The sequence below is a fragment of the Pseudomonas sp. 28 E 9 genome (assembly GCF_900004785.1).
GTDB classification, from domain to species: domain Bacteria; phylum Pseudomonadota; class Gammaproteobacteria; order Pseudomonadales; family Pseudomonadaceae; genus Aquipseudomonas; species Aquipseudomonas orientalis_A.
This window is the reverse complement of sequence record NZ_CVTK01000029.1, coordinates 65177-120923: the sequence shown is the minus strand read 5'-3', so window position 1 is coordinate 120923 and position 55747 is coordinate 65177. Positions and strand designations below refer to the sequence as shown.

The 55747-nt window shown below is 61.3% G+C and carries 59 protein-coding genes and 1 pseudogene (1 of these 60 only partly in view); 12 read left to right on the top strand and 48 right to left on the bottom strand.

Going from position 1 to position 55747, the window contains the following annotated elements:
* The 3 genes from BFQ00_RS06460 to BFQ00_RS06450 all read left to right on the top strand — a co-directional run.
* Positions 1–339 carry the final stretch of a DNA polymerase II gene (locus tag BFQ00_RS06460; protein WP_065932973.1) on the top strand. It extends 2019 nt beyond the left edge of the window, so 339 of the gene's 2358 nt are visible here — the last part of the coding sequence; the start codon falls outside the window, past its left edge; the stop codon is at positions 337–339.
* A 39-nt stretch (positions 340–378) separates the two neighbouring features.
* Positions 379–1011, top strand: coding sequence for a glutathione S-transferase N-terminal domain-containing protein (locus tag BFQ00_RS06455; RefSeq protein ID WP_065932972.1), 633 nt, complete (start codon positions 379–381; stop codon positions 1009–1011).
* Positions 1012–1163: 152 nt separating this feature from the next.
* Positions 1164–1736: a DUF4174 domain-containing protein gene (locus BFQ00_RS06450; protein ID WP_065932971.1), complete on the top strand. Its 573-nt coding sequence runs from the start codon at positions 1164–1166 to the stop codon at positions 1734–1736.
* Positions 1737–1904: 168 nt separating this feature from the next.
* Here the strand turns inward: BFQ00_RS06450 and BFQ00_RS06445 are convergent, their stop codons facing one another.
* The 13 genes and pseudogenes from BFQ00_RS06445 to BFQ00_RS06385 form a co-directional block, all read right to left on the bottom strand.
* The gene (locus BFQ00_RS06445) at positions 1905–2948 is read right to left on the bottom strand and encodes an acyltransferase family protein (RefSeq protein WP_065932970.1); all 1044 of its coding nucleotides are present in this window, start codon (positions 2946–2948) and stop codon (positions 1905–1907) included.
* A 22-nt stretch (positions 2949–2970) separates the two neighbouring features.
* On the bottom strand, positions 2971–4380 hold the full coding sequence (locus tag BFQ00_RS06440; protein WP_065932969.1) for a lipid II flippase MurJ: 1410 nt from the start codon (positions 4378–4380) through the stop codon (positions 2971–2973).
* Positions 4376–5813: pseudogene (locus BFQ00_RS06435) on the bottom strand (O-antigen ligase family protein); the annotation flags it as partial. The gene BFQ00_RS06440 and the pseudogene BFQ00_RS06435, both read right to left, overlap by 5 nt.
* Complete coding sequence (locus tag BFQ00_RS06430) at positions 5810–6913, bottom strand: glycosyltransferase family 4 protein (protein ID WP_065932967.1); 1104 nt, start codon at positions 6911–6913, stop codon at positions 5810–5812. The gene BFQ00_RS06430 and the pseudogene BFQ00_RS06435, both read right to left, overlap by 4 nt.
* Positions 6904–8121: a glycosyltransferase family 4 protein gene (locus BFQ00_RS06425; protein ID WP_065932966.1), complete on the bottom strand. Its 1218-nt coding sequence runs from the start codon at positions 8119–8121 to the stop codon at positions 6904–6906. Before BFQ00_RS06425 ends, BFQ00_RS06430 begins: the two co-directional genes overlap by 10 nt.
* A gap of 8 nt (positions 8122–8129) precedes the next feature.
* A complete protein-coding gene (locus tag BFQ00_RS06420) occupies positions 8130–9458 on the bottom strand; it encodes a cellulase family glycosylhydrolase (RefSeq protein ID WP_065932965.1) in 1329 nt (442 codons plus the stop codon).
* Positions 9448–10638 (bottom strand): glycosyltransferase, encoded by a 1191-nt coding sequence (locus BFQ00_RS06415; RefSeq protein ID WP_065932964.1) that lies wholly within the window; start codon positions 10636–10638, stop codon positions 9448–9450. The genes BFQ00_RS06420 and BFQ00_RS06415 overlap by 11 nt, the downstream gene beginning before the upstream one ends.
* Positions 10638–12629 (bottom strand): GumC family protein, encoded by a 1992-nt coding sequence (locus tag BFQ00_RS06410; protein WP_065891799.1) that lies wholly within the window; start codon positions 12627–12629, stop codon positions 10638–10640. Before BFQ00_RS06410 ends, BFQ00_RS06415 begins: the two co-directional genes overlap by 1 nt.
* Positions 12630–12643: 14 nt before the next feature.
* Positions 12644–13420: a polysaccharide biosynthesis/export family protein gene (locus BFQ00_RS06405; protein ID WP_065883162.1), complete on the bottom strand. Its 777-nt coding sequence runs from the start codon at positions 13418–13420 to the stop codon at positions 12644–12646.
* Positions 13421–13449: 29 nt separating this feature from the next.
* Positions 13450–14361, bottom strand: coding sequence for a glycosyltransferase family 2 protein (locus BFQ00_RS06400; RefSeq protein ID WP_065932963.1), 912 nt, complete (start codon positions 14359–14361; stop codon positions 13450–13452).
* A gap of 1 nt (position 14362) precedes the next feature.
* Positions 14363–15823, bottom strand: coding sequence for a mannose-1-phosphate guanylyltransferase/mannose-6-phosphate isomerase (locus BFQ00_RS06395; protein WP_065883166.1), 1461 nt, complete (start codon positions 15821–15823; stop codon positions 14363–14365).
* On the bottom strand, positions 15823–17262 hold the full coding sequence (locus BFQ00_RS06390) for an undecaprenyl-phosphate glucose phosphotransferase (protein WP_065883167.1): 1440 nt from the start codon (positions 17260–17262) through the stop codon (positions 15823–15825). Before BFQ00_RS06390 ends, BFQ00_RS06395 begins: the two co-directional genes overlap by 1 nt.
* Before the next feature lie 596 nt (positions 17263–17858).
* A complete protein-coding gene (locus tag BFQ00_RS06385; RefSeq protein ID WP_065884009.1) occupies positions 17859–18539 on the bottom strand; it encodes a DJ-1/PfpI family protein in 681 nt (226 codons plus the stop codon).
* Positions 18540–18631: 92 nt separating this feature from the next.
* Here BFQ00_RS06385 and BFQ00_RS06380 point away from each other — a divergent pair, with 92 nt between their 5' ends.
* Positions 18632–19597 (top strand): GlxA family transcriptional regulator, encoded by a 966-nt coding sequence (locus tag BFQ00_RS06380; RefSeq protein WP_065884011.1) that lies wholly within the window; start codon positions 18632–18634, stop codon positions 19595–19597.
* Here the strand turns inward: BFQ00_RS06380 and BFQ00_RS06375 are convergent.
* The 3 genes from BFQ00_RS06375 to BFQ00_RS06365 are packed head-to-tail and all read right to left on the bottom strand — an operon-like array spanning position 19586 to position 23133.
* Positions 19586–20488 carry an alpha/beta fold hydrolase gene (locus BFQ00_RS06375; RefSeq protein WP_065932962.1) on the bottom strand — a complete coding sequence of 301 codons (903 nt, stop codon included), beginning with the start codon at positions 20486–20488 and terminating at the stop codon, positions 19586–19588. The two genes, BFQ00_RS06380 and BFQ00_RS06375, sit on opposite strands and share 12 nt — an antisense overlap.
* A gap of 25 nt (positions 20489–20513) precedes the next feature.
* Complete coding sequence (locus tag BFQ00_RS06370; protein WP_065932961.1) at positions 20514–22340, bottom strand: glycoside hydrolase family 15 protein; 1827 nt, start codon at positions 22338–22340, stop codon at positions 20514–20516.
* On the bottom strand, positions 22333–23133 hold the full coding sequence (locus tag BFQ00_RS06365) for a glucose 1-dehydrogenase (RefSeq protein WP_065932960.1): 801 nt from the start codon (positions 23131–23133) through the stop codon (positions 22333–22335). Before BFQ00_RS06365 ends, BFQ00_RS06370 begins: the two co-directional genes overlap by 8 nt.
* A 179-nt stretch (positions 23134–23312) precedes the next feature.
* On the opposite strand from BFQ00_RS06365, the gene bglX reads away from it, so the two are divergent.
* The 3 genes from bglX (at position 23313) to BFQ00_RS06350 (ending at position 28183) form a co-directional block, all read left to right on the top strand.
* A complete protein-coding gene (bglX, locus tag BFQ00_RS06360; protein WP_065932981.1) occupies positions 23313–25583 on the top strand; it encodes a beta-glucosidase BglX in 2271 nt (756 codons plus the stop codon).
* 279 nt (positions 25584–25862) lie between these two features.
* The gene (locus tag BFQ00_RS29920) at positions 25863–26660 is read left to right on the top strand and encodes a hypothetical protein (protein ID WP_256535867.1); all 798 of its coding nucleotides are present in this window, start codon (positions 25863–25865) and stop codon (positions 26658–26660) included.
* 599 nt (positions 26661–27259) lie between these two features.
* Positions 27260–28183 (top strand): hypothetical protein, encoded by a 924-nt coding sequence (locus tag BFQ00_RS06350; protein WP_242527105.1) that lies wholly within the window; start codon positions 27260–27262, stop codon positions 28181–28183.
* Positions 28184–28238: 55 nt separating this feature from the next.
* Here the strand turns inward: BFQ00_RS06350 and BFQ00_RS06345 are convergent, their stop codons facing one another.
* Entirely contained in the window at positions 28239–29390 is a 1152-nt protein-coding gene (locus tag BFQ00_RS06345; protein WP_065884020.1) for an MFS transporter, read from the bottom strand.
* Between the two features lie 225 nt (positions 29391–29615).
* Here BFQ00_RS06345 and BFQ00_RS06340 point away from each other — a divergent pair, with 225 nt between their 5' ends.
* From BFQ00_RS06340 to BFQ00_RS06325, 5 genes are all read left to right on the top strand, one after another.
* On the top strand, positions 29616–30602 hold the full coding sequence (locus BFQ00_RS06340; protein ID WP_065932980.1) for a diaminopimelate epimerase: 987 nt from the start codon (positions 29616–29618) through the stop codon (positions 30600–30602).
* A gap of 292 nt (positions 30603–30894) precedes the next feature.
* Entirely contained in the window at positions 30895–32913 is a 2019-nt protein-coding gene (tssI, locus tag BFQ00_RS06335) for a type VI secretion system tip protein TssI/VgrG (RefSeq protein ID WP_065932959.1), read from the top strand.
* A complete protein-coding gene (locus BFQ00_RS06330) occupies positions 32913–33749 on the top strand; it encodes a DUF4123 domain-containing protein (RefSeq protein WP_065932958.1) in 837 nt (278 codons plus the stop codon). The genes tssI and BFQ00_RS06330 overlap by 1 nt, the downstream gene beginning before the upstream one ends.
* On the top strand, positions 33742–34521 hold the full coding sequence (locus tag BFQ00_RS29915; RefSeq protein WP_083227300.1) for a hypothetical protein: 780 nt from the start codon (positions 33742–33744) through the stop codon (positions 34519–34521). Before BFQ00_RS06330 ends, BFQ00_RS29915 begins: the two co-directional genes overlap by 8 nt.
* A 14-nt stretch (positions 34522–34535) precedes the next feature.
* A complete protein-coding gene (locus BFQ00_RS06325) occupies positions 34536–36674 on the top strand; it encodes a lipase family protein (RefSeq protein ID WP_065884033.1) in 2139 nt (712 codons plus the stop codon).
* Positions 36675–36681: 7 nt separating this feature from the next.
* Here BFQ00_RS06325 and codA read toward each other — a convergent pair whose 3' ends face one another.
* From codA to BFQ00_RS06165, 31 genes are all read right to left on the bottom strand, one after another.
* Positions 36682–37917 (bottom strand): cytosine deaminase, encoded by a 1236-nt coding sequence (gene codA, locus BFQ00_RS06320; protein ID WP_065884035.1) that lies wholly within the window; start codon positions 37915–37917, stop codon positions 36682–36684.
* A 65-nt stretch (positions 37918–37982) separates the two neighbouring features.
* Complete coding sequence (gene codB, locus BFQ00_RS06315; RefSeq protein WP_065932957.1) at positions 37983–39251, bottom strand: cytosine permease; 1269 nt, start codon at positions 39249–39251, stop codon at positions 37983–37985.
* Between the two features lie 216 nt (positions 39252–39467).
* Positions 39468–39824 (bottom strand): 6-carboxytetrahydropterin synthase QueD, encoded by a 357-nt coding sequence (queD, locus tag BFQ00_RS06310; protein WP_065884039.1) that lies wholly within the window; start codon positions 39822–39824, stop codon positions 39468–39470.
* Between the two features lie 63 nt (positions 39825–39887).
* Positions 39888–40100 carry a helix-turn-helix transcriptional regulator gene (locus tag BFQ00_RS06305; protein ID WP_044483140.1) on the bottom strand — a complete coding sequence of 71 codons (213 nt, stop codon included), beginning with the start codon at positions 40098–40100 and terminating at the stop codon, positions 39888–39890.
* Complete coding sequence (locus BFQ00_RS06300; protein WP_065932956.1) at positions 40097–40324, bottom strand: hypothetical protein; 228 nt, start codon at positions 40322–40324, stop codon at positions 40097–40099. Before BFQ00_RS06300 ends, BFQ00_RS06305 begins: the two co-directional genes overlap by 4 nt.
* Positions 40325–40369: 45 nt before the next feature.
* Positions 40370–41140 (bottom strand): DNA-methyltransferase, encoded by a 771-nt coding sequence (locus BFQ00_RS06295; RefSeq protein WP_065932955.1) that lies wholly within the window; start codon positions 41138–41140, stop codon positions 40370–40372.
* Positions 41141–41189: 49 nt separating this feature from the next.
* Positions 41190–41369: a hypothetical protein gene (locus BFQ00_RS06290; protein WP_065932954.1), complete on the bottom strand. Its 180-nt coding sequence runs from the start codon at positions 41367–41369 to the stop codon at positions 41190–41192.
* A 190-nt stretch (positions 41370–41559) separates the two neighbouring features.
* A complete protein-coding gene (locus tag BFQ00_RS06280) occupies positions 41560–41877 on the bottom strand; it encodes a hypothetical protein (RefSeq protein WP_139114972.1) in 318 nt (105 codons plus the stop codon).
* Positions 41878–41926: 49 nt separating this feature from the next.
* Positions 41927–42475 carry a hypothetical protein gene (locus BFQ00_RS06275; RefSeq protein ID WP_083227302.1) on the bottom strand — a complete coding sequence of 183 codons (549 nt, stop codon included), beginning with the start codon at positions 42473–42475 and terminating at the stop codon, positions 41927–41929.
* A 106-nt stretch (positions 42476–42581) separates the two neighbouring features.
* Positions 42582–43070 carry a hypothetical protein gene (locus BFQ00_RS06270; protein ID WP_065932950.1) on the bottom strand — a complete coding sequence of 163 codons (489 nt, stop codon included), beginning with the start codon at positions 43068–43070 and terminating at the stop codon, positions 42582–42584.
* 183 nt (positions 43071–43253) lie between these two features.
* Positions 43254–43736 (bottom strand): hypothetical protein, encoded by a 483-nt coding sequence (locus BFQ00_RS06265; protein ID WP_065932949.1) that lies wholly within the window; start codon positions 43734–43736, stop codon positions 43254–43256.
* Complete coding sequence (locus tag BFQ00_RS06260; RefSeq protein WP_065932948.1) at positions 43733–44044, bottom strand: DUF4406 domain-containing protein; 312 nt, start codon at positions 44042–44044, stop codon at positions 43733–43735. The genes BFQ00_RS06265 and BFQ00_RS06260 overlap by 4 nt, the downstream gene beginning before the upstream one ends.
* A gap of 48 nt (positions 44045–44092) precedes the next feature.
* A complete protein-coding gene (locus tag BFQ00_RS06255) occupies positions 44093–45043 on the bottom strand; it encodes a phosphoadenosine phosphosulfate reductase domain-containing protein (protein WP_065932947.1) in 951 nt (316 codons plus the stop codon).
* Positions 45044–45089: 46 nt separating this feature from the next.
* A complete protein-coding gene (locus tag BFQ00_RS06250) occupies positions 45090–46091 on the bottom strand; it encodes an RNA-directed DNA polymerase (protein ID WP_256535881.1) in 1002 nt (333 codons plus the stop codon).
* Positions 46092–46462: 371 nt separating this feature from the next.
* Positions 46463–46819, bottom strand: coding sequence for a four helix bundle protein (locus tag BFQ00_RS06245; RefSeq protein ID WP_065932945.1), 357 nt, complete (start codon positions 46817–46819; stop codon positions 46463–46465).
* Positions 46820–46880: 61 nt separating this feature from the next.
* Positions 46881–47495, bottom strand: a complete 615-nt coding sequence (locus BFQ00_RS06240; protein ID WP_065932944.1) for a DUF1566 domain-containing protein — start codon at positions 47493–47495, stop codon at positions 46881–46883.
* 79 nt (positions 47496–47574) lie between these two features.
* Positions 47575–48186, bottom strand: coding sequence for a DUF1566 domain-containing protein (locus BFQ00_RS06235; protein ID WP_065932943.1), 612 nt, complete (start codon positions 48184–48186; stop codon positions 47575–47577).
* Positions 48187–48243: 57 nt separating this feature from the next.
* Positions 48244–48570 carry a hypothetical protein gene (locus BFQ00_RS06230; protein ID WP_065932942.1) on the bottom strand — a complete coding sequence of 109 codons (327 nt, stop codon included), beginning with the start codon at positions 48568–48570 and terminating at the stop codon, positions 48244–48246.
* A 69-nt stretch (positions 48571–48639) separates the two neighbouring features.
* Positions 48640–49236, bottom strand: coding sequence for a hypothetical protein (locus BFQ00_RS06225; protein ID WP_065932941.1), 597 nt, complete (start codon positions 49234–49236; stop codon positions 48640–48642).
* On the bottom strand, positions 49233–50000 hold the full coding sequence (locus BFQ00_RS06220; RefSeq protein WP_065932940.1) for a lambda exonuclease family protein: 768 nt from the start codon (positions 49998–50000) through the stop codon (positions 49233–49235). Before BFQ00_RS06220 ends, BFQ00_RS06225 begins: the two co-directional genes overlap by 4 nt.
* On the bottom strand, positions 49997–50812 hold the full coding sequence (locus BFQ00_RS06215) for an ERF family protein (RefSeq protein WP_170827536.1): 816 nt from the start codon (positions 50810–50812) through the stop codon (positions 49997–49999). Before BFQ00_RS06215 ends, BFQ00_RS06220 begins: the two co-directional genes overlap by 4 nt.
* Positions 50813–50819: 7 nt before the next feature.
* Positions 50820–51983, bottom strand: a complete 1164-nt coding sequence (locus BFQ00_RS06210; RefSeq protein WP_065932939.1) for a hypothetical protein — start codon at positions 51981–51983, stop codon at positions 50820–50822.
* Between the two features lie 156 nt (positions 51984–52139).
* Positions 52140–52334 carry a hypothetical protein gene (locus BFQ00_RS06205; RefSeq protein ID WP_065932938.1) on the bottom strand — a complete coding sequence of 65 codons (195 nt, stop codon included), beginning with the start codon at positions 52332–52334 and terminating at the stop codon, positions 52140–52142.
* Positions 52331–52546, bottom strand: coding sequence for a hypothetical protein (locus BFQ00_RS06200; protein ID WP_065932937.1), 216 nt, complete (start codon positions 52544–52546; stop codon positions 52331–52333). The genes BFQ00_RS06205 and BFQ00_RS06200 overlap by 4 nt, the downstream gene beginning before the upstream one ends.
* Positions 52543–52971, bottom strand: a complete 429-nt coding sequence (locus tag BFQ00_RS06195) for a hypothetical protein (protein WP_065932936.1) — start codon at positions 52969–52971, stop codon at positions 52543–52545. The genes BFQ00_RS06200 and BFQ00_RS06195 overlap by 4 nt, the downstream gene beginning before the upstream one ends.
* A gap of 21 nt (positions 52972–52992) precedes the next feature.
* On the bottom strand, positions 52993–53253 hold the full coding sequence (locus tag BFQ00_RS06190) for a hypothetical protein (protein ID WP_065932935.1): 261 nt from the start codon (positions 53251–53253) through the stop codon (positions 52993–52995).
* Positions 53254–53274: 21 nt separating this feature from the next.
* Positions 53275–53556, bottom strand: coding sequence for a hypothetical protein (locus BFQ00_RS06185; protein WP_065932934.1), 282 nt, complete (start codon positions 53554–53556; stop codon positions 53275–53277).
* A 574-nt stretch (positions 53557–54130) separates the two neighbouring features.
* Positions 54131–54481, bottom strand: a complete 351-nt coding sequence (locus tag BFQ00_RS06180; RefSeq protein ID WP_139114971.1) for a hypothetical protein — start codon at positions 54479–54481, stop codon at positions 54131–54133.
* A gap of 104 nt (positions 54482–54585) precedes the next feature.
* Positions 54586–54804: a hypothetical protein gene (locus BFQ00_RS06175; RefSeq protein WP_083227299.1), complete on the bottom strand. Its 219-nt coding sequence runs from the start codon at positions 54802–54804 to the stop codon at positions 54586–54588.
* A complete protein-coding gene (locus BFQ00_RS06170; protein WP_065932931.1) occupies positions 54788–54967 on the bottom strand; it encodes a hypothetical protein in 180 nt (59 codons plus the stop codon). The genes BFQ00_RS06175 and BFQ00_RS06170 overlap by 17 nt, the downstream gene beginning before the upstream one ends.
* A 2-nt stretch (positions 54968–54969) precedes the next feature.
* Complete coding sequence (locus tag BFQ00_RS06165) at positions 54970–55404, bottom strand: tellurite resistance TerB family protein (protein ID WP_065932930.1); 435 nt, start codon at positions 55402–55404, stop codon at positions 54970–54972.
* Positions 55405–55747 lie beyond the last annotated feature (343 nt).

The following is a 55747-nucleotide window of genomic DNA, read 5'->3' as shown; positions in this document are numbered from 1 at the left end:
CGCACCTTGAGCGGCGAACTCGACGACCTGCTGATCTACCGTAAGCGCCTGCGCCGGGCGCTGCATGACTACGAACGCAACGTCCCGCCCCATGTGCGCGCCGCCCGCCTGGCCGATGAATACAACGACCGCCTCGGGCGCCCGCGCCAGTACCAGCGCGGCGGCTGGATCAGCTATGTGATCAGCGTCAACGGCCCCGAGCCTTTGGAAGTGCGGCAAGCGCCGATCGACTACGATCATTACGTGACCCGGCAATTGCAGCCCGTGGCGGACGCGATCCTGCCGTTCGTAAACGATGATTTTGGCACTTTGGTGGGTGGTCAGATGGGCCTGTTCTAGGCGGATCGCCGCAACACCCGTTACTCAGGAGAAACGTCCATGTATACGCTTTATGGCACCGACGAGTCCGGTTCCTGCATGATCGAAATCGCCCTGCAACGCTGCGCCGTGCCGTGGCATCGCGTGGAGGCCAGTTCCTGGCAGGACAGCGAGGGCAGCGAAGCCCTTGCGCGCATCAATCCCCTGAAACAGATTCCCACCCTGGTCACCCCCGATGGCCAAGTGCTGACCGAAAGCGCCGCCATCCTGATCCACCTGGGCCTCGAGTATCCCCAGGCCGACCTGCTGGCCGGCAACTGCGCGCAGATTCTGCGCGGCCTGTTGTACATCGCCGCCAATTGCTATTCGGCCATCGGCATCATCGACTACCCGCAACGCTGGTTGGGCGACGCGGATCAAGCCCTGCAAGCGCAACTGACCACCGGCACGCGGCGCTATCTGCATCAGGCCTGGGTGGTGTTCGCCGATCAGTTTGCCGACCAGTTGTTTACCCCCGACAACGTCCCCAACGCGTTGGGCATCATGGCGGCGGCGGTGTCGCGCTGGGATGAGGCGCGTGAAGCGCTGCACAATCTGGCCCCAGGTTTTGCCCATACCCTGGAACGGGTGGACGCCGACCCGCTTGTGGCGCCCGTATTCGCCCGGCATTGGCCGGATTGGAAGGTCTCGTAATCAGAGGAAACAATCACCTTACCGCCCTGCAAACCCTTGCGTAGCGTACGCCCTGACCTACGCTTCTCAACGTGGCGTAGGAATCATCCTTGAATTTGACTGTCGCAGACATGAAACTCAAGAACCCTGCATGGAATTCAAAGGAGGTGCGCATGCTCATCCGGTCGCTGACCCTGGCTACCTTGATGGCTTTTACGGGGCCGTTGTTGGCTGCCGATGATAATCCGCTCAAGCTGGAGCTGGGCAAAACCCGCCCTCTGGTCGTGGTGGAACTCGATGCCGGTAACCCGACGTTGGCCACGCTCAAAAAACAACTGGAAGAGCCTGCCACCAGGCAGTCCTTCGAAGAACGCAGCATGGTGCTGTACACCGTGAAGTTCGGCAGCATCGGCGCCGAAGGCGAGAAGTTCGCCAAGGATCCCAAGGACAGCAAAAAGCTCACGCCGCCTGAGACCAATGCACTGATCCGCGCCCTCAAGCTTGGGGTCGGCAGCGGCACCAAGGTGATCCTGGTGGGCAAGGACGGGGACAAGAAAGTCGAGAAGAATGTGCCGCCGGATACGCTCGATCTGAAAGAGTTTTTCAGTACCATCGACCAGATGCCGATGGCCGAAAAAGAAGCGGCTGCCGCGCCGGAACCTGCACCGGTCGAACCCGCGCCAGCGAAGGGCGCGAAACCGGCCAAGCCGGGCAGCAAGCCCGCGCCGCAACAGCTGGACGACTGAGCATACACCGCCGTCTGTAGGAGCGAGCTTGCTCGCGAAAAACGTCAACGATAACGCGTGCTTTCTGAATGAACGCGGTGCCTGTGAGTTTTTCGCGAGCAAGCTCGCTCCTACAAAAAGCCTTAACTGGCTGGCATCAGGGCAAGCCCTCTCCTACATCAGTCCTGCTCAAGGTTTAGCCGCTTTACGCAGCGGAAACGGAAAGTAGAAAAACCGCAGGAATGCCACGCGCTTGATCACTTCCCCGATCAGCAACGACACCACCACCGCCACCACAAAGCCCACACACGCCGCCAGGAACGGATGCAGGCCCAGACGCTCCATCAGGTCGAAGGTCTTGTGCTGGATCTCGCCGTGGAAGATCAGCACGATCAAGGTGGATTGGCCGATGTAGGTCATCATCCGGGTCAGCAGGGTCGACACCATCAACACCCGCGCCAGCGCCCAGCACAGGTACACGCCGATCACCGCCAGCAGGCTGGTCCACAGCCAGTGGTCATAGCGACGCTGCGCCAGGTCCATGGTGTCGTGGCTGTAGAGGAACACCACGGCGAACAGCGCCACCGCAATCAGCAGGGTCAACAGCGAACTCTCATGCCGACGCAGCCAATCGCGCAGCAGGTAGCCGTAGATGAAGTAGGTGCTGCTGATCAGCGTCACATCGAGGCTGAAGGGCAGGCCGGGCATTGTCCAGGTCTGCTCGCCGACGCTGACCGGCACTTGCCAGAACCACGGCAGCGTCCAGATCCCGAGCAACAGTTGCGCGCCGGCCAGCAGGCAAGCGCCCGGCAACGCCAGCTTCAGGCGCTGGATCAGCCGCAGCATCAGCCAACTGAACAGGATCGCCACCCAGAAGTGCGGCAAAAACCACAACGCCTGCCACGGGATGGTATCCACCGAGGCGTAAAACACGCCGCCGATGTCCGGCAGCAACGGCTGCCCGCGCAGCACAGCGCGCACGATCACATACACCAACATGGTGAAGAAGAACGGCTTGAGCAAGCCATCGGCCTTGCGCACCGCCATCTCCACGAACGGCTGCTCGGGCTTGAAGAACACCCCGGACAAAAAGAAGAACAACGGCAGCACGAACGAGGCAATGATCGGGTAGAGCAAATCCACCGAGTTGGCGACAAACCAACTGTGGGCGTACACGATAACCAGGATACCGATGCCTTTGGCGATATCCATTTGAATCCAGCGATGTTTCATTTGAGTCTTCCCGAACGATCATTCACGCCTTGCGCCACGGCTTCAGCCACAGCCCCATACCCAGCAACACCATCGCGCCTGCCAAGGTGCTCAAGCCCAGTTGCAGCCACACGCCTTCGATTCGAAACAACAGCAGCGCCGCCAGCCCCATCAGCGCGGTGCTGATCAGCCAATGCCGGGCCCACGGCAGGGCGCCGAGCAAGGCCTGGCGCTGCATCAGCAGCAGCGCGGTGCACAGCACGCCGGCCAGCGCCGCCAGGGGGATGCCGGCCAAGCCAAACGCAAACGGCAGCACGCTCAGCAGCAGCACGTTGACCAGGCTGCCGAGCAGCTCGCAGCGCAGCGGCTGGCGCGTATCGCCGGCGGCGTAGGCGTAACGCGCGAGCAGGGCGTTCCAGGCGACGAATACCAGCGGCACGGCAAACCACGCCAGCAACAGCGGCAGCGGCGAGTCCGCCGACTGGCTGGGCAGCAGCAGCGTCACCAGGCTCGGCGCCGCCGCCACCAGGCCGACGCCGGCCGGCAAGGTCAGCACGCTGGCGGTTTCCAGGCCGCGCTTGAGCAGGGCCAGGCGTTCATTGCCCTGACGGCGGCTCATCATGCCCAGCAGCACTTGATTGAGGCTCATCAACGCAATCAGCGGCAGGTTCATCAGTTTGCGTGCCAGGTTGACCCAGGTCACCGCGCCTTCCCCCAGCAGCGATGCCACCAGACGCTCGATCAACGCCAGGCCCTGACTGGCACCGTTGCTCAGCAACAGGGGGCCGATGCGCTGGCCCAGCTCGCGCAAGGGCGCGAGCGACAGCTGCATGCGCCAGGGTCGCCAGCCCTGGCGCCAGATCGACGGCAGCAGCGCCAATGGCATCAACGCGCTGCCGACCAGGCACGCCAGCGCGAGGCTGTGGGGCTGGCTGGCGGTGCCTGCCCATGCGAGGTACGTCACCGGCGGCAGGTTGAACAGCAACGAGCCCAACCCCGCCAGCACAAACCGCTCGCTGGCCTGCAACGGCACGCTGAACAGCGCATGCAGCATCAGGCCCGGTACACACCAGGCCACGATCTGCAGGTTGCTCGCGGCCAGGGCCGTGGCGCCGGCGGCCAGCCCAGGGCCGAGCACCTGCACCAGCCAGGGCGCCAACAGCATCAGCAACAGGCTGGTGAGCAGGGCGATCAGCATCAATGCCGGGAACAGCACCGCCAGCCAGTCCAGGCGTTCGCTGTCCCGGCGTTGCAGATACAGCGGCAACGCGGCGGCACTCAATACGCCACCGGCCAGCGACATGCGCAGCGCCTCGGGCAGGAACAACGCGATCAGGAACGCATCACTGCGCTCGCCCGCGCCCCAGGCCGCCACCAGCAACCACTCGCGCGCAAACCCCAGGCACAGACCCAACAGGGTCGCCACGGTCAGCCATACGGCGGAGCCGAGCATCAGCGCCGCGCGCCATCAAGCATCGGTTTTTGATACAGCACCGCCTTGACCTGGGGCAGGCGCGCCGGGAACAAGCGGCGCGCCTCCAGCACGTTAATCCCTACCATCAGCCAGAACAGCGCCACCATCACCACGGCAAAGCTGAAGTAGTGGTCAAACAAACCGCTGACCAGCGCCGACAGAATCCCGGCCGTGCTGCCCAGCCACAGCGCATTGTCCTTGGTCAGGCGGATCGGGCCTTTTTCCGGCCGCGCTTCCCGCCACCAGCGCACGGTGACCGCGATAAACAACAGCATGCCGACCACGCCGGTCTTGTAGATGAAGTTCAGCCACAGGTTGGAGATGCCCAGCAAGTGCGTATCCGGTACCGGCGGGTCGACCTTGAAACCGATGCCGAACGGGTACGCCGCCACGGCCTGCGGGAACATGCGGTACTCGTCGAAACGCACTTCGGTACTGGCGTTGCTCGACGAGAAAATCGTCGCCAGGCGTTCCTGCAACGGCGGATACGCCATGACCAGCGCCACGGTCAGTGCCGCGCCGATCATCAGCAAGCGTCCGGTGTAAGGCACGCGCCGGCCGGCCAGCCATATCAGCACCAGCGCCAGGCTGACCATCGCCCCCCGGCTGCTGGCCAGCAGCAGCGCCGCGGCCCCCAGGCACGCCACGCCCAGGCCCAGCGCGCGTTTCCAACCCTGTTCGGTCATGCCGAAGCAGAAGGCCAGGGGCAACAGCAGCGCCATGATCCCGCCGATGGCATTCGGGTGCATCCACGGCGAACCCATGCGCGACGACATGGCTTCCAGGCCGAATTTCAACATGTCGAAGTTGCCGTAATTGAGCAGCGCCAGGATCGGCGCAATCCCCGCCCCGGAGCGCGTGCGCACGAACACCGCGATCGACATCACCAGCATCGCCAGGGTGCCCAGCAGCAGGGCGATCACCAGACTTTCGCGGCGCTTGTAGTCGACCAGCAACTTGGCCGTGAGAAACACCCCCGACAAATTCAGCAACCAGCGCAGCCAGTTGGCCACGCCGCTGCTTTCGGCGTGGATGCTGACTTGGCCGACAATGAACGGGAACACACTGAACAGCATCAGCCACAGCAGCGCCTGGTCGGTGGGGCGGCGGGCCAGGCGCGGCGCATCCGGCAGGCGTGACAGAAAACTGTGCCACAGCACCGCGCCCCAGGTCAGCGCAAGAATCGCTTCGCACACCGTACTGCGGATGCCCAGGTTGAGCGTGGAGTAGGGCATGAAGGTCGCGACCAGGGCGAACAGCAACAAGCCCCAGAAGGGAAAGCGCAGGATCGTCACGGCCGCCGCCAGGCCAATCACGGCGAGGAACGCCTTGGCCGGTGACAGCGCCAGGGCGACCACGCCGAACAGCACGCCGAGGAGGATGGCGACGAGGCTTGCCAGGGAGAGTCTCATTTCAGTTCCTCGATCAGTTCGGCCAGGCGCTGACGATAGGCGTGTTGATTGAAACGTGCGGCCCATTGGCGATGGTCTTCGGGTGTGCCTTCATCGCCGCGCTCACCCAGGCTCAGCATCAGTTGCACCAGGGCAGGACCGTCGGTGGGCGAAAAGCGCGGTGTCGCCGGCGGGGTGATTTCGTCCAGCGAGGTGCCGCTGGCCACGGCCACGGGGGTGCCGACGCTCAGCGCTTCAATCACCGGCAAACCGAAACCCTCGGCGTAGGACGGTTGCCACACACGTGACGCCTGGCGGTACAGCCCGTGCAGCTCGGCATCAGAGACGCCACTCAGCGCATGAATGCCCGCCAGCGTGCGCTGGGCTTCGGGCAAATGCTCCAGGCTGCCCACCAGCACCAGTTCCGGCACGTTGACGGACAGGCGCCGCGCCTGTTGCCAGGCGTCCACCAGGAACGGCACGTTCTTGCGCAATTCACGGGTGCCCACCAGCAGCCAGAAGCCCTTGGGCAATGGACGCGCCGACAGGTCCGCCGCCGGTTCGTGGAAACCGTTCACCTGATTGGGCAGCACGCGAATCTTGCCCGCCGCCTGCGGAAACAACCGCGCGGTTTCGTCGGCGCTGTACTGGGAGGGTGTCCACACCCGGTCGGCGCTGCGTACCGCATAGGCAATCGACAGGCGATCGGTAGTCTTGTACACCAATGCCTTCAGGCGATTGGCGTGGTAGTTGTCCAGGGTGATCTGGAACAGGTCGTGCAGCAGCACTACGGTCCGCAGTCCCTTGGGCCTGGGCGGCAACGGCAGGCCCATATTGAAGGTGCTGATGTACAGGTCGATGTGCTGTTCGCGCAGGGCGCGGGGTAAAAAACCGGCTTCGAAGCGCAGGCGATTGTGCGGCTGGTGCATCGCCATTTTCGCGCAGCCCCAGGCCGGGCAGTGCGCCTGCAACCGTGTTTCATCGCCCAGGGGCGCCACGGTAAAGCGCTCCAGTTCCAGGTCCGGCAAGCTGCGCAGGGCGCTTTCCAGCGCATACACCTGGCGGCTGATGCCCGATTGCGGGGAGGTGCCGACGGTGCGGTAATCCAGGCCTACACGCATGCGGGCTCCTTTTGATTGAGCGGCGACAGGGTGGCGTACACCTGCTCCAGTTGGCTGGCGGCAACGCTCCAGTCATGGGCCCGCCGCACATAGGCGCGACCGGCTTCACCCATGGGCGCGGCGATTTCGGGCGACTGCAACAGGCGCACCACGGCGTCCGCCAGGCCGGCGGCGGTTTGCCCGCCGAGGTAATCCAGGCCGTCCACCAGGTCCAGGCCCGACACCCCTTGTTCGGTGCTGGCCAGGGGCAGGCCGGCGGCCAGCGCTTCGAGCACCTTGAGCTTGGAACCACCGCCATGGCGTAACGGCGCGAGAAACACCGAGCAGGTCGATTGCAGGCTCAACAGGTCTGGCACAAAGCCTTGCCATTCGATGCGCGGGTCCTGCCAGCGTTCGCGCCAACCGGCGGGCATGCCGAAGCCGCACACACTCATGCGCGCGTCGGGGCAGTGTTCCCAGACTTTGGGCAGGATTTCATCCAGCGCCCATTCGATGGCATCCACATTGGGCGCGTACTCATAGTTGCCCAGGAACTGCACGCGGCGGGTCGACGGGTCAGGACGGGCAGCGGCGAAGTGATCGCAATCTACGCCATTGACCACCACCGGCACCGGTTTGCCGGCGATTTTTTCCAGTACCTGCGCATCGCTGTCGGTGACCGCCACTACCTGGGCGGCCTGGCGCATCACGCGACGCTCCCAGCGCGTGTAGCGCCATTGGTCATAGCGAATAAATGGCAGCGCCCAACGTGGCAGGCGGTCGTAGGTGGCCGCGCCAAGGGCCGACTCGACGTTGTGTTCGGTCAGCACGAAGGGTTGGGATTTACGCATCAGCGCGTCTTCGTAAGGTTGGAAGGTGTAAGTGTGCTCGACTTGCACCACGTCCCAGTGTTCGTTGAGCAGTTGGTTGAACCGGTCCTGCAGCGCTCCCGACAGGCCGTTGACGCTGGCCAGCAACGGGTAAGGCGCAAACAGCCCGGCCGCCAGGGTTTTCACGCTGCGCAGCGGGCGGCGCGGCAGGATGATCAATTGCTCGAGAAACGCCTCCAGCACCTGGCGATCGGTCAGCGACACCGGCTGCTTGTCGTGCAGCAGCAAGGTGATTCGGTGCCCACGTGCGGCCAGGCTGCGCAGCAAGTGGAACTGGCGCGTCTTGCCGCCGCTGGTGGCGGGCCAGGGCGAGTAGGGCAGGATCCATAAAATGCGCATGGCGGGCTTCAATCCCATAACAGAATTTGCAGGTTCGACTTGACCGGGACAGTCAACCCGTCGGTGCCGCTCACCGGTGTCTGGGTGCCGCGCAACGGGTCATACAGCGTCGCGCTGGCGAGGTTCGGCAAGTGCGCGTTGCCGCCACCGGCCGACCAGAAAAACCACAACTTGCGCCCATCGGCGCGGGTCCAGCCGATGCTGAACAGGCCGTCGGGCAGTTGGTCGGCGGTGGGCGGGTCGCCGGGGGTCAGTTGCGGGCCACTGACGTCGAGGAAATTTTTCAACGCGGTGTAGACCGGCTTGGGCTTGGCGTCGATATCGAGCAAGCCGTAGGCGCGGTCGCGCGCACTGGCGCGCTGATCCAGGTCGCTCAGGGTAAACAGGAAAATCTTGTCGAAATCCAGCGCGCTCATCAGCGCCAGGCGGCGTATCACGTAATCGGCCTGGCCCTGTTGGCTGATGATGTCCTGGGCTTCCTTGGGACCGAGGTAGTTCGACCAGCCCCACTCGGTGCTCCACAGGGTTTTCACGCCGCTGTTTCTCAGCTTCTGGTTGAGCGCGCTGGTCTTGGCCACGAAGTCGAGGTTGGCAGGGTCGTTGCCTTCGGGCAGTTGCGTGTACGGGTGATAGGACATGACGGTGTTCAGGCTCGGCACGCCGAGGGCATCGAGCGCGTCGAGCATGGTCTGGCCGTTGGGCATTTCGCTGAAAAACGCCATGCCGGCGGCCACCACCGGTTTGTTCGGGGCGACGGCGCGCAGTGCGGCGGTGGTGGTGCGCAGCAGCTGGGCATAACCGTCCGGGTCAGCCGCCGGGCGCCAGAAGCCCAGCAGGTTCGGCTCGTTCCACACCTGCCAGGCGTCGACGCTGGGGTAGCGCTGGGCCAACAGCGCCATGCGCAGCGCAAACACATTCGGGTCTCGCGGCGGGTACTGGTCCTGATACGGCGCACCCGCCGGCGCGGTGGTGATAAACGGCGCCGAGCCGACCAGGTAAAACACCGACTTGAGCTGGTTGTCTTTAAGCTTGGTCACCAACTGGTCCAGGGTCGCCACCTGGTATTGGTCGGCGACGGGCTCCAGCTGGTCCCAATGCAGGTCCAGGCGCACCCATTCCAGGCCCAGGTCCTTGAGGCGGTCGATCTGCAACTGGTAGCGCTCGGGGCTGAACCACAGGAACTGGGCGTTCACGCCGAGGAAGTCCTTCCACACCACCACCTTGTTGCCTTTGAGCACGTGGTTCTCGGCGTCGGCCGGGCGCCCCCAGATAAAGGCGGTCACGCCGAGGACGGCGACCAGCACAAGGGTGGCGAAATACGTCCGTTTACGCGCCATACGGGGCTCCCGCAATTGCCTGTTCGAAAAGCTGCTTGAAGTGCTGCGCCGTCAGCGGCCATAAGCGTTCGCGGCCGATGGCTCCGGCGCGTTCGGCCCAGTCCCGGGCCAGGGTCGGTGTACGGGCCAGGCGCAACAACTGCTCGCCCAGCGCGGCCACATCGCCTTCGGGATAGATCGCACCGTTACCGCTGGCGACTTCCTCGGCAAATGCCCGCGCATCGGAGGTAATCGCTCCACGCCCGCACGCGGCGGCCCAGGACAGCGCGCCACTGGTGCCGCGCTGGCGGCCGAGCAGGCCGAGTTTTTTTGATTCGCGATACGGCAGCACCATCACATGGTGGGCCTGGATCGTCTGGGCAATGTCGCCAGCCGGCAGGTTCAGCCGCCAATCGATGACGCCTGCCAGGCCGAGGTCGGCGATCTGGCGGTTCAACTGCTCCAGGTAATCACCGCCCGCGCCAAACGCCATTTCGGCGGCAGTGCCACCGGCCAGGGTCAGGCGCACACGGTCACGCAATTGTGGGGCTTGCTTGAAGACGGCGGCCAGGGCCTGCAACAAGTCTTCAATGCCTTTGCCACGGTAGATAAAACCGAAATACAGCAGGTGCAGCGTGTCCAGCGGCGGCAGGGCCACGGCTGGAATCGACAGGTTGGCGTGATGGATGACCGCCACCTTACCGGCCGGCAGTTGCATGCGCTGGCTGAGGCAATCGGCGCCCAGGCGCGTCAGGGTGATCAGCCGCGTCAGGCCCCGCGCGACCTGGCGTTCTTCACGCAGGGTCAGCGGGTCTGCCAGCACCACTGCCGCCTGCGGCAACGGGCTGGGCAGGCGCGCCAGCAGGTTGAGCGGGAAGGGCAGGTGCTCGCGCCGCCACACGATGCGCTCGGGGTCATGCACGGTGGCCGTCAGCGGCAGGTCCGGGTAGGCCTTGCGCAACTCGCGCAAGGCCAGGAACTCCCCCAGGCGCCCGCCGCCCAGCTCGGCGTGGACCAGGTCCACGCTGCGCCAGTCGAACGCGGCAACCGCCTGCCTGATCGCCGCGCTCGAGCCTTCCACGCCGCTCAACGGTGTCAGCACCGTCACGCCCAGTTGCTCCAATGCCGTCTTGAAATGGTTCGCATAGTCGGCGATCCCGTTTTTTTCCGGCGGCAAGGGTGCAAGCAGGGCGATGCGCATCAGAACGCCCCCCGGTATTTGCCGATGGTGCGCAGCACCTTGGCCGGCACTTCGAACTTGCGCCGGTTGATGATGATGCCATCGACTTTGCCGAACGCCGTATTGAGGATCGACAGCGCGTGCTCCACCACCGGCACCGTGCTCTTGCGGGCTTCGACCACCAGCGCGATCAGGTCGGCGCGCAGCAGGTTGACGAAGGCATCGCGGTTGTCCAGCAGCGCCGAGGCGTCCAGCAGCACCACTTCGCCTGGCGCCGCAGGATCAGCGCCGCCGATGCGCACGGTGATGCCGTTTTCCAGGAGCAGTTGACGCAGTTGCTCCACCACGAAGGTCACCCCTTCACCGTGGCGCGCCGAGGTCAGCCCGAGGGTCAGGCCGCGTTCGGCCACGCGGTCCAGCTGCAGCAGGCCGTACAACCGGTAAATGCTCGCATTGAACGCATTGGTGCCTTGCGCGGTGCTGGTGTCCAGCTCCGGCAACGTGGTCCACAGCGGCAGGCCGAACTTGCGTTCCACCAGGCCGCCATCGTGAATGCGCTGGTCGAGCAGGTAGCACAGGTAGACCACCAGCAGGCCGACGACGATGGCGAACGGGATCGCCAGCAACAGCATCAGCAGGGTTTTGGGGAAGATGCGGCCCGGGTTCAGGGTGGCTTCCTCGATCACCGCAATGTTGCTGATCTGGCTGTTATCCAACTCACGGTCGATGCGCGATTTCTCCAGGTTGTCCACGTACAGCGCGTAGTTGCGCTCGGTGGCGCCCAGCTCACGGGACAGGCGCGCCAGTTCCGGTTCAATCTCCAGCGCTTCCTTGCGTTGCGCCTCGAGGTTGACCAGTTGCTTCTGCTGTTGCACCAGTTGGGTACGCAGCGCCAGGTTGTTGCTGGACTCGTCGAGCAGCACACGCTGCAAGTGGATTTCCAGGGTGTTCGGTGCGCGGTTTTCCGAGCTTTGCACGGTGTTGCTTTCACTCGCGACCTGGACCCGCATCGCCTGAATCGACGCATCCAGGGCTTTGACCGGCGGCGCGTTATCGGTGTAGGTGCGCATCATGTCGGCTTTTTCCAGCAGCTTCTGGTTGAGCAGACGACGCAAATCCTGTTGCTGCGGGTTCAGCGCAATCTGGCGAACCGTGGTCACTTCCTTGGGTTGGGTCTTGAGCTGGGTGCGGGTGCTCGCAATGGCGCTGTCGGACGAGGCGATCAAGCGCGTGGTGTTGAAGGTTTCACCGCGCAACACGTTGATGCGCTCGGACAAATCCTCCAGGCGATCGGTGATGCTCGCCGCGCCGATGCGGTTCAATTGGGCAAGGATCTGCTCCTTGTAGCTCTTGATCTCGGTGGCGCTGTTGGACACCTGGCCTTCATAGAAGACGTACAGGCTCTTGCGCCCCAGGGCCTGGGTGCGTTCGTTGATGTAGATCTCGACCCAACTCTTGACCACCGCCTGGGCGATTTGCGGGTCGCTCCACTTGAAGCTGATGTCCATCACCGTGGAGCCGGCCGCGTGGCTGACTTCGAAGTTCTTCTCCAGGCCTGCGGCGAGGCGCTCCACCGGCGTGGTCCGTTCAATCACGCCCACGGTTTCCAACACCACGCGCACCCCATCGAACACTGCGCCGATGCCGTTTTTGACGTAGTACTTGGTGCGTTGCCAGACGCCTTCGGGCGGCGGCATTTTGTCGATGACTTCCAGGTAATGCTCGGCCACCGCCCGTACGATCGGGCGCCCGGTGAGCAGGCGTTCCTCATCGACGATCGGGTCGCGCTGGGTGCTGGGCATCACCAGCGCCTGGCGATTGCTGATCTCGATCGGCAGCGTCGAATCACGCCCCGGCTTGACCAGCAGGCGCGCGGTGGATTCGAACTTGGCCGGCAGCAGGAACGCCCCCAGCAGGATGATCACCAGCGCCGCGATGGCCGCCAGCTTGAACTCATGCCGGAAGATGAAGAACAGGCGCAGAAGATCGCGAAAAGAACGGATCTCGATCATGGGATGTCGCTCCTTTAGTTACTGCCGCCGCTGGTTCGGGTGTAGTTGTAGCCAACCCCGATCGACTTGGTGAATGGGATCAGTTGGTTCAGGTAGGTATCCACGCCTTGGATGCGCTCGCCCACATTGGATTTGGGCACGAACACCACGTCACCGCGTTGCAGGGGCACTTGTTTGCGTCCGTTGGGGCCGGTCTTGAGGTATTGGCTGAAGTCCAGGAAGTAGGCGCGATAGACGCCCTGGGTATCTTCGCGCAGCAGCGCGACCATGCTCGCATTGCCCGCCGGGTTCACCCCGCCCGCGCCGATAATGGCTTGCTCCAGGGTGTTGGCCACTGCGATCGACACCGAGGTCGGGTTGTTCACCGCACCGCCGACAATGATCGAATTGGCCGGCGCCTGGTTGATGTTCACCGTCACCCGCGGCTCGCGATACACCGGCGTGAGCTTGTTGGTCAGCTCGTTCGCCACTTCCGTCGGCGTGCGTCGGGCCACCTGGATCGGCCCCAGGAAGGGGTAGTTGATCTTGCCGTCGCTTTGCACCGTGTACAGCGTCAGCTCGTAGATCGTACTGACGTTGAACGCCGACAGCGTCGGCATTTCCCCGGCATCGCGCACGATACGCAACTGATCGCCGATGCGGATGCGTTCCACCGCCGGTGGCAGTTGGGCAAGCTGGTCGAGCGCGCGCTTGCCGTCCTCGACCGTCTTGTCGTCGGGCGCAACGATGCGCGCGGGCGTATTGCAGGCGGCCAGGGCCATCATGGCCAGGACGAGCAGGGTTCGTTTCATCAAATAGGACTTCCTGTAGGTCATGATGCTCACCTCCAATAACCGGGGAACATGCTGATGCGCCGCTTGAGGGCGAGGGGTAGCCGGCGTTCCTGCTGGCCCAGCCGATAGCCGAGCAACTTGAACGCGCTGCGCACCAGCACTTCGGGTACGCGGTGCCAGGCACCGGCTGCGCGCAATGCCGCGAGTTCAGCCAGTACATAGCGTTTACCTTCACCGCCGGCATCGCCAAAGGCCTGGCGTATCCACGGTTCGCGACCGTAGAACACGCCAATGTCGAAGTAGCGGTGAAACTCGTCCATGAGTCGGTAATCGTGGGAGTGGTACACCTGCGCGGAGGCGGCGTAGCGCACGGTGTAACCTTCGATCAGCAGACGTGCCGCGACGTAGGCGTCTTCGCTGCCGATCACATCAGCGGGGAAGCCGCCCACGGCGTGCAGGGCGCTGCGCCGGTAGACGGAAAACGAATCGGAGCTGAAACAGGTCTTGATCCCCAGTTCCGGCGCATCGGCCAGGCGCTTGCTGCGGCTTTGGGCCGGGTAATTGAAGTGACGCGACTGCGCGCCCAGCACACCGGCATCCGGATGCGGCAACTGGCGCCCGTAGGCCACGCCGTTGAGCGGGTCCTGCTGCAATTCCGCGAGCAGGTTGGCGAAGGTTTCCGGGGTCGCGGGGATGGCGTCCTGGGTCATCACGATCAGGGCGTCACCGCTCACTTGCTCGCTGGCCCAGCGCCGCGTGCCGCCATGATTGAAGGTGCGCGCGTCGATCACCTCGACCCGCGCACCGTAGTCGCGAAAGCGCGCCACGGTGTCATCGCTGGAGGCGCTGTCGACCACCAGCATGTCGTCCGGCTGCAGGGTTTGCATCTTCAGTGCAGGCAGCAGCCGCGCCAGGTGGCTGGAGGCGTTACGGGTCGGGATGATCAACGAAGTGCGCATGTCATTTCTTCACGTCGGCAGGCGCACGCCCGTAGATGTCATCGAACCGCACGATGTCGTCTTCGCCCAGGTACTCGCCGCTCTGCACCTCGATCATCACCAGGTCGATGATGCCGGGGTTGGTCAGGCGGTGTTTGTGCCCGGCCGGTATATAGGTGGATTCGTTGGCGTTGATCAGGAACTCGCGCTCGCCATTGGTGATCTGCGCCGCGCCGCTGACCACCACCCAGTGCTCGCTGCGGTGGTGGTGCATTTGCAGCGACAACGACGCCTGGGGCTTGACCACGATGCGCTTGATCTTGAAGCGGCTGCTTTCCTCCAGCACCGTGTAGGTGCCCCACGGCCGGGTGACGGTGCGGTGCAGGCTGAAGGCCGGATGGTTCTGGCGCTTGAGCTCGGCCACGATGTAGCGCACGTCCTGGCTGCGGTTGGCGTCGGCGATCAGCAGGGCGTCGGGGGTGTCGACGATGATCAGGTCACGCACGCCAACCGCACCGAGTACGCGCTTGGGCGAGTCGATGTAGCAGTTGTGCACGTCATGCAGGATCGCTTCGCCATTGACCTGGTTGCCCTGGGCATCGCTGGGGGTGAGCTGGCGCAGGGCTTCCCAGGAACCGATATCGCTCCAGCCGATGTCGCACGGCACCACGGCCACTTGCTGGGACTTTTCCATCAGCGCCACATCGATGGAGATGTCCGGTGCACTGGCGAAGGCGTCGCTGTCCAGTTCGCGCTGGCGCGAGGTTTTGTTTTGCAGGTGCTGGCTGTGTTCGAGGGCGGCACGTGCGGCGCTCAGCACGTCGGGCGCGTGGGTGTTCAGTTCGTCCACCAGGGTGCTGGCCTTGAAGCAGAACATGCCGGCATTCCACAGGTGCTTGCCGCCGTCGAGGTAGGCTTGGGCGGTGGCCAGGTCGGGTTTTTCGACAAAGCGCCTGACCCGGTTGCCCAGGCTCAGTGCTTCGCCTTTTTCGATATAGCCGAAGCCGGTTTCCGGGTGGTCGGGCTGGATGCCGAAGGTCACCAGATAGCCGGCTTCGGCCAGTTCGCGGGCCTGGGTCACCGCCTCGGCGAACGCGCTTTCATCGAGCACCAGGTGGTCGGCGGGCATCACCAGCAGTTGCGCCTCGCCACCGAAATGTTCCTGCACATGCAGCGCCGCCACGGCGATGGCCGCAGCGGTATTGCGTCCGAACGGTTCGAGCAGCAGGTCCAGGGGCAGGTGGGCCTTGTTGACGCTGCGGTAGTCGTCCAGGGTGCGAAACAGCAGGTCGCGGTTGGTCACCGTGAGCACGCTTTCCACACCGGGCAGGCGGGCGGCGCGCTGGAAGGTTTTCTGCAGCAGGCTCTGGCCGTCGCGCATGCGCATGAACGGCTTGGGCATGTTCTGCCGGGACACCGGCCACAAGCGGGTGCCCGAACCACCGGAAATGATGCAGGGAATCAATCCGTTGAGTGTATTCATCAATAGACTTCCTTGGTGGAAAGGACGGCCGGGACCGTCATGAAAACGATGTACAAGTCAAACCACACCGACCATTTGGAGATGTACTCCAGGTCGTACTCGACGCGTTTCTGGATTTTGAACAGGGTATCGGTTTCGCCCCGGTAGCCGTTGATTTGCGCCCAGCCGGTAATGCCCGGCTTGACCCGGTGCCGCGAGCTGTATTCGCTGACCGCCACCTCAAAGGCAACGCCTGCCGCCTTGGTTGCGGTGGCGTGGGGGCGCGGGCCGACCATGGACATGTTGCCCAGGAGTACGTTGAACAATTGCGGCAGCTCGTCGATGCTGGTTTTGCGGATGATGCGCCCGACCCGGGTGATGCGCGGGTCCTGACGGGTGGTCTGGCGTTCGGCGGTAAAGTCGCTTTGGTCGGTGAACATCGAGCGGAACTTGAACACACGGATTTCATTATCGTTGTAGCCGTAGCGGTTCTGGCGAAAAAGAATCGGACCCTTGGAATCGAGCTTGATGGCGATCGCCGTCAACAGCATCACCGGCGACAGCACCACCAGGGCGACGCTGGCCAGCAGCAAGTCTTCGCAGCGCTTGATAACGGGCGACCAGCCGCGCAGCGGTAACTGCGAAGTATTGAACATCAGGATGCCGCCCACATCGGTAATGCGGCTGTGGCCGTAGCGCAGGGCGGCCATGTCCGGCACCAGCATGACGTTCACCGACATCTGCCGCAGGCGGTTGACCAGCCCGTGAATACGCTGCTCGGCGGCCCACGGCAGGCAGATCATCACTTGGTTCACTTGCTCGGCGCGGATCAGCTTTTCCAGGTCGCGGGTATTGCCCAGCAAAGGCAGGTTGCTGAGTTCCTTGGGAATGCGTTCGGTGCGGTCGTCGATAAAGCCGATCAGGCCGGAGCGGATATCGCCATTGCGTTGCAGGTGGTCGGCGACATGTATGGCGGTATCGGTGAAGCCCAGAATCACCGTGCGCTGCAGGAATTTGCCCTTGCGCATCAGGCTGCGGTACAGGCGCAGCATCAGCAGGCGCTCCAGGCAGAACAGGGCGAGGCTGGCGAAATACCAGGCCACCAGGTTGCGTGGGGTCAACTGTGGGAAGAATTGCAGGATCTGGTACATGAACAGCAGGATGCAGAACGCCGCCGACCATGCCACGATTTTCGTGCGCAGGCGCAAGCGGTTGCTGAACAGTTCTTCGGAATAGATCCCCAGGGCCTGGAACAGAATGATCGTCAACACCGCGAAAAACAGCAACAGCCCGAGGAAGTGCGAGCGCATCTCGGGGTCCATCGGGTCGAGGACAAACGCCAGGAACAGTGGTGGGAAAATGGCGCTCAGTCCGTGGACCAATTTGACAAAAACAATAAAAAACTCAACGAACCCGGCCCGGGTCAGGAACAAGCTGACGACAGATGACTTCTCGCGCATACCAACATCCCTCATTGCATACCAGGTTCTTTGCGCGACTGATGGACCCAGTCGCCCGCGAGCTACATCTGGTTAAAACACAACCGTTCATTCACGTGGAGACATCCAAATGAATGCAATTTGGCGGAGGAAGTGGCTGAAAGAGTTTCTATTCTGACGTAGTCAATAAATTGACCATAAGGCGAGGATGGTATTTTATGCATCCTGATTGGTCCTTTGTATGACATTACTTTGACGTTCCTTGTGCTTGGTACTCGGGATAGCACTGTGATTTTGAGTGTAGGAACAAATGTCAGAATTTTCCTGTCCGTCAGGAAAGCTTTTTTTTGACGGGAGGGGAAAATGGGGACGCCGAGGGGCGGCTGCATCAGGCAGTCACCCTCGGAGAAGGGGAGGAGTCAGAAGTTGCATTGAATGCAGTGAGCGTCTCACCCGCCGCCGCGAATCCAGGCATTGAAACGCGGACACTGTGGGAGGGGGCTTGCCCCCGATGACGGAGTGTCAGCACCGGATGTATCAGCTGATCCACCGCCATCGGGGGCAAGCCCCCTCCCACATTTGGTCATTTATGCGCCAGTGGGAGCTCGGCTGCCAGCTCAACCCAGGCGCGCAGCCGCCCGCGCGACAATCTCTGCACGCACTCTGCGCGATTCTGCCGTGCGCTTGTTGGCTTCTTCCAGTACGTGCGTGGGCGCTGTATCCGGGCGGCCCGAGTCGAACGGTGGGGCCGGTGCATATTCGATTTGCAATTGCACCAGTTGCGCCGCCGCTTCGCTGTACAACTCTGCCGCCAGGGTCAGCGCAAAGTCGATGCCGGCGGTGATTCCGCCCCCGGTAAACAGGTTGCCGTCGCGCACCACGCGTGCTTGCACCGGGATGGCGCCCAATGGCGCAAGCAGGTCGTGGTAGGCCCAGTGGGTGGTGGCCTTGCGGCCGCGCAGCAAACCCGCCGCGCCCAGTACCAGCGAGCCGGTGCACACCGAGGTCATGTAGCGCACGGTTTGTGCCTGGGCCTTGAGGAAGTCCAGGGTGCCGGGGTCTTCCATCAGTGCGCCCACACCCGAGCCGCCGGGTACGCACAGTACGTCGAGTTTCGGGCAGTCGGCGTAGGTCATGGTCGGCGTAAACACCAGGCCGGTGCTGGAGATGACCGGTGCCAGGTCCTGCCAAACCAAATGCAGCTTCACGTCCGGCAGTGAGCCGAGCACGTCGTAGGGGCCGGTCAGGTCCAGTTGCTGGATGCCGGGAAATAGCAGAAAGCCGATGTGCAAGGTCATGGATGACGCTCCAATAAAGACGGTGGACGACTTCACTGTAGAGGCCTAGGCTTTGGCGAATACGCCATTAAACCCACAGATCTCGCCAAACTATGCCCAGAGTCATTCATGTCCTCGCTTTCGATAATGCCCAGGTACTCGACGTCACCGGGCCTTTGCAGGTGTTTGCGTCGGCTAATGACCTGGCCCGCCAGCGCGGTCTGCCGTTGCCCTATGCGGTGAATGTGATCGCTGACCAGGCCAAACCGGTGGTGACGTCTGCGGGCCTGGCGCTGTTGGCCGATCCGCTGCCCGCCGTCGATCAGGCGTGCGACACGCTGGTGATCGCCGGCGGCTGGGGCGTGTACGGCGCCGCCGAAGACCCGGCGCTGGTGCACTGGGTGCGGGAAAAGTCGCGGCACACCCGGCGCATGGCCTCGGTCTGCACCGGCGCGTTTCTGCTGGCCGCCAGTGGCTTGCTCGACGGTTGCCGCGTGGCCACTCACTGGACGCGCTGTGAAGAACTGGCGCGCAAGTTTCCCGCACTGACGGTGGAGTCCAATCCGATTTTCATCCGGCAAGGCGCGCTGTGGACCTCGGCCGGCGTGACCGCCGGTATCGATCTGTGCCTGGCCCTGGTGGAGGAGGACCTGGGGCGCGCGGTCGCCCTGGAAGTGGCGCGGCACCTGGTGGTATTCCTCAAACGTCCCGGCGGGCAGTCGCAATTCAGCGTGACGTTATCCCTGCAACAGAGCGACAGCCGCTTTGCCGAGTTGCATGCCTGGATCGGCGAAAATCTCACGCTGGATTTGAGTATTGCCACCCTGGCCGCCCAGGCCGGCATGAGCGAGCGCAGCTTTGTGCGCCACTACCGCGCCGAAACCGGCCAGACCCCGGCGCGGGCGGTGGAGCTGCTGCGTGTTGAAAGTGCGCGCCGGCAATTGGCCGACAGCAGCACCTCGATCAAGCGCATCGCCGTGCAGTGCGGGTTTGGCTGTGAAGAGACCCTGCGGCGCAGTTTCCTGCGGGCCCTGTCGGTGACGCCCCAGGCCTACCGCGAGCGATTTTCACCGCTGTAGCAATTCCAGCAGCGCTGCCAGGGTGGCCTGTGGCGCTTCCTGAGGAATATTGTGGCCCACGCCGGGCAACACGTGCCGTCGATAAAAACCGCTGAAATGCTCGATGTCGTCGTCTTCTGCAGGTGGCGGCCCCACGCCGTCATCGGCACCGCACAGCGAAATGCTCGGCACCGAAATCGGCGGTTGTTGCGCCAACGCCTGCTCGATGAACGCCAGCGCCGGGTCGCCCGGCGCGTATTGGAAGCGATGGCGGTAGGAATGGATCACCACCTCGACAAAGTCCGGGTTGTCGAACGATGGCGCGGTCTGCCCGTACAGGCTCGGCCCGCGCGTCCAGGACGGCGACCACAACGACCACAACAGCTCGCACAGTTCCCGCCGGTTGGCGGTCAGGCCATCCACGCCGCGCTGGGTGTGAAAGTAATACTGGTACCACAAGCGGTGTTCTGTCTCAGGTGCTCGCGGCTTGAGTGACTGGGCGATGTCCTGGATGTTGTAGCCATCGCCGGTCACCAACCCGCGAACTCGAATCGGCCACAGCGCCGCGACGATACACGCGGCCCGCCCGCCCCAGTCATAACCGGCCAGGGTGGCGCAGGGGATGGACAGCGCATCCATGAAGTCCAGCAAGTCCTTGCCCAGCGCCGCCTGCTGACCGGAACGCATGACCTGTTCGTTGATAAACCGCGTCGGGCCATAACCGCGCAGGTAGGGCACCAACACGCGATAACCCTGTTCGGCCAGGCCCGGCGCGATCTCGTCGTAGCCGCGAGGGTCGTAGGGGAAACCGTGCAGCAGGATCACCGGCTCACCGTCGAGCGGGCCGTGGGTTTCATAGGCAACATCGAGCATGGACGTGCGCACGTAGAGCAACGGGGCGAGGGGGGTCATGATCGGCTCCTAAGCAGGGGGAGAATCAGGGTTGCCATACCGTTTTCGCACCACTGAGTTTACGGTCCAGAAACGTCGCCGCACTGATCAGCGCCAAATGGCTCAATGCCTGGGGCGTGTTCCCCAGGTGCCGGGCCTGGCTGTCGAACTCTTCAGCGTAAAGCCCCAGCGGGTTGGCGTAGCGCAGCAGTTGCTCGAACTCCAGATGGGCTTTTTCCACCTGGCCGGCGCGGGCCAGGCATTCGACGTACCAGAACGAACATGCGGCAAACGCGCCTTCCGTGCCTTGCAACCCATCGATCTGGCTGTCGTCGTTGCGGTAACGATAGACCATGCCATCGCGGACCAGGCTTTTCTGGATCGCCTCCAGGGTCGACAGCCAGCGTGGATCGGTGGCGGCAACGAAGCGCACCAGCGGCATCAACAGCATCGAGCCGTCGAGGGCGGTACTGCCGATGTGCTGCACGAAATGCCCACGTTCTTCGTTCCAGAAGTTGCTCCAGATATCGGCATAGATCGCCTGGCGGGTCTGGTCCCAACGCGCGAAGGGTGCCGGTAACGAGCGCTTGGAGGCCAGGCGGATCGCGCGGTCCACGGCCACCCAGCACATCAGGCGCGAGTGCAGGAAGTGATGCTGCTCGCCGCGCATTTCCCAGATGCCGACGTCTTGCCGGTTCCAGATTTCGCAGACTTGATCGACCACTTCCACGGTGTGCTTCCAGCCTTCGTGGGAGATGGCCTCGCCGTATTTATTGACCAGGTACACCGCGTCCATCAGTTCGCCGTAGATATCCAGCTGCACCTGGTCGAACGCCTCATTGCCCACGCGCACCGGCTGCGCGCCACCATGGCCGCTGAGGTGATCCAGGGTGGTTTCCGGCAACTCCTGGCGGCCATCGATGCCGTACAGGATGTTGATCTTGGTCGGCTGGCCGCAACAGTCGCTGACCCGCCCCTTGAGCCAGCGCATGTAGGCGTTGGCTTCCTCGACAAAACCCAGGCGCATGAACGCGTAGACGGTAAACGAAGCGTCGCGGATCCAGGTATAGCGGTAGTCCCAATTGCGCTCGCCGCCGGGCGTCTCGGGCAGGCCGAAGGTCGCGGCGGCGATGATTGCGCCGTGTTTGCGCGAGGTCAGCAACTTCAGCGCGAGGGCCGAGCGGTTGACCATTTCACGCCAGCGTCCGCGGTAGTTCGATTGACTGATCCAACTGCGCCAGAACTTCAAGGTGCGTTCCAGGTAGAGGTCGGTGCAGGCGTTCGTCACGCGGGGATCGTCCTGGCCGCCGAGGACGAATTCAGCGCTCTCGTCCTGGGCCAGGGTGAAGCTGGCCGTGGCTACATGTTCTTCGAGGGTCAATGGGTGGCTGCCCGCCAGCCGCAGTCCGGGCTGACCGTCGGCGTTGAACAACACGCCTTGATCGACCGCTTTGGCGAGGGTCTTGGCGCGGGCATAGTCATGGCGCACGGCGCAGCGCAGATGGAAGGTCGCCGTGCCGCTGACCACCCGCACGCGGCGGATCAATAATGGGAGGTCATCGACCTCTTCGCTGACGGCCAGCAAATCGGTGATTTCCACCACCGCCGCATCGCTCAGCCAACGGGTTTGCAGCACATTGGTGTCGGGCAGGTAGATTTGCTCGCGGCGTGCATTGGGCAGGTCCGGGGTGAGCTGGAAGGTGCCGGCTTCGGGGCTGTCGAGCAACGCGCAGAAGATCGACGGGCTGTCGAATTCCGGCCAGCAGAAAAAATCGATACTGCCCCGGTCATTCACCAAGGCTGCGCTGCGCATGTCACCGATGATGCCGTGGGCATCGATGGCGCTTTGTGGTTCGTTTTTCAAATCAACCATTGCCACGAAACTCCGGATAAAGGCTCATGCCGCCATCGATGAACAGGGTGCTGCCGACCACGTAATCGGACGCGTCGCTGGCCAGCCACACCACCGCATTCGCCACATCTTGCACATCGCCGACGCGGCCATAGGGAATCAACTTGAGCAGCTCCTGTTCGGCGGCGCCTTCAGTGGCTGCACGGTTGATCGCCGTGCGAATCGCCCCCGGCGCAATCCCGTTGATGCGAATGCGCTGCTCGCTGACTTCCTGGGCGAGGGTGCGCATCAGCATCTCCACACCGCCCTTGGACGCGGCGTAATTCACGTGCCCGGCCCAGGGAATCACCTGGTGCACCGAGCTCATGTGGATGATCTTGCCGGCGGCGCGGGACACGCCCTCACGCACGCCCTGGCGGTTGAAAATCCGCACGGCGGCGCGCGCGCAGAGAAATTGGCCGGTGAGGTTGACGCCGATCACGGTGTTCCAGTCCTCAAGGCTCATGTCGACCAGGTTGGCGTCTTTTTGCAGGCCGGAGTTGGCGACGAGAATATCCAGGTGGCCGAAGGCGTCGAGGGTCTGGGCGAACAGGCGTTCGACGTCGGCTTCTTTCGACACATCGCCAGCAAGAGCAATGGCTCGGCCACCGTTGGCATTGATCTGCGCGGCCAGTGCCTCGGCCGGTGCCGCCTGGGAATTGTAGTTAAGCACCACCGCCGCTCCGGCTTCGGCCAGCGCCTTGGCGGCGCCTGCGCCGATACCGGAACTGGCGCCGGTGACCAGCGCCACTTGTTGCTGCAAGGAAATCTGCATCACCCACCCGCTGTTTAATGAGAGTCCCTTGTGCTGACTGATGCGGGGCAATGGAAGTTCAGCAATGCCGCTGCGCGGGACGACGGGGAACAACCAATGGAACTGTGATTTCTGACAGTAGACGCCTCTCCATCCTCAGTTGAACACTACGAGTGTTGGATTGCCCTGGGATGGATACCATGGACACAAGGTGGTGGGTAGGGGTGCTGGCAGGCTCTGGTTGCCTGCTGGCGACCGCGCAGGCCAGCGCTGGAAAAGAGGTTTTCATCGATCAACTGCTGGCGCAAATGACGCTGGAAGAGAAAGCTGGCCAACTGAATATCGTCGGTGTCGGTGTCGATGCGGATAAAGCGGCGCCAGAGGCGCTTGAACTGATCGCCAATGGCTCGGCCAGCGGGCTGGGTGGCATGCCATCCTGGCAGGTGGGCGTGGCGTTGCAGCGCCAGGCGGTGGAGCGCAGCCGCCTGAAGATACCGTTGTTCGTCGTGCAGGACGTCGTGCATGGCCTGCACACGATCTTTCCGGTAAGCCTGGGGCTTGCCGCGAGTTGGGATATGTCGGCGATCGCTACCATGGGGAAAGTCAGTGCCCGGGAGGCCAGCGCAGCAGGCATCAATCTGACATTCAGCCCTGCGGTGGACATCGCCCGAGATCCTCGGTGGGGCAGGGTTTCAGAGGGCTATGGCGAAGACCCTTTCCTGGCCTCGCGCATCGCCGAAACCCTGGTGAAAAGCTATCAGGGCACGAATTTTCGCGGCGCCGACAGCGTGATGTCGATCGTCAAGCATTTCGCCCTCTATGGCGCGGTGGAGGGCGGTCGGGATTACAACAGTGTCGAGATGAGCACGGCCAGCATGTACCAGTATTATTTCGCGCCCTATCGCGCCGCCGTGGAGGCGGGCGCGGGCGGGGTGATGATTGCTTTCAATGCCGTAGGGGGCGTCCCGGCGATGGCCAACCCCTGGCTGATCAAGCAGGTACTGCGTCAAGAGTGGGGGTTTGAAGGCGTGACGCTGGGCGACTGCGAAGCGATTGGTCAATTGGTCGATCACGGAGTGGCGGCGCAGTCGGCTGAGGCTGCGGGCCTGGCTTTGCGCTCCGGTGTTGACATGGCGTTATGTGACAGTGCCTACGTCGACGAACTGCCGGCAGCCGTCAGGTCGGGTGCGGTGAAGGTGGAGGACCTGGACGCGTCGGTACGCCGAGTCCTGGAGATGAAATATGCACTGGGATTATTCGACGATCCGTATCGCAAGTTGCGGCGCGCGCCGCCGGCACCGGTCGAATCCAGACTGCAGCGTGACGCCGCCCGCGACATTGCGCGCAAAACCTTCGTGCTATTGAAAAACGCTCGACACACCCTGCCGCTGAGCAAGCACGGCACCCTCGCCGTGGTAGGGCCTCTGGCGAAGAGCCAGCGGGACCTGTTGGGCAGCTATTGCGGTGATTGCGGCGCGCAACGAGTGGTCAGTATCCATGACGGCATAGCCCGCGCCGTGGCAGGCAAGGCAACCCTGCTCTATGCCAGGGGTGCCAACGTCAGCGACGATAGCGGGTTGATCGCCCGCATGCAGCGCTACCGCACGCCGTTGAACAGGGATGCGCGGGCACCGGATGCGCTGCGGGATGAAGCCGTGGCGATTGCCCGTCGGGCTGACGTCACGGTGGCGGTGGTGGGCGAGCCCTGGAGCTTCAATGACGAGGGAAGCAGTCGCGCGCGAATCGACTTGCCCGACAGCCAGAAACAACTGCTCCGGGAGCTGAAAGCCTTGGGCAAGCCCCTGGTGATTGTCCTGGTGAATGGTCGCCCGTTGGACCTGACAACCGAACACCAGCAAGCCGATGCGCTGCTGGAAACCTGGTACAGCGGCACCGAGGGCGGCAATGCCGTTGCTGATGTGTTATTCGGGGACTACAACCCTGCGGGCAAGCTGCCTATGAGCTTCCCTCGCTCCGTCGGCCAGGTCCCGGTGTATTACAACCACTTGAGCACCGGGCGACCCTACAACCCGGCTGCGCCCTACAAGTACACCACGCAATATATCGACGAAGAGGCGGGGCCGCTCTTTCCCTTTGGTTACGGTTTGAGCTACACCGATTTCAACCTGTCGAATCTGCAATTGGCGAGCACCGTATTGCCGCGCGGTCAGCCACTGAAAGTCAGCGTCGCACTGACCAATACCGGTACACGATCGGGTGAAACGGTGGTGCAGTTATACGTGCGCGATGTGGTGGCTTCGGTCAGTCGACCGGTCAAAGAGCTGAAGGGGTTTGAAAAAGTCATGCTTAAGGCGGGTGAGCGAAAAGTCGTTGATTTTTGGCTGAACGAAGAAGCGTTGAAGTTCTATGACGCTCAGTTGCGCCACGTTGCCGAGCCTGGTGAGTTCAGCGTGCAGGTAGGGTTGGACTCCAGGGATGTGATTGAACAGCGTTTTGTCTTGGGTGAGTAAAGCGATCGAACGTTGAATCGCCCCTGATTTCCCAGGCATTCCCTCACAGCGCCGCGTATGCGTCGCCCATTCGGATGGGGAACATTTCGCGGTTCGCTCTTCATCTGTCACGACCACCTTCCTACCCGCATTCAGAAGTTTTCAACACGTCTAGGAACCCAATGCCATGGCTTTGCCACACAGCAAATGCCTGCTGGTGCAGACCTGCGCCACGGTTTATTGATCGCTGGCACGGCTGCAGCAGCAAGGCACCGCCCTAAATCAGAACTGGAGCACCACATGTCGGTATCCGCATCCAATCAAGCGTACACCCCATCAACGGACAACATCGCGCAGCCCTCCGCGGGCGCACAGGCCAGCCCGGCGGCCAAGGCAGCAGGCGCGGCCGGCCCGAGTTTCGAGCCATCGGCGAGTCAGTCCGGCCCGGTTTTCGATAGCGCAACGCAGTCTTCGAAATCCGCCTTCAATCCAGGCCCGCCCCCACGGCCCAACCCCACGCTGCCGGACCCTTACTACGGCAAGCAGAGCAACGAGGTGCTGGCTCAGGGGCTGTTGAATAAATACAACGCCTTCAAACCCTGGTACGCCCCGACCGTTACGCCTGAGCATCTCAATAACCTGGCAGGTCGGCCCCTGACCGGTAACCCGGAGCGCGATTCGAATATCAGGCTGGCCAGGGAGGTGCTCAAGCGCCCGGGCCTGACGCAAGCCCTGGATCGAAATAGCGGAACCGGTGCTTTGGATCAGTCCCTGTCCAAGGACGACATCAGTAAATTCATTCTTTCGTCCAATCCACTGAAGCTTCAGGACGACAAGCAACTTGCCCAGAATGTCTTGAATAACTTCAACGCGTTGAAAGGGCCGTGGTGGAGCGCCGACAGAAACGCCATCGATGTCAATACGTTTGCAAAGTACGCCTCGCGCCCGCTTTATGGTCATGGGCCAACCGACAGCATCACCCAACTGTCGAGGGAAATCATGAATCGTTCGGAGCTCAAGGGCTCGATGGACAACGTTTTCGGGTTCCTGCGCGACGGCAAGATCACCCGAGACGATCTGTATCGGCTGCTGCGCTGAGACCTGCCCCCATTGCGTTGCATCGGCTGGTGCATGCCCGGCCGCACTATCGCCTGCCGGCGATGCGGGAACCATTTGCAAGTATTTACCACGAACAGAGCATCCATGGGTCCTGCCCCTGGATGCCTTCGTCTACTGGAACAGGTAATGGCCTATGAATTCGACATCATTTGAACCTCGCCAGTCTCACTCCCAGTACGCTGTTGCAAGCCTGCCTGCTCCGGCAACTTCGGCACCAAGCCCAGGCAAATCCCAGGCAAAGGGGCTCAACCTCACGTCTTCGCCGAAGTTCAGTTTCAAGGCGCCTACGACCGAGGATTTCGACAGGGGCTCGCGCGCCGCGGAGGACGGGCCGGCGCCCCGGTCCGCGTGGTCATTGCTTGAAACGCTGTGGAGCAAATTTTCACGTCGGCCGTGACGGGCCAGCCTGGTCGGTTACAAACGCTCAAGTTTTACCCGGCGCATGCCCAGGGCTGATAGGAACCATTATTTTTAGGTTGCCACACATCCGATGCTTGTCTGGTGCTGACAGTCGACGCGCGTTCGAAGACTGAGCACTCCAGGTTCAGTTGATGGAATCTAATAGGGTGGGAATGAACATGACGAACGGGATTAATCCAGGCTCTGGAATACCTTTCATACCGAATCAGGAGCCTGCGTCGGCCAGCGGTGGTTACACGCGACTCAGCGTCGTCGACAAGGCGATCGGTACTCAGCAGCCGCTGGCAACGGACTCGGGTTTTTTCTCGAACAGCTTGATGGTCAATGGCGCCAGTCGGCATTTCGACGGTCAAGGCTTGTATGGCGGCATGTCGAATGTGGGAAACCCCTATACCAGCTCGGATGACCACCTGCTGGCGACAGACCTCAACAGTAACTTTCCCATGCTCGATAAGTTCAAGACAGATGGCCATCTGACCCAGAGTGGGCTGCAAAAAATTGCCGGTGAGGATGTGCACAAAAGCAGCGTTTCCGAACGCACCATCATGTTGGCCAGGGAGATACTCAATCGCCCCAGGCTCAACGAAGCGATTCTGGTGGATGGCGGTAAAATCACGCCTGAAAGCCTGGCCAACGCTTCCGATCGGCTCACCGGTAACACCAGCCCCAATACTCAAAGTGCGGACCCGTTCCATAGTAAGTCCAATGCCCAGGTCGTTACCGCATTCAGGGGGATGTTCGACCAGTTGCGGGATAAATCGGAAGATTTCGTCTGGCCCTTCGATAAACACAGATTTGTAAAAACAGACACGCTTGTTGAAATGAGCAAAGACCCTGACGAACTGGACAGTAAAGGTAACGTTGTGCGAGACCCCGCCAACGGTTTCCCGAAGAAGAAATACAGCGAACAGTTGGTGTATCTCGCCAAAAATATCGTTGAAAGACCCGGCTTGCTGGACTCGCTGGACAGCTATAAGGCCAATGGCTACGAACTCACCGGAAGCCGTAACAATGATGGCTGGCTGAAGAACTACAGCATCGATCGATGGTTGGAAAACGACAAGAAAGAAAAGGGCAACTGAAGGCGCCGCAGAGGCATGAGCGGGTTGCATGAAGCAAGCCGCTCATACGGTGAGTTTATACGCGCAGTATCCTCCCACTGATTGCCACCGCCACCAGCAACCCACCGATCAGCAGGAAGGCGGTTGCCACGCTGCTGCCATGGGCAATGAACCCGATCACTGCCGGCCCCGCCAGAATGCCTGCGTAGCCCAGCGTGGTAATGGCGGGCACGGCAATGTGTTCCGGCATCACGTTCTGCTTGCCGACAGCGGTATAGAGCACCGGGACGATATTGGAGCAGCCGGCGCCGACCAGCGCGTACCCGAGCAGCGCCATTTCCCAGGCAGGGGAGAGCGTTGCCAGGAACACACCGGCCGCTGCCAGCGTGCCACCGCCCACGATCACTCGGGTAGCGCCCAGGCGCCGCACAATAATGTCACCGGTCAGGCGCCCGGCGGTCATGGTCAGGGCGAATGCCGCGTAGCCCAGGCCGGCATACGCTGGGTCCAGCCCGCGCTCGTCACTCAGGAACACCGCACTCCAGTCCAGTACCGCGCCTTCGGCCAGGAAGACGATGAAACACAAGCAGCCGATAAACAGCACCACGCCGTGGGGAATGGCAAACGCCGGCCCCGAGCTTTCACTGCCGTAGGGCAGCAAATGCGGCGCGGCCTTGAGCAGCGCCACTACCATGATGACGATCACTACCAGGGTTGCCTGCAGCGGCGACAAGCCCAGCCCCAGCAGGCCGGAGACCCCGGCCGCACCCACGATGCCGCCCAGGCTGAACAAGCCGTGGAAGCCCGACATCATGGTTTTCCCACTGGCGCGTTCAACAATCACCGCTTGCAGGTTGACGGTCGAATCCACGGTACCCAGGCCTGCGCCAAACAGGAACAACCCCGCCATCAACAGCGGAATCGAACTCACGGTGGCCAGCATCGGCAGCGCCAGGCAGATCATGATCGTGCCGGCGGTCAACACGCGCCGGCAGCCAAAGCGCGACGCCAGCACCCCTGCCACGGGCATCGCGAGAATCGACCCCACCCCCAGGCACAACAACAACAGGCCAAGCGTGCCCTCGTTGAGTTGCGCGCGTGCCTTGGCGTACGGCACCAGCGGCGCCCAGGCCGCGATGCCGAAGCCGGCGATGAAAAAAGCGATACGGGTGGACATTTGCTCCAGCCGCCCGGGAACCACGGGGGCGGAAGTGGGGATGGCAGTCATGAATAATCCTTGGCGTTGCGTTTAACGAACGATGTCCGGCGTGACATCCTTGCACATCAGGCCTCGTCGGGCGAGCCGGTTTCCCTGGGGATCAGCGCGCTGATTGACGATATGTCCACTCAAAGGCTGTCGACTGTATGCAGGTGAGTGTTCTGTAATACGCTGTTGCCTTCTTTTCAGTTAACCGACGAGCAGATCGATGAGATTTCTCAGGCCGTTTTCAGCGTGACGCGTTTCTACGATGCGCGGGGCAATATCTATGGGGTTGTCAGCCCGGAATACTTGCGTCGCCGGGGTGTGGAACTGCCAGACAGCGCCGACCTCGCCGCGAAGGCGCGACAGGCCTGGACCGTGTCGGCCATCGCTGCCGAATGCGGGTGGGGTGCGGTATCACCGGCAGCCGATGCCAAGGCCCATCGCTGCGATGGGTTGCTGGTGGGACCCTTTCAGGCAGCGCCGCCCTTTGATGTGCTGATCGTCAATACCGACGGCAGCCTCGCCGAGCGCAGCGGCAACGGGTTAACCATCTTTGCCCAGGCATTGACCGATCAGGGCCTTATGTCCGAGGGTTGCCAGTTGAGGGTGCATCACGATAAGGCGGATGCCGCGTCACCGGTGGTCACTCAGGTGGAGCCTGCGGTTTACAAGCAGGTCAGGGGATTCTGGCTGGCCTTGGGACAGCCGGCTTTCGGCCCGTCGGCCGTCAGCGCCGAGGAGGTTCAGAGTGTTGTCGCGCAGCAGGACGGGTTCAGTCATGTTGTCGCGCTGTCGGCGATAGATCCGCAATGGACACGCAGCCAGTTTGTGCGAATAGGCAACCCCCATTGCGTGACGCTCATCGAGCAGGCAGCGGCTTTGCCTGGCAACGACGCCATGGATCAAGCGGCATTGTTTGAGCGCTTGCAACAAATTGCATTTGCGCCGCCTGCGGGCAGTGGACGTCCCTGTGGTGCCGGGGTCAATTTGCAATGGGCAGCCCGTGCGTCGGGCAATCAGGTACTCGCGCGGGTATTCGAGCGCGGCGAGGGACCCACTGCTTCCTCTGGTACCAGCGCCGGTGCTGTGGCCTGCGCGGCTTGGCGGGCGGGTTGGGTTGGCGCCGGCGAAGTGGCTGTGGTGATGCCGGGGGGCACGGCGCCAGTGCGTTTGCAGGTTGAGGATGGAACACTGTCGAGCGTCAGTCTTTTCGGAACTGCATACCCACAGGCATAGGCAACTTACACGGCAATAAGTGTCGGCTTTTTCCCTGTCGGATATCTATCTTGAGAAGTACTGATGTAAGAAAGTTCTGTTGTTGATTATGTGTTTATTTGCATGAGTCTTTTATTTTGTAAAGGACACTTCCATTCTCGTCGTACGAATCTTCTGTTTTATTTTCAAAAGGCCGTTTTTTTCCTGAAATCGCTAAGCTTCAGAGCGTTCAGGCGCTTTTTCTCGGCCAGCATTCCGGCAATCAACGAGGAGAGCTTTTAATCAGCGGGTTATTGAGGGCGGGTAACAACGGATGGTTGACGCGTTTGTTTCGTCACGTTTCAAATTAATGATTCCAGGCGTCACTGCCAATTTGCAGGTACTCGCTTTCGAAGGCAGTGAGTGTCTTGATCAACCGTATTTCATACAGGTGCAAGTCGTCAGCGAAAACCCTGACCTGGATCTGGAGGCGTTGCTGCATCAGCCGGCCTATCTGGATCTGGGCGCAACGGATCAAGGCCTGCACGGGTTGGTCTACGCCATCGGCCGTGATGGCCCGGGGGCCCGGCTCACCCGTTACCACCTCACGCTCGCGCCGCGCCTGGCGTGCCTGGCCCATCGCCTTGACCAGCGGATTTTCCAGCAGCGCAGCGTGCCGCAGATTATCGCCAGCGTGCTTGAACAACACGGCATCCTTGCAGATGCCTATGCCTTCGAGCTCGGCCCGGTGATTTATCCGTCTCGGCCCTTTTGCGTGCAGTATGGGGAGACTGATCTGCACTTCATTCAGCGACTGTGCGAGGAAGAGGGTATCCATTACCACTTCCGTCATCGTGCCGACGGTCATTTCCTGGTGTTTGGTGATGATCAGACAGTGTTTCAGCGCCTGCCGATGCAGCGGTACTGCTCGACCCTTGATCCGATGGCCGCAACCAACGGGGTCCAGCGCTTCGATATACGCCTGGAAACCCGCAGTCGGCGAACGGTGCGCCGTGATCACGACTTCGAGCACCCGTCGCTGCGGCTGCAGGACGCCTCCGGCGATGCACCGGGCACAGCCCTTGAGGACTACCGTTACCCGGCAGGTTTCACCCGCCGTGCACGCGGGGCGCAATTGACGCGTCGCAGTCTGGAGCGGCATCAGTCCGACCGCCAGCGCGCGTCGGGCAGCAGTGACCAGCCCCTGCTGCGCAGTGGTTATTTCCTTGAGTTGCAAGATCATCCGGACCCGACCTGCAATGACCTGTGGTTGCTTACCTCGGTGCGCCACGAAGGCTATCAGCCCCAGGTCCTGGAGCAAGCGGCAGGCGATACGGACACCTTCGTGAGGTATAGCAACCGTTTCACTGCGACCCCTTGGCGTGCCGTGCATCGGCCACCCCTCAAACATCCCAAGGCCTCCATTAATGGCAGCCAGACGGCGACGGTTACGGGGCCTGCGGGCGAGGAGGTGCACTGCGACGCGTATGGTCGCGTGAAGGTGCGGTTTCATTGGGATCGGCTGGACAGGTCGGATGATAAAAGCAGCGGTTGGGTGAGGGTCGCAACCGGTTGGGCCGGTTCCGGGTTTGGCGCCATGCTGATTCCACGGGTGGGCATGGAGGTGCTGGTGACCTTCCTTGAGGGAGACCCGGACCAGCCGGTGATTAATGGTTGCCTGCCCAATGCACTGCACATGCCGGCCTTTTCCCTGCCGCAGCACAAGACCCGCAGCGTGTTGCGCAGTTGCAGTGTTCCGGGTGGCGCGGGCGGTAACGAGCTGCACCTGGAAGACCGCCGTGGTGAGGAACTGATCTACCTGCGCGCCCAGCGTGACCTGGAGCAGCACGTGGGCCATGACAGCCGTTTGCAGGTGCTCGGTGAGCGCAGTGAAGTCATCCGAGGCTTGAGCACGGTTCGTCTCGAGGGCGGTGAGCAGCGCCACATCACGGGCGAGCGTAGCGTTGTGCTCAAGGCAAGCGATCACCTCGCCGTGCAAGGCGACAGCCACACCCGGGTGGCTCAGGTCATGGTGATCGAAGCCGGTCAACAGATTCACCTGAAGGCGGGGGCCAGCCTTGTCATCGATGCGGGCGCCCAGTTGAGTTTCAAGGCGGGCGGCGAGCATTTGCAGATTCAGGCCGGCGGGATTTTCAGCAGCCGGCCCATTACTGTCGGTGGTTCGCCAGCCGTTGCAAGGTCGGCCAACCCTTCGTCTGTTGCGAGCCCCCCAGAGGTGTCGGTGGTGCAGGGCCCTATCACGGACATGGCCGGCCAACTGGATGCGGATTTTTGCCCCTTATGCGAGCGCTGTCGCGAAGGTCAATGCGCCAGCACCGGGAGGGCCGCGTGATGCAGCACGAGCCTTATCAATGGATGGCGCAGCAGCAACAGGCGGGGCGTCACCTGTGCCTGATACTCGAAGCCAGCAACGAGCACTGCCAGTCGCTCATGGCGGCTCGCGACCTCTCGCACTATCGCCCGCTCTATGCTGAAACCGCGGCAGCGGAACTGGCGAGCAAGGGGCCGGTGATCCTGCTGGTGGAGCAGATAGGTGAGCCTGCGCTGGTCAATCTTCTGCAACACCCCGAGGCTAATCGAGGGTGGCTGGGCAGTTTGCCCAACGATGACCTGGCCATTGTGGTCCGACATTGGCGTGAGCGCCTGCTGGTTGGGTCAGAAGGCGAAAAGGCCCTGTACCGTTTTCACGACAACCGCACCCTGGCCCGTGCCCTGGCGTATCTGCCGGCAGAGCAATGGCCGGCCTACCTGGGCCCGCTGACCAGCGTGTGCTATTGGCATGAGGGACGTTGGTGCAGCCACGACAACCCCGCGCCGGGTGCTTACCCGGTGCCCGATCCCGCGCCCTGGTTGCAGGTGCCCAATCCCCGGGCGTCGGCCATTCTCCAGGCCAATATCCTGCGCTACCTGCTGGCCGAACGCAGTGAAGACCTGGCGGCCCTGGTGGAGTTTCACGACCCCAGGATCTGGTTGGCCGGTGTGCTGGAACAGGCCCGTCTCTGGCAATGGCGTTCGTCTGAGCAACTCGAATTCCTGGTGGTGCGCCGGCTGGAGGAGGCGACCCGGAGCAGTGTCATTCGCTGGCAGCCGCGGGAGGGCGAGACACCTGCACAGCATTTTGAGCGGGTGCGGGAACAGTGGTGCACAGAAGGGCTTGGGAATGCGTAGGTGGATACGAAAAGTGTTGCTTGGTGTTGGGATGCTGTGGCTAACGGGGTGTGCGGGGAGGGCGGCGGATAGCTTTACGTTGGAGGTGGATTTGCCGGCGGGGTTTGACGCGTTAGGTGACGCTTCATACGCACCAGCATCAGGTGAACGCTGCAAACTGCCTGTAAGAAAGGGTAGGCGACCTGAGCTCAAAATATTCAAGGCTGTCAGAAAACCCGTCGCCAATAGGGTCAGCTTTGAGGTGCCATTAACGGAACAGGTAAATGGCTGCCCTCTCGTATTGCGCAGCCTCGTTTTCGTAATTAATGCCAGTTGGGGGCAGCGTTGGTCGGATATCGGAAGGGACTATGCCCTTATCTATTTTCACGATAGCTGGGAGCCTGGAATGCCTTTGATGCCTGAGACGGGAGTTCAAGAGCTTCCTGGGCAATGCCAATGGTTATTTCGTACCGCTGGCCCCAGACATGCCCTAATTAAAAGCCTTTGGTGCAAATCACAAGATGCTGCGGGAAAGCTCACGAGGGCGCGGCCTGGGGGGCATGTGCACCGTGACGGACTGTCCGGGAAAACGTTGAGGATGGTGTTGGCGTTCACGGAAGAGGAGCAACCCGCTTTTGGTGATAACTGGGTAAAAGTTGCCCGTGGCTGGAAACGCTGCAGGGGCGAAAGTGAGGAGGATTTGTTCGGGTTTTGTCGCGGCAATGTTTCCGATTTCAAGACTTTCAAAATGCCAGATGGGCGCTTATGCAGCGTTTATCCAACGTGTGATTGATAGGGAAAAGGTTGATGAAACAGGATGCATGGAAGCAGCAGTTTTTTAACGACAGGATGCCCGCTTGCCCATTACGCGGAGATTGGTTGTCTTTGGGGCTCGTTGATGAAACCGGGAGCGGCAAGGCCTACGGTGGTCTGCTTTATACTCTCCAGGACAGTGTTGGGAAACAATACAGGGGGCGGCTGGATGGGGATGGTTTTACCAGGCTGGAGGGTATCTATTGTGGCCCGGTAGTTCTCATGATGGATGAGCCTTATTCGGGAACAGAAATACCCTATATCACGCTTATGAAACGGCTTGACTACCCTTTGCCCATTACGGAGCTTCAAGTACGCGCGGAGCAAACTTTTTTTCTAAGCAGCGATGGCCCATGTGTCGACGGTAACCCGGCACGGCAAAAAGCAGACTGTTTTTATCAGGTGGAGGTAAGTGATTTGGTTCGGTACAAAGCCCACTTACCTCCAACGTCGTCTGGGGCTCACCGGCCCACGCGCAATGCGCTCAAGATGATGGCGGACCTGGGGTTTGGTCCTCCTGAGTCCTTATTCAAAGGGGTGGTGCTATTCCCAAACCAATTTACGGTTTTGGAGGTGCGTCCTTTACGAGCGCTACGGCCAATTATTTCCACTGATGATCAGTTTTGTGCACTGAACCTTTACCAGTTGGCGCTCATGGCCACATTGAGTTATTGCGAATTTGGTCAGGATCCCCCAACCGGAGTTGCGGATACGGTCACTTTTCCGCTGAACCCGAGCATAGGAAACGTGTTTGTAGAACAGTTGTCATGCTACCGGGAGGCTTGGAAGTTCGACTCAAAACAAGTACAGCGGTTTTATCCACTGTATGAAGACGTAGCCTACTCTCGTCGCTTTGAGATTCTGCCTTTCGACCCTGAATTATATGAGCGCAATCACCCGCCTGGTGAGCATCCGCAGCGTATACATTTTTTTAACGACGTTGAATCCGGAACTGACACGCAAGCTTTTATCTGCCATCACGATGAGGTTGTACTCATAGCTGTCCGTGGCACTGCCAGTGGCGCGGACGCTTTACGCGACGCAGATGCTCATCAAGTCCCTTTCCTCGAAGGCGCAGGTAAAGCTCACCGAGGTTTTTACCAAGCATTCCAAGCCACGTTTCACTTTGTTCTGGATTACCTTTCGCGATATCACATCGGTCAACGTGTTGTCATCTGCGGCCACAGCCTGGGTGGCGCGATCGCCCTGCTGCTGGCTGAAGGACTGCGCCGAATCCCGGACGCCCATTACAACCCACTCCTCTACACCTACGGTGCCCCCCGCGCCGCCGATTCCGAATTTATCGCCGGCGCCTCTGCCCTGGTTCACCATCGAATCGTCAACCATAACGACCCTGTCCCCAGTGTCCCGGCGCCGTGGATGAACACCACTGCCAAGCTGTGGGTGCCCGGGGCTGTCACCCTGTTCAGTGCGCCCACGGCCGGCGGTTTGCTGTTCGCCGCCGGCCTGGTGCGCGTCGGTGGCAATGCCTACCAGCACCATGGCGAACAACAGCACTTCATGCCTATCACACTCCCGGATGGCACGCATTCTTCGGTGCTATGGAAACCTGGCTGTGAATCGATCCAGGAACTGGGCTGCAATCGGGCGTTGCGGTTGCACGGCGACATGCCCGACCGCGACAACCTGTTGAGGCAGCTCTTCCAGGCCAACCAGCACTTCATGACCGCCAGCTATATTCCTGCGGCCTGGGCGACATTGCGCCGCTGGCAGCAAACCCTGGATAGCCAGGGTCCTCTGGTCACTGCGAGGGAATTGGAGTGGCTTGATCGAGCGCTCGAAGACATGCGCGAGCAACTGAGGGCCAAACGCCGCGAACTGGCCCGCATGCGGCCGGCCAACGACCGTAGCCATGAGCATAACGACGCTTTGAATGCAGAGATCGACCGCTTGCATACCAGTCGCGAGCGCCTGGCCAGCCTGCGCTGGCGCCGTCTTGATGGGCGCGATGTGTATGGCAGCCACGCCCAGGGCGCCCACCTGCAACAGGGCCTCAAGCGCTGGTTCACGCACCGGGAAAACCGAGTGTTGTCCCAGGTTGCCAGTATCCCTTCACCCATCCACAGCGACCTGGGCAAAGCGCAAGTGCTGGACATCGACTCGATCGTCTAGCGCCGCGTTACATAAATTCAACCTGGGCCGGCTGACGCTTCATCAGCACCTTGCCGTTGCGGATCGAATACAACGGCAGGCCCTGGCTGCGAATCACCTCATAGTCACTGTCTGCCGACAGCACCAACAGGTTGGCCGGTCGGCCGGGTGCCAGGCCGTAGCGGTCGCCGAGCGCCATGGCCTTGGCGCTGTTGTCGGTGACCAGGTCCAGGGCGCTCTGCAGGTTGCGGTAGCCGAGCATATGGCAGATGTGCAAACCGGCTTCCAATACCCGCAGGATGTTGCCGTTGCCCAAGGGATACCAGGGGTCGACGATGGAGTCCTGGCCGAAACACACGTTCATGCCGGCTTCGAGCAGTTCGTTGACGCGGGTGACCCCTCGGCGTTTCGGGAAGCTGTCAAAGCGACCTTGCAGGTGGATACTTTCGGTGGGACAGGAGACGAAGCTGATGCCGGAATGGCCCAGCAGACGAAACAGTTTGGCGCAGTAGGCGTTGTCGTAGGAGCCCATGGCGGTGGTGTGGCTGGCGGTGACGCGGGCGCCCATGTCGCGGCTGCGCGCTTCTTCGGCCAGCACCTCAAGAAAGCGTGAATGCGGGTCATCGGTTTCGTCGCAATGCACGTCTACCAGGCAGCCGGTGCGTTCGGCCAGGTCCATGAGGAACTTCACCGAACTCACCCCTTGATCGCGGGTGTACTCGAAGTGGGGGATGCCGCCGATGACGTCGGCGCCCAGGCGAATGGCTTCTTCCATCAGTTCACGGCCATTGCGGAACGACTCGATGCCTTCCTGGGGAAAGGCCACGATTTGCAGGTCGATCAGGTGCGCGCTTTCTTCACGCACTTGCAGCATGGCCTTGAGCGCGGTGAGGTCCGGGTCGGTCACGTCGACGTGGGTGCGCACATGCTGGATACCGTGGGCGGCGAGGGCCTGGATGGTTTTCTTCGCGCGAGTCCTGGTGTCTTCCTCGGTGATGGTGGCTTTGCGTTCGCCCCAGCATTCGATGCCTTCGAACAGGGTGCCGCTCATGTTCCAGCGGGGTTCGCCGGCGGTGAGCGTGGCATCCAGGTGGATGTGCGGTTCGACGAAGGGCGGGATCACCAGGTTGCCGGCGGCATCCAGATCGCCGGCCATTAACATCGGTACGCCTGTTTGCGCGGTGATGCTGGCGATCCGGCCGTGTTCCAGGTGCAGATCATGCAGGCCTTCACGGTCGCGCAGGCGGGCATTGATGATGTGCATGGTCAAGTTCCTCTTGGCTAAATTCAATCAGGCGACCGTCAGATTACCATTGGCGGTGCCCAGGCTCATGCCTGGACGTCAGCCAGCGGTGCGCGCACGCGCAGTACGGTGCTGAGCAGTACGTAGGTGAGCGACGCGGCCGCGATCCCCACCAGCGGTGCAACCCAGGGCGAGTTGAACGCCAGCAGCGTACCTACCGCGTACGCCGTCAGCCCGGGCCAGTTGAACGCGGGCAGGCGGGCATCTGCCAGGCGTGGGTACTGGCCGCGATAGCGATAGAAGAAGTCCGCCATGATCACCCCGCCAATCGGCGGGATCACCGTGCCCAACAGAATCAGGTACGGCACGAGCATGTCGTACATGCCCAGCAAGGCGAGCAGGGTGCCGATCACCGCACCGGCCAGGGTCACGGTTTTGCGCCGCCGGGTGCGCAGCAGGTTGCAACCGGCGACGGCGAAGTTGTAGATGGTGTTGTCCTGGGTGCTCCAGATATTGAGCAGCAACATGGCCATCGCTGCCATGGCGAACCCCTGCAACAGCAGGACTTCCACCACATCCGGTTGCTGATAGACGATGGCGCCGTAGGCGCCGATCAGCACCATCAGGCCGTTGCCGATAAAAAAACCGATCAGGCTGGCCAGCACCGCAACCCTGGCCGAGCGGGAGAACCGCGTCCAGTTGGTGGCCTGGGTCGCGCCGCTGACAAAGGTGCCGAATACCAGGGTGATCGCCGTGGACAGGTCCAACTCTGCGGTCGGCACCACCGCCAGCAGGCCGTCCAGCCCGCCGACCTTCACGGTGGCGACCCACATCGACAGCAACAGCAAAAGGCCCATGGCGGGCACCGCGATATAGGACAGGATTTCCAGCCCGCGATACCCCACGTACGCGGTCGCACAGAACACCAGGCCAAACACCACCATCAAGGCCAGCACGCTGCCCTGGCTCAACGCGAAATACTTGCCCAGCACCACGGCGGCGGTGGCGGTGCCCCAGGCGTACCAGCCAATCTGGGTGAAACCGAGGATCAGGTCACTGAGCTTGCTGCCGATTTCACCAAAGCAAAACCGCCCCATCAATACCGAGTTCAGGCCGCTCTTGAAGGCGATGTACCCCAGCCCTGCGGCGTATATACCCAGCAGCAGGTTACCCAGGGCCACGACGCCGAGCATGCCGGTAAAACTGAAGGCCACCCCCAGCTTGCCGCCGGCAAACATCGTTGCCGTAAAAAACGTGAACCCCAGCAGCACCATGGCCGTGGACGCAAGGCCCTTGCGCGCATGCAGCGGCACTTCACTGAGCGGGTAATCGTTGCCGGATTCTTGCTGGGTCATGTGCCTTGCTCCCTGAATGAAGACGCAGGCCTGTTGCACCGAGCGTGCCAAGCCTTCGGCAGCGGTGTATCGACAGCCAAGCGCAGGAAGGGCGTCGGCGCGAGGGTTCAAGGTGGCCTATCAAGCGCGAAAGCAGTGCAGTCGTGAAACAAATTGGATCAGCTGCGACCAGGCGTAAAAAAACCACCCGCAGGTGGTTCTTCAACGCTGGATCGCTTACTCGCCGCGATAAATGCAGCCGCTGGTGCACGTCTCATGGATGCGAATCGCGCTGAGTTCCGGCAGCAAGGGTTTCAATTCAACCCAGATCCACTTGGCCAGCACTTCGCTGGTGGGGTTTTCCAGGCCGGGGATGTCATTGAGGTAGTTGTGGTCCAGACGCTCGTAGAGCGGCTTGAAGATCGCCTTGATTTCCGAGAAGTCGCGAATCCAGCCGGTATGGGGATCCAGGTCGCCGCTCAAGTGGATCGCCACCTTGAACGAATGCCCGTGCAGGCGCCCGCATTTATGGCCGTCCGGGACGTGGGGCAGGCGGTGGGCGGATTCGAACGTAAACTCTTTGAAGATTTCCACGGTATAACCTGTAAGGCAGGGTTTTAAAGGGGTCTGTGCGTTTGTCAGTTACTGGTGTACTGATCAATGTACTGATTGGTCGTTGCTGGGCGTAATTGAGGTCATCCATTCAGCAATTGCCGACTGGCGCCAGGCGACTGAGTTGGGGCCTATTCTAACCTGTTTTGGGAAGGTGCCCTCCCTGATCCGACGATAAACGGTATTGCGCCCTAGGCCTGTCGTGTGAAGCACCTCATCCAGGCGCAGGAAGCGGTCGATATTTTCTGCCCTGTTCATGGCTCTCTCCTTGCGCCCACCGTGGGCCGCGCTGTCTTGATGATGTGGATTGCCAGGCCAAAGGTGATCAGCAGCCAGGCGCAGGTACCGGCGAAGGCGTAGATCAGTGCCTCGGTGGTTCCGGTGTCCAGCAGGTCGAGCCAGAACCAGCCGAACCAGCCGAGTGTTCCTACCAGGTACAGCAAAGCGCCCAGCAGTATCAGGGTGAGTTTCATAGCGAACATGGGGTGTCCTTGCCGCGCTTGGCGGCAGAAGGTGGGTTGGTAGGGTCAGGCTGTTGCGAACAGATCGATTTGCGGTACCGGCGTGTCGCGGATGGCGATCGCTTCGTTGATTCGCTGGCTCGCGGTCACGTAGATTTCGCGGTCCTGCTCGATGCCGATGAACCGCCGACCCAGCTGCATACAGGCCACGCCGGTGGTGCCGCTGCCCATCGTGTTATCCAGCACCACCGAGCCGCGCTGCGTGTAGGTGCTGATCAGGAACTGCATCCAGGCCACAGGCTTCTGGGTCGGGTGAAAGCTGCCGGCCTGCTTGTCGCTGGAGAAGAACTGCACCGAGCGCGGGTACCGCTCTGTCGAGTCGTATTCAGTCAGGGCCAGGGCCTTTCCGTAGCACTCGGAGTTGACCGTCTTGCGCTTGGCCGTCTTGCGTTCGTGACCGCTGGACATTTGCGGGTTGTAAACCGGCTGCTTGCGATAGAAAACCTGGGCGCTTTCGTGAGCCCGAAGCGGTTGCTTCTTGGCGTTGAGAAAGCCGGTGGCGTTTCCTTTCTCCCAGATCCACTCATACCGATAGAGCTTCGGGTTGCTCGCTACCAGCATCGACGCGAACGGCTGGGCCGCGCACAATACGATGGCCGCCTCTGGCTTGGCGATCCGCAAGTACTCACGCCAAAGCGGCTCAAGCGGGATGATGGTGTCCCAGGCGCATTGCGTGGTGCCGTATGGCAGGTCAGCCAGCACCATATCGACGCTGGCGTCGGGCAACTGCTTCATGACCTCCAGGCAATCGCCAAGATAGAGCTGGAATTCGCTCATGGTGATACCTCGCCCGCCGCTCACCGGCAGGCATGTAGGGGGATTGGGGCTAGGGGTAGTTCTTGCTGATGCGCTGAGCGATGGCTTCGAGCTTTTCGGCCATGCTCCACATCTCGTTGTTGTCGCGGCGGGATACCACTGCTGCGCGCTGGACGTTGCGGTCTATCAGGATCTTGGCTGCCAGCAGGATCAGCCAGGCTTCGGCTTTGCGCCGGAAGAAACGCTTCACGACTTCACCGCTGCGTGCCACTTTGCTTTGTACTCAGCGATGAAGTCCGCCGGGAACTGCGACACCCAGTTGCAATAAGGGCACTTGAACTGTTCGCCTGTCCAATTGGTGCGCGGCATACTGCAATGACCGTTGCCGCAGTACGGGGTGTAGCCGGGGCGAGTCATCAAGTTTTCGCGAACTATGCTCATTAATTCGACTCCCCCGCGATTGTGATGCCAGCAGCTTTAATGGCCATGAGGCAGCCATTGCGCATGCGTATCTTGGCGTGATGGGCATCAAGGAAGCTGTCGTCGATGGCGTCTTCCGGCGGTTCCGGCGAAGGGCCAACCGTCGGCAGGTCCACCACCAGAATTTCGCGGGAGCGCTTGAACCAGTACCAGGCCCGGGCAACCCGCGGCACGCTGTAGCTATCGCCAAGGCGCTGCAGCTTGATGAACGATACCGGCAGCTTGCCGTTGTCATCGCTGAACGCCTGCTCAAACTGTTCCTGCATTGGCTGCGTCATGGCCTTGGCCCCTTGTAGATGAGGACGTAGGCGAACCAGAGGGTGGCGATCATGGCGTCACCCGCTGGCCGAGCATCACATCGGAGACGATTTCCCAGAGCTGGGTCGGTGACCACTGGTAGCGATCGAAGTCAGTGTCTGGCTGAACGCCGAAAGTGCAGGTCGAGTGGGCGCCTGCCGGGTACTCGCCTCGCTTCGCCATGATCGTCGCCACCCGACCATCACCGCCCGGCGTAGTAGCGTGGTAGTCGTAGGCGATGGTGTTGTAGTCATTGCCCGCCGCTACCTTGAACTCACCGTCGATAACCAGATTGGCCCGGCCATCAGGTGTCCATGGCCTCCCGCCGCCGGCAGTGCGCGAACCTTCATGCAGATAAAGCATGTAGGCCCCGTCGTCGCATCGCTCCATCTTGAAGCAGTGATTCAACTGAGTACCGACGATTACGCGGGAGGTGAAGTTGAAGCGGTGGTCGTGGATCGCAGAGTGGGCAAAGCAGGCACGCCTGGGCAGTTCAGGGTGCCAGACGTGCAGGCGTTGATTGCCTTCCAGCTGGACCTGCACAAAGCCCAGGCCGTGCAGGGTGATCTTGTCGGTCATTACGTCGTCGATGATGCTCACGGCAACACTTGTCCTTGCCGCTATAGCGGCTGACTTTGAAAGGGGAGGGGTTACAGGTTCTGCGGGTGGAGTACATCCGTACTCTTTAGGGTTTGACGCCGAGCATCTTGCCGATTGCGTCATTGTGGCCGGTGACGTACTCATAGCTGTGCAGGCCGTCGGTCATGACCAGGCGTTCAGGCACCGACACTACCGGCGCGGGCTGCTCGGCGTAGAGCTTCACCTGATCGCCATGCTTGAGCGAAACAGTGCTGGCGTAGATCGCGTGGGTTATACCAACCGAGGTCATCACGCCCTCAATGATTGCGTCAGGGTGGCGTGCCACCGGCTCGCCCTGGGGCTGGGCGGCTGGCCGCTCGTGAGCCGGGTTCTTCGCGTAGTAGCCGGTATCGTAGCCAGCCTGCCAAGCGCGGTTGAGTGCTGACGTAGGATCGGTAGGCGCATCCAGCAGGGTGCGCAGCTCCTTTGCTCTTGCCCGCATAATTGCATTAGGACTATCCGCCACGTATGTCGCGAAGGCCGCCAGCAGCTCAAGCGGCGCCAGCACGCCGTCAATCGTTTGGTTGGTGGTCATGGCTTCTTGCTCTTCTTGAAGTGGCAGCGATCCTGCGGCGTAAGACACGCAACCCCATTCTTTCGGCATCGCTCGCAGACATGGACAATTTTTACAAAGTCATTCGATTTCTGCTGCATAAATCACCTCAGCAAATCAGTTGTTCCAGTGCCAGCAGGCACCAGCAGTAGGCGGGGAGTTGGGTTAGGGCTTGGCGCACTTCGGGCAGGAAGGCTTTCCGCCGATGCCGAACAGCTCTTCCGGTGTGTAGTCGCCAGCGTCAAGCAGCGCCTGATCCTCGGGCGAAACCGTGCAGCAGGGCTGATCATCCAGGCCATAGCCGCCCGCATCTGCCGGCTCAACCAGGCCGAAAAGCTCTTCTTCGTGCGCTGTCGATAGCAGCGTCTCCGAACTGTTCATGATTTTTCGGCACCAAGCCTCCAGCACATCCACCCGCTGCTGTAGTTGATCGCGCTCATCAAGCGATGAGGTGTAAAGCCGATCAAAGCTATCCGCCCGCTCATCCGCTGCGGTCAGGCGCTGTTGCAGTTCCTTCTCGCGGCGCTCCGAAGCAACGGCGCGCTCGGCGGCGTCCAGAAACAGGCGGGTCAAGTTGTCGAAGTCTGAGGCCCGCACGCACAAGACGTTAGATGCCTCGTGGCACCAGAAGCTTTTTACCTCGCTCATACAGCCTCCCTCGTTACCAGATCATGGGCATCCACAACGGTCATGCCGAGGCGTTTGGCGATCAGGACTTCCAGGCACGCGCCCTTTGAATGCTCCCAGCCGGGCAGGGTGGCCACGGTGTCGCACTCCATCAGGGCGGCAATGTCGCGGCGCATGCAGTCGTTCCAACTGCCGCCGTCCGGATTGAGCTCGGCGGGGTTGGTGACGGTGTGACCGCCTGCGCGCAGGCTGTCGGTCATACTGGCGAAGGCCGGGAAGTTTAGGTCGGGCAGGCCGGTCATAGGGCCGCTGAGGTAAATTCGTTTCACGGGGAGTCCTTGCCGGGCCATGCCCGGGCGGTGGAGTGGGGCGGGGAGTTATTCGCAAAGGCCGTAAGCTGAAGAGCAGCTGTTCTGGCTGTCGGTGCGGGCGATCAGGTCGACCATGTCGAACTGGCGGCCGCCGCGGGCGGTGTTGCTCCAGTCGACGATTCGGTCAATGCCGTGCGTGACTGCACTCACCTTGTCGTCCGACCTGACGGTGGGGTCGGTCACTGTGGCGAAGAACGTGGCGGCGCCGAGCTTGCTGGCGATGCTCACCAGGCGTTCCCACTCGCGTACACGGTCAACTTCCTCTGGCCACCTTGCGGCTATTTGCCTGAGTTCGTCTTTCGCACACATGATGCAGGGCATGCAGCCAACGCGATTGCAGCCTTGCAAGTACAGCGGGTTCGGCTTGATGCCGGCGGCCCGGTGAGCCTCGAAGACCGAATCAACCGTCCACTTCAAAATGGGCCGGTAGTTGAACAGGCCGCCTCCAACCTCATCGCACTCTGGTAGGTACTTCCGGGCCGGCGACTCATCAGCCCGAACGCCTTGCCAGGACAGCAGCATGTTTTCGCCATCCATGAGCGGCAGGTATACCTGCTCGATGATTGGATTGCGCTTGAGTTCGTCGGTGCAGAAGCGCGCTTTGGTGCTGGGGAACCGGCCTTTCCACAGGCACAAGTCTAGGAATGGGTTGCCGGTAGGGTGGAGAACCTCCAAAGCGCCCAGCACCACCGATTCCGCTACACCTTTTTCGCGCCACTTGGTCTCGATGAATTTGCGCTTGCCGGCGATCTGCCTGGAGAAGTCTGCCTTCACCCACCGGATGGGAACGCCAGTGGCTTCCGCCAGGTAGTGGATGTAGTCGTAAGTCTCTGGATGCTCATGCCCGGTGTCAGCTACTACAGCGCTGAGGTTCGGCACATCCAGCTCGCGGGCGACCAGCAGCGTAGCCGTGCTGTCTTTACCGCCGCTCATGCTGACGATGTTGTGAGTAGGCATAGGGGATCCTCGCCGGCTGGCGTGATTCATTGATATGGGGTTGGAGTTATTTCTTCTGGAAGGTCTTGGTCAGCGCTGCGTTCACGCTGTTGCCGCGCTTCAGCACGACGCGGGCGAGAGCCGCCCGGTCCGTATGGCTGTGGCTGGCCTGACTGAGCAGGCCGAAGTAGCTGTTTGCTGTCTCGCGCAGATCCTCGGCGGGCGCTGCGGCTGTTCGCTTCAGTGCCTGGGCTAGAGATCGCTTGCGAGTGGTGCGGCGCCATGGCTTGATGACGTGGCCAACGAAGTCGACGCCGCGATCCACAGGCTGCAGTATCGTCTTCGTGGGGTTCAGCTTGGCGCCGAGCCTGGGCAGGAATGATTCGACCTCGGCCATCCATTGGTTGAGCTGCTGCGGTGACTCATGCAAAAACACGAAGTCATCGACGTACCGGATGTAGTGCTTGGCGCGCAGCGTGTGCTTGGCGAACTGGTCCAGGGCGTCGAGGTAGATGTTGGCGAAGAACTGCGAGGACAGGTTGCCGATCGGCAGGCCGAGGCGGGCAGGCTGCGCTACCAGACGCTTGTGCTGCGGTACCCGGTTGAACAAGTGCGCCGGGCTGCGGGTCTCGTAATCCTCGCGCGGGTCGTGCATGAGGATCTGCGTAGCCAGGGCCAACCACCAGGGTTCGGTGATTCTGGCTTCCAGCTGCTTGCGCAGCACCGCCTTATCAATGGCGACGAAGAAGTTGGCCAGGTCGCACTTGAGGTAGAAGACTGGCTTCGACCAGTTCTCGCTGGCGCTCCGGATCTTCGATTCAAGCCGGTTCGCGGCGTACAGCGTGCCGCGCCCTGGAATGCATGCGCAACTGTCCGCTATGAAGCTGGCGTAGAAGCGCGGCGCCACATGGTTGTACATGAGGTGGTGGACGACGCGGTCCCGGAAGGCTGCTGCCCAAACTTCGCGGGCTTTCGGGCGGGTGACCACGAAACAAATGGATCGGCCTGGCCGGTAAGTGCCGGCAATCAGGTCGTCGTGTAGCTGGATCAGGTTCCGCTCCAGGTTCATTTCGAAAGCCAGCGCGCTGTCGCTGTTGCGCTTGGTGCGCCGGCAGTCGTAATAGGCCTGAACCAAATCCTGAAACGGGTAGGGACCCAAAGTTGAATCTGCGGACGGGGCGGACACGGAGCTCGCTGAACTTGTCGTTGTTGTTCTGATTGCCATCATCGAAGTTCATGTTGAATGCGTTGTTGGCTGAGCGCTGCGACCTATCGTGCTATCTACGTCACCAAGCCGAAGGCATAGCCGATCAGCAAGGAAACTGCGCGAGACCTGCACGGACGCTTTAGACCGTCGGTATCCCTGATGCGCATGGCGGTGACCTATCAGGTCAGCGGCACGACCAGATTCAATTCGCACAGACCAGAAAGCCGTAACCTTCAGGTAGCGGGCGCGGTTGGGGTGGAGCGTTTCCAGGCGTTGGCTTGCTTACCGACGGAGGCTGTTACCTCTATCGCCTTGGCATGCTGTTCGACACTGATAAATCGGCTGTCCTTGAATAGGCGCATCAGGAACTCGACCACTTGAACCCTCTCGACCAGCAGGGTCAGGTGTGGTCGCTTGTCCTGGGTTGCGTTTGCACGGGCGATCAGCATCACGACCTCGATGCATTCGTCGATCACTCGCTTGCCCAGCGATTGTTTGAGGTCTCGCGGGATATTGCGAGTCAGGAGGGTTGCCATGTGCAAGAGGCCCATGGCGGCCCGGTAGATCGACAGATCGGTGTGCATTCCCATTGCGGTACAGCTCCAAAAAGCAAAAGCAACCGGCCGCAAGCGACCGGATTAAATAAGCGAATTAATCGATAAATTCACTGCGGACGGGGCGGACACGGAGCTCGCTGAACTTGGCGCCGAAGTACTGATAGCCATCACCGAATGTCATGTAGAAAGCGTTGGTGGCTGAGCGCTGCGAACTCGACCAGTACCAGGTGTCACGGAAGGCTTCGGCGCCACCCTCCTGGAAGGCGGCATGAACGGTTTGCAGTGGGTCTTCGGCGCTATACAGCTGGCCCAACGGTTCGCTGTGCGGGTTTTCACCGTTGCGCGAGTTCTCCCAGTTCTCTTCGGTTGTCGGCTTGAAGTGACGGTATTGCAGCTCCTGAACGTCGCGAGCCGGGATCGCCCAGTCGGTGAAGCCGCTAATGTTCAGGTCCAGCACCTTCGCCGCCAGTTCGCTGCCGGCCGCTGCCATGGCCTGGGTATTGGGCAGGCTGTCTGTGAAGCTGTCGGCGCCTTCGATCTTCACGCCGTACTCGCCCCACTTACCGACCAGCTCATGCGCTGCGCCGGCAGTGATGTGTAGGGCGCGCTTGCCGGTTACCGGGTCGCGGGTAATGCCGCTGACGAAGCCGCCGCCGTAGGCCTGGCCGATTTCCGGGATGGTTACTGCTGCTTTCTCAACTGCGGACATGGTGCTTCCTCTTTTCGAAGGCAACAAAAAAGGCGCTGTGCGCCCTGGTGTGCCGGATCAAGAACGAATGAATGAAGGATTAAATAAAGAATCTGCGGACGGGGCGGACACGGAGCTCGTCGCCCTTGCCGGTGCCGTACTGACCGCCATCATCGAAGCCCATGCCGAATGCGTAGTAGGCTGAGCGCTGCGAACTCGACCAGTAGTAGCAGTCCTGGGCGAACACCTCGGGACAGTTCAGCCAGCCCTGGTACAGCTCGGCAGCGGCCGGCAGGTAGAAGTCATGATGACCATCGGCCTGGTACTCGGCGCACGCGTCAGCGGCGGGATACTTGCGCTCGTCGTCGTTACCGATCAGCACCTGGGTGTTGGTGTATCCGTCGGTCTTACTCAGGCCTTTCAGTTCCACTCCACGGCCGCCCCATTCATGGTCGCCAACGTCTTTGGTGGCGATGATCAGGTAATGCGCTGGCACGTCGCCGCGAGCTTGAACAAAGCCGCCGTTGAGACCGCCCTGGCCTGCCCATGGGTGGCCGATTTCCGGTACGGAGGACGGAGCTACCGCCTGCACATTCGCCGCCGGTGGCAACATCTGAGCGAACACGCTGGCCATGGCCAGCTTTGCCAGGGACGACGCGGGCATCTTGATAGACGCGTCACCGTGCTTCAGGGTGATCATTTCGGTTTTCATGCGATTACCTCAGATAGGCGCCGCCCTCCGGTTACCGGATGCAGCGAGTAGGGTGGTTTATGCGGGTTCGATGATTTCGTCGCCCGGGTCTTTCTGGATGGCGAGAAGGCTTTTATTTCGGAATTCCCGCGCCACGTTTTCGGTTATCTCGAATTCGTGGCGCGGCGGTTCAAGTATCGCTTTGGACTTTGAGCCCAGTTCGTGCAAGCGATGAATCATCAACGTCATCGCCTCGCCTTGCTCAGAAATGCCTGACCACTCCATCAGATCGGCCAGCGCCTGGCGCGTTCCGGGGCGAACCCTGAGCCTCAATTCCTCTTCGGCATTCGCCACGCGCTTCCTGGCAGACTTGGCCGAGCGTTCTTTCTGCGGTACTGCTGCCATGGCCTACCTCTTCTATTCCGCTGGCCGGCAGTGCGAGCCAGGTTTGACGTTTGCGTTGCTGGGTGCGGGCTATGCGGCGCATCGTTTTCCGCCTGGAGCCGACAATGGATAGTCGATCGCGTGATTTGCGAGGATGCGGGCCAGGGTCTTCGTGTTGATCCCGAGTTTCCCGCAGACCTTCCGGCGGCTGATTCCGAGCTCCATGAATGCCTTGATGCGCTCTGCCAGCTTGGCGTCTCGATCGGCGAGCGCTTTCATGTGCTCGGGGTTGCCATGCCTGCCACGAGGCGAGGTTTTGAACTTGAAGCTGAATTCCCGCGACATATTCAGCAGCGACCGGCGGCTGACACCGATCATCGTGGCGATTTCGCCCTGGGTGTGATGCGGCGCCAGTTCCATCACCTTCGCCAAGCGTTGCTTGCGCGCTTCGATCTGCTCTTCAAGCTTGGTGGGCAGCCTTTCCGGTACCGGTTCGACGCGGCGCCGAACAAACGGCTTCGGCGCAGGCGGCATCTGGTTACTGTAGGTAATTGGCTTGGGGATGTAGCCGCTGGCCGGGCCTTCTTCAATCTGCCCGCCGGCGGCCAAGAACTGCTCAACAGCGGCGGCCAGTTCGCTGGATGCCGGCCGAAGGCGTTCCACTTCGTTCTGTAGGATGCTGATCATGCTGCTTTGCTCCTGAGCGCCGCCTCGTACCCGTCGACCAGCAGTTTGAATTCCCACAGGTCTTCTTCGAGGCTTTCAATGTAGTCATTGTCCCGCTGGAATTCTTTCCACCAGAGCTGGCGGCCTACCGCCTTGAGTAGCGGGCAGTACATCCCGATGTGCCACCACTTGCGGTCAGTGATCCACATGCAGCCCTGCACCTGGTCAATCACCTCGCTGGCATCGTTGTCGATGTGAAAGGAGCGAAGCTTGTCGGGCGCCAGGAAGCACTTGTACTCCGAGCCTCCGTCGTCGCCGATGAATCCATCCGCGCTGGCGCCGAACACGCCGTCGTCGGTCTTCACCAAGCCAACCTGGGTGACGATGAGGCCGGTCTGGATCTCATGCTCCATTCGCGCCTCTGGTTCGAGTTCATGCCCTCGGCGCATTTGCCAAGTCTCAAACCCGCCATCCAGTGGCGCACCGCCGATACGCTCTACCGCTAGCTCAAAGGCGTACGACAGGGCCGCATTCGACGGCTCGCCGACTTTTTCTCCGTCCAGAGTGCGCTGAACGACTTCTGCTTTTGGCGCAGCCTTGTAGCCGGCCATATCACGGGCGCGGACTTCACTGTGTCCAGCGAGCATTGCCTCCACATACTTGCGCTGCTGCGCAGTCAGCCCGTTTACTTTGGAGCGAGCAGTGCTGAACATGCTGGCGGTGATCACCCCGGCGCGTCCTTGAAGCCACTCGGCGGACCCTTGTGTGCAGTTGACGATGATCATTGGCTTGCTCCTTCTTGCGGCGCGGCGCTGAGTTGCGAGCCGCGAGTGGTGACGGCGACTTTCAAAGCCTCGTAAAGATCGGTTGCTGTCTTGTTGTCGGTGACTTTCAGGTCCTGAGAGGCCTTGACCCCCTCTTGCCAGATTGCCGTGAGCGATTCTTTGGAGTCAGCTGCGTAGGCTTTTGGGATCCATAGGTTCATCAGCTCCCCAAGGCTTTGAGGCTGGCCCTCGTCGCCGTTTCCGTCGTTATCTTCGTTCGTCAGCACGACGTTGAAGATCATCATCGTCAGGTAGCGCCTGGCATAGCTGAAGGTTGAGCCGCTTGCATGCACCCCAGTCTTGTTTACGCTGCCTTTGATCCCCGCGGAGTCGATAGGGAGATCGACGTGATAGGTCTTTGTATGCCCGGCCTCATGCATGCAGTCGCATACGGTGCGGATATGGCCTGCCAATGGGCTATCACCAGTTCCAAACGACAGCGAAAACCCGTGGAGCGTGTACACCGGCGAAATCTTCCGATCAATCGACTCAAGCGCGGCATAAGCGCTATTTGTTTGCGCGTTGAATTTGTCGCGAAACACCGGGCCGATTTCAGATTGGGCCCGAACCATTGCCGCATTGAAGGCTGCCGCCGCCGTACGATCCGTGTGGCGTTCGTACATCTCCATCATCTTCTGCATTTTGTCTGCATCGAATGCTGGGTCGGTCGCGGCCCGCTGGATCATTGTCAGCATCGCGGTTGATTCGTTGGTGGCCGCCGGGCTGGCGACCTGCCGAGTCTCGGCGCGCTCGGCCAGGGCTGAGTTAGTCATGGCAACCTCAGAATTGAATGGATACGTTCGGCACTTCGCCGCGCGCGATCTTCAGGACGATGGCCTTGGCCAGCTCTTCGCTGATGTTCATGCCGATCAAAGCCTGCTTGGCTTCGCCCAGGATTTTCGACTTGTGCGCTACATCAGCCTGACGCTCCTGCTGTTGGCGCAGTATTTCGTCTGCCGCTGCGTTCGCCCGGGCAACCTCAGCCAGTCGAGCCTGCTCCACGGCTTCCTCTTGTCGGCGGATGGCCGCGAGTCGGTCTTGCTCGGCGCGCTGTTCGGCAGCGACACGGCTTGCTTCTGCCTGGGCTGCCGCTGTACGTGCCTGTTCGGCCTGTAGTTCCAGTTGCAGGCGTTGGCGTTCGGCGGCTGCCTCTGCGTCGAGCGCAGCCTGTGCAGCGGCGCGCTGAGTGGCGGCGGCCTGGTCCAGCAGTTCCTGTTCACGCCGTGCGGCAGCTTCGCGCTCTGCCTGGGCCTGCTGCTCGGCCTGGAGCCGGGCCTGTTCGGCGGCTACCCGTGCAATCTCTGCATCGCGGTCGCGCTGGGCCTGTTCTTCGGCGGCGGCACGCAGGCGGGACAGTTCTGCCTGCTCGGCTTCATACTGGATGCGCTCGGTGTGCAGGGTGCGCAGCTTCGCCAGAGTCTGGTCTTTCACCTGGGCGGCTTCGGGCAGGAACTCTTCCCATGTGTCGTTGATTTCAATGGCTTCGAGGTCGGCGATTACCCGGGCAACCACGGACGCCGGCGGCGTTTCGCCAAACAGCGCCATGTCCTTAATGCGCTGGATACCGTCGTTATGTTTTCCGACGCGGGCGTCTTCGGCGGCTTGCCAGTCGTCGAGCGGTTTGCGAACTTCCTTCTGCCACGACTCCAGTGTGTCCCATACGCGCTTGCGCTCGGCGTCGATCAGCTTGGGGATTTCCTTTTGCTTGGCTGAAATCTCTTTGCCTACTGCCTCAAGCGCGGTTTTCGATTTGGCGATCTGGTGCGCCATTGAGGCATAAGCTTCGCGACCCTTGCGGGTTGTAAGATCTGGCAGCACCTTGTTGAACTCGTCAACCTTTGCCCGAACCTGCTGAAGCCAGGGGTCAAGCCCATTGGTCGTGCTGAACACTGTCAGTGCGGTTTCTTTCGGTGGCACTACTGCCAGTTCTGTTACTGCGGACATGGGGATTCCTTGCCGCGATGCTCGCAGCGATTGAAGGTGTTGGTTATTGAGTGATTCGATCAGCGAGGGCGCTGAGCAACATCAGGAAGGTGAAGAGGGCGAGGACGGGGAGCGAGCCGCGCCAGATGAGTAGGCGCCGGGTTCGCTGGCGGGTTGTCACGGCCGAACCCTCACCGCGATCCGTCCGCCCTTCATTGTCGGCGCCAGACGCTGCGGCAGATCGCGCACCAGGTCTTCGCGCTTGCGGCCGATGAGTTCATTAAAGGGAAGGCCGAAGCCAAGCATTGCGATTTTCGACTCGATGTCGTCGAGCTGGCTGTCGATGAGCGATTTAACTGGCGCGGTAGTCATGCTGCGGCCCTCTTAAGCTCTGCATTGCGCTCGACGAACTTAGCGTCCAGCGCATCGCGGTAACGGTTGGCGGTAGGGGAATCGACCAGATCGGCGAACTCGGCCATTTCGATCATGCCCATCACGAAGGTTCGATCAGGTACCGGAGTGCACGACTTCTTCATCTTGGCGATTTCCAGGCCAAGGCGGGCGAGGGCGGTATGGGTGTTCATAGTTCGTCGTCCTCGGCCTGTGCGGCCAGTGCATCGTCAGCGAGGGGCCGAAGTAGGGCCTCTGCAATTTCGCCAAGCTTGCCGAAGGGATGATCGCTTCGCCCCAGCAAGTCGGCGGCGGCGTCTTTGTCAGCCCGGCCGCAGTTGTTGGCGATCAGCAGCCAGCCGAGCGCCGGAGTACCGACCTCACAGCTCGCCTGCCGGTTGTTCGCCAGCTCGTCCGCCGCCAGTGCCAGTTCAGCGACCGTGACGACCTGAGGCCTGCGCAGGCGCCGCTGAACCTTCACGTCCTGACCGAAGCGCACCAGCTGCTCAGTGGCGTTGTACAGCCACTCCATGCGGGCAATCTCCACCGCCGACTCGCTCACTGGAGGCGGCAACTGAGCGTCGTAACGCTCCTGGCATATCTTCAATGCTGCGTTCATGGTCGCCTCCAGGGTGGCGGGTCAGTCGTAATAGTCTTGGTCGGCCAGATACTCGGAATGCTCGTTTACAAGCCATTCCTCCATCGAGGCAATCTCGGATTCATTCATGAAGCTGGTGTCGTCCTTCGACTCCCAATTGATTTCGCAATGGCCGAAGTACTCATCGGGATCGGCGGCTTGCGAACTGAAATTTCCTTTCCGGGCCGAGTAATATGCGACGGTCAATTTGATAGCGATGTCTTCGCCATCCTTGACCGTCCAATATTCGTAAGTGCGGGCCATGGCGACCTCCAGTGTTTGGGGTTAGGCGGCGAGCTTTAACGCCTTGTTTAGCGCGCGCTCAAAGCTCTCGAAATAGAAGGTTTTCTCAGGCTTGAACACGCCGCCGACGTAAAGCATCGTTGCAGCCGGGTCAGCAGGGCCGCGACCACCAACGAATTTCCGAGGGCGAGTATCGGCAATCAAGATCCCACCTTCAGGCATGCGCTCAAGCAGTCCAAGAATGGTCACGCCAGCAGCCCTGCAGGCTTCGACTCGCTCAGGCTTAAGGGCTAGTAGCCCAGTAGATTTGGCGAAAAGTTTCATGACTCTCTCCATTCGTTGGTTCGCCTGTATTCATCAACACTCATGCCTCCCGCTGTTTGCCGATGGGCGCGGGGGAGGAGTGCTGACGTAATAGGGGCGCATAAAAAAGCCCGAACATTGCCCGGGCTTTACCTTCGTACGTGACTGCCGGGCGCATGTGGCGTCGGGCAGCTATTGGCTAGTCCATGATGGTGATCCTCCGTTGCTCGCTCACTGGGAAGGCAGTGGCCCCCTATGGAATGGGTGCCGGTCTTTCCCGGCTGTCACGGCGCTTGTGCCAGATCAAGGTAGCTCGCCAATACCAGGTTGGCGCTGACCCTGCGCAATGCGGGTTGAGCTATTCGCCGGTGATGCAGGTGGGCGGTTATAGGCCGCAGTTTCGTCCGCATCGGGGTGTGATTTGGTAGGGATTCGAACCCAAAAGAATTACGTCGATTTCGGCAGCGCTACCTAGTCGACACCACCCCGCACGCAGGGCGCCCCTGATCCGCCGAGGCAAACTCCAAATCACACCCCGATGCGCTCTCATAGAGAGGATCGGGCAGTTAACGACAGGCGGTCGTGGCGCTGGTTGTTACTGAGCAGCTTTTGCGGTGGCAATTTCGTCGGTTATCGCGGAGATATCATCCTCGCAGCCAATAAGCGCTACACGCTCAACGTCTCGCAGCCGCTCCAAAGCAAGCTGACTAAGTCTTCCAAACTCCATCCGAATCACGACTTCAAGCGCGGTATTAAATGCCTCTGGCGACTTGTGATAGTTCGTAGCCCCCGCGTAAGCCTGTCCGCAGTACTCTGCGCTGACGCTGACTTTGTTCAGGACATAAGGCTTATGGTTCTGCGAGTCGATCTTGTCTTTGTTTGCCATCCATTCGAAGGCAGACTTCGTGTTGAGCTTCGCTTGTTGATAGTGCTTGTAGCTTTCCATCGTCTTGCCCTCGGTGATTTTCCCGATGCCCACCGCTCTGGATGGGCATCAGTGAAAAGGTCCGTCATGCTGCTGCCCACTCATTGAATGAGCATAAGTGATGCCTAACGCTTCGCGCTCAATAGCCTGATCAGCAGCCAGCCGATAAGGCATAGCGCACCGACAACAATGACGACTGCAAACGCACCCCAGAACGGCATGGTTACGTACCACCATGACCAGTCGATGTAGCCGGTGAGCTTGAGTCCAACGAATAGGATGCCGAGCAAGCCCAGCAAACCCACGCCGCCACTGGTACCGGATGAACTACTTTTTGATTTCACTGGATTTCTCCTTGCCAGCCATCAGCACCACCAGCAGCATAGCGACCAGTACCAAGTCGCCAACCATTGAGAGGATGCGGCTTGCCGAATCGACGAAGACAACGCCACCGGCGAGCCCGTAGGCCGCCATGGCGCGCGCTTTGTTGCTGAGCCTGCGCAGCATGATTACAGGTGGTCTTTGAGGTTCAGGCCGAGCAGCTTGGCGCTACGCTCCAGGGCGGTCAGCTCGGCGGCTTCGATCTCGCCGTCAGCCTCGGCCACTGTCAGCATGACGTTGAGGACTGTCAGCGCCTCGGCCGGCGAGTGGGCCAGGTCGCCGAGCTCTTTCTCGGCGTTCTGGCGCAGGATACGAGCGCCAGACTTGAAGTCGGTCTTGGCGCGGTCGATGGTGTTGGACAGCTCAGCGCCGAAGCCCTGAAGCGCCGGGTTGTTGCTGAGGATGGTTTCGATCTTCGACAGCTCGCTGTCTTCCAGGTCGCCGTCGGCGGCCGCAACGTAGATCGAGCCGTATACCACCGCTTCCATCAGGTCACGGTTGGCCAGCTTGGAGACTGCTGCGCGCGCCTGACCGGATTTCTTGCCGAACAATTTGCCTAACATGGTGATTCCTCTTTCGCTGGTTTGATTTCCCGTCAGGCCCTCTTGCGAAGGCCTGCCAGTGAAATCTGTTGTCTCCACCACGCGCTGGTCCGAGTCGTCTCTCACCGGCGTTAGCACATTTCGTGTTCGATGCTTTGCAGGTTTGTGCGTGGTTTCGCGTACTCACATGAGGGAGTACGGCAGCTATCCAGAGGCTGCATGGGCGGCGATTTAGCTTCTTCCGACCCAGGTAATGGCCTGGGTACGTCGCGGTGGTCACGTCAGACTGTTAAAGAGCGGTCAGGCCCTGAGGCCCTGGCGAGTCCCTGTTGGGTGACTCGATGGAGTGAACATTAACCGCCGG

Bases quoted from the DNA above. Each gene is read 5' to 3' on its own strand.
- BFQ00_RS06455 (WP_065932972.1), top strand. From the start codon at position 379: ATGTATACGCTTTATGGCACCGACGAGTCCGGTTCCTGCATGATCGAA.
- BFQ00_RS06450 (WP_065932971.1), top strand. From the start codon at position 1,164: ATGCTCATCCGGTCGCTGACCCTGGCTACCTTGATGGCTTTTACGGGG.
- BFQ00_RS06445 (WP_065932970.1), bottom strand. From the start codon at position 2,948: ATGAAACATCGCTGGATTCAAATGGATATCGCCAAAGGCATCGGTATC.
- BFQ00_RS06440 (WP_065932969.1), bottom strand. From the start codon at position 4,380: ATGCTCGGCTCCGCCGTATGGCTGACCGTGGCGACCCTGTTGGGTCTG.
- BFQ00_RS06430 (WP_065932967.1), bottom strand. From the start codon at position 6,913: ATGCGTGTAGGCCTGGATTACCGCACCGTCGGCACCTCCCCGCAATCG.
- BFQ00_RS06425 (WP_065932966.1), bottom strand. From the start codon at position 8,121: ATGCGCATTTTATGGATCCTGCCCTACTCGCCCTGGCCCGCCACCAGC.
- BFQ00_RS06420 (WP_065932965.1), bottom strand. From the start codon at position 9,458: ATGGCGCGTAAACGGACGTATTTCGCCACCCTTGTGCTGGTCGCCGTC.
- BFQ00_RS06415 (WP_065932964.1), bottom strand. From the start codon at position 10,638: ATGCGCATCGCCCTGCTTGCACCCTTGCCGCCGGAAAAAAACGGGATC.
- BFQ00_RS06410 (WP_065891799.1), bottom strand. From the start codon at position 12,629: ATGATCGAGATCCGTTCTTTTCGCGATCTTCTGCGCCTGTTCTTCATC.
- BFQ00_RS06405 (WP_065883162.1), bottom strand. From the start codon at position 13,420: ATGAAACGAACCCTGCTCGTCCTGGCCATGATGGCCCTGGCCGCCTGC.
- BFQ00_RS06400 (WP_065932963.1), bottom strand. From the start codon at position 14,361: ATGCGCACTTCGTTGATCATCCCGACCCGTAACGCCTCCAGCCACCTG.
- BFQ00_RS06395 (WP_065883166.1), bottom strand. From the start codon at position 15,823: ATGAATACACTCAACGGATTGATTCCCTGCATCATTTCCGGTGGTTCG.
- BFQ00_RS06390 (WP_065883167.1), bottom strand. From the start codon at position 17,262: ATGCGCGAGAAGTCATCTGTCGTCAGCTTGTTCCTGACCCGGGCCGGG.
- BFQ00_RS06385 (WP_065884009.1), bottom strand. From the start codon at position 18,539: ATGACCTTGCACATCGGCTTTCTGCTATTTCCCGGCATCCAGCAACTG.
- BFQ00_RS06380 (WP_065884011.1), top strand. From the start codon at position 18,632: ATGCCCAGAGTCATTCATGTCCTCGCTTTCGATAATGCCCAGGTACTC.
- BFQ00_RS06375 (WP_065932962.1), bottom strand. From the start codon at position 20,488: ATGACCCCCCTCGCCCCGTTGCTCTACGTGCGCACGTCCATGCTCGAT.
- BFQ00_RS06370 (WP_065932961.1), bottom strand. From the start codon at position 22,340: ATGGTTGATTTGAAAAACGAACCACAAAGCGCCATCGATGCCCACGGC.
- BFQ00_RS06365 (WP_065932960.1), bottom strand. From the start codon at position 23,133: ATGCAGATTTCCTTGCAGCAACAAGTGGCGCTGGTCACCGGCGCCAGT.
- bglX (WP_065932981.1), top strand. From the start codon at position 23,313: ATGGACACAAGGTGGTGGGTAGGGGTGCTGGCAGGCTCTGGTTGCCTG.
- BFQ00_RS29920 (WP_256535867.1), top strand. From the start codon at position 25,863: ATGTCGGTATCCGCATCCAATCAAGCGTACACCCCATCAACGGACAAC.
- BFQ00_RS06350 (WP_242527105.1), top strand. From the start codon at position 27,260: ATGACGAACGGGATTAATCCAGGCTCTGGAATACCTTTCATACCGAAT.
- BFQ00_RS06345 (WP_065884020.1), bottom strand. From the start codon at position 29,390: ATGACTGCCATCCCCACTTCCGCCCCCGTGGTTCCCGGGCGGCTGGAG.
- tssI (WP_065932959.1), top strand. From the start codon at position 30,895: ATGGTTGACGCGTTTGTTTCGTCACGTTTCAAATTAATGATTCCAGGC.
- BFQ00_RS06330 (WP_065932958.1), top strand. From the start codon at position 32,913: ATGCAGCACGAGCCTTATCAATGGATGGCGCAGCAGCAACAGGCGGGG.
- BFQ00_RS29915 (WP_083227300.1), top strand. From the start codon at position 33,742: ATGCGTAGGTGGATACGAAAAGTGTTGCTTGGTGTTGGGATGCTGTGG.
- BFQ00_RS06325 (WP_065884033.1), top strand. From the start codon at position 34,536: ATGAAACAGGATGCATGGAAGCAGCAGTTTTTTAACGACAGGATGCCC.
- codA (WP_065884035.1), bottom strand. From the start codon at position 37,917: ATGCACATCATCAATGCCCGCCTGCGCGACCGTGAAGGCCTGCATGAT.
- codB (WP_065932957.1), bottom strand. From the start codon at position 39,251: ATGACCCAGCAAGAATCCGGCAACGATTACCCGCTCAGTGAAGTGCCG.
- BFQ00_RS06305 (WP_044483140.1), bottom strand. From the start codon at position 40,100: ATGAACAGGGCAGAAAATATCGACCGCTTCCTGCGCCTGGATGAGGTG.
- BFQ00_RS06300 (WP_065932956.1), bottom strand. From the start codon at position 40,324: ATGTTCGCTATGAAACTCACCCTGATACTGCTGGGCGCTTTGCTGTAC.
- BFQ00_RS06295 (WP_065932955.1), bottom strand. From the start codon at position 41,140: ATGAGCGAATTCCAGCTCTATCTTGGCGATTGCCTGGAGGTCATGAAG.
- BFQ00_RS06280 (WP_139114972.1), bottom strand. From the start codon at position 41,877: ATGACGCAGCCAATGCAGGAACAGTTTGAGCAGGCGTTCAGCGATGAC.
- BFQ00_RS06275 (WP_083227302.1), bottom strand. From the start codon at position 42,475: ATGACCGACAAGATCACCCTGCACGGCCTGGGCTTTGTGCAGGTCCAG.
- BFQ00_RS06270 (WP_065932950.1), bottom strand. From the start codon at position 43,070: ATGACCACCAACCAAACGATTGACGGCGTGCTGGCGCCGCTTGAGCTG.
- BFQ00_RS06265 (WP_065932949.1), bottom strand. From the start codon at position 43,736: ATGAGCGAGGTAAAAAGCTTCTGGTGCCACGAGGCATCTAACGTCTTG.
- BFQ00_RS06255 (WP_065932947.1), bottom strand. From the start codon at position 45,043: ATGCCTACTCACAACATCGTCAGCATGAGCGGCGGTAAAGACAGCACG.
- BFQ00_RS06250 (WP_256535881.1), bottom strand. From the start codon at position 46,091: ATGAACCTGGAGCGGAACCTGATCCAGCTACACGACGACCTGATTGCC.
- BFQ00_RS06245 (WP_065932945.1), bottom strand. From the start codon at position 46,819: ATGGGAATGCACACCGATCTGTCGATCTACCGGGCCGCCATGGGCCTC.
- BFQ00_RS06240 (WP_065932944.1), bottom strand. From the start codon at position 47,495: ATGTCCGCAGTTGAGAAAGCAGCAGTAACCATCCCGGAAATCGGCCAG.
- BFQ00_RS06235 (WP_065932943.1), bottom strand. From the start codon at position 48,186: ATGAAAACCGAAATGATCACCCTGAAGCACGGTGACGCGTCTATCAAG.
- BFQ00_RS06230 (WP_065932942.1), bottom strand. From the start codon at position 48,570: ATGGCAGCAGTACCGCAGAAAGAACGCTCGGCCAAGTCTGCCAGGAAG.
- BFQ00_RS06225 (WP_065932941.1), bottom strand. From the start codon at position 49,236: ATGATCAGCATCCTACAGAACGAAGTGGAACGCCTTCGGCCGGCATCC.
- BFQ00_RS06220 (WP_065932940.1), bottom strand. From the start codon at position 50,000: ATGATCATCGTCAACTGCACACAAGGGTCCGCCGAGTGGCTTCAAGGA.
- BFQ00_RS06215 (WP_170827536.1), bottom strand. From the start codon at position 50,812: ATGACTAACTCAGCCCTGGCCGAGCGCGCCGAGACTCGGCAGGTCGCC.
- BFQ00_RS06210 (WP_065932939.1), bottom strand. From the start codon at position 51,983: ATGTCCGCAGTAACAGAACTGGCAGTAGTGCCACCGAAAGAAACCGCA.
- BFQ00_RS06205 (WP_065932938.1), bottom strand. From the start codon at position 52,334: ATGACTACCGCGCCAGTTAAATCGCTCATCGACAGCCAGCTCGACGAC.
- BFQ00_RS06200 (WP_065932937.1), bottom strand. From the start codon at position 52,546: ATGAACACCCATACCGCCCTCGCCCGCCTTGGCCTGGAAATCGCCAAG.
- BFQ00_RS06195 (WP_065932936.1), bottom strand. From the start codon at position 52,971: ATGAACGCAGCATTGAAGATATGCCAGGAGCGTTACGACGCTCAGTTG.
- BFQ00_RS06190 (WP_065932935.1), bottom strand. From the start codon at position 53,253: ATGGCCCGCACTTACGAATATTGGACGGTCAAGGATGGCGAAGACATC.
- BFQ00_RS06185 (WP_065932934.1), bottom strand. From the start codon at position 53,556: ATGAAACTTTTCGCCAAATCTACTGGGCTACTAGCCCTTAAGCCTGAG.
- BFQ00_RS06180 (WP_139114971.1), bottom strand. From the start codon at position 54,481: ATGGAAAGCTACAAGCACTATCAACAAGCGAAGCTCAACACGAAGTCT.
- BFQ00_RS06170 (WP_065932931.1), bottom strand. From the start codon at position 54,967: ATGCTGCGCAGGCTCAGCAACAAAGCGCGCGCCATGGCGGCCTACGGG.
- BFQ00_RS06165 (WP_065932930.1), bottom strand. From the start codon at position 55,404: ATGTTAGGCAAATTGTTCGGCAAGAAATCCGGTCAGGCGCGCGCAGCA.